This window comes from Herbaspirillum sp. NPDC101396, from assembly GCF_044767365.1.
In the GTDB taxonomy this organism is placed as follows: domain Bacteria; phylum Pseudomonadota; class Gammaproteobacteria; order Burkholderiales; family Burkholderiaceae_D; genus Herbaspirillum.
The window spans coordinates 905,748-962,311 of record NZ_JBIWNT010000002.1; the positions used below are offsets into that span (position 1 = coordinate 905,748).

Here is a 56,564-nt window from a genome sequence, read left to right on the forward strand (position 1 = left end):
ACATTTTTGGCGCACGTGTCGAGATCGCGCCTGATGGCGTGGCGCCGATCGTACGTGCGCGCGAACGCGTCGCCGAACTGATCGCAGCCGGCCGCAAGCCCTACCTGATCCCGACCGGCGGCTCGACTGCGGTGGGCAGCCTCGGTTATGTCGCTTGCGCGGAAGAGTTGCTGCAACAGGGCGACGCGCTGGGCGTGCAGTTCGACGGCATCGTGGTGCCCAATGGCAGTTCCGCAACCCACGCCGGCCTGGCCGCCGGGCTGGTGCACGCCGGCAAACCGGCGACGCTGGTGCAGGCCTACAGCACCCTGGCGGAAGCGGCAACTGCGCAGGCCACCACGCTGACGCTGGTGCGCGAGACGCTGGCGCTGCTGGGAGACGACAGCATTATTGCCGACACCGACATCCTGGTCGACGGCAGCCAGCGCGGTCCGGGTTACGGCATCGCCACCGACGCCATGCGGGAAGCCTTGCTGGCCCTGGCGCGCACCGAAGGCATCCTGGTCGACCCGGTGTATTCGGGCAAGGCTTTCGCCGGCATGCTGGCGGCGATCAGGGCAGGGCGTTACCAACCGGGCGCTAATATTTTGTTTGTAATGACTGGTGGCACGCCCGCGTTGTACGCGTATCGGGATGCGCTGCAGCGTGCATAAATTCACAATATTTCTCACGGGAAAATTTGCGTCGGCATTGCGGGCATGGTCTCAGGGGGCATGCCCGTTTTTCATTTCCAGCCGTCCCCACGGCCTATTTCCGCAAGGCATCCCCGACGCGTTTTCGCTATCTGCCGTACAATTCGTTGTGCGCTGCAAGATGCGCTGAACGCCAGCACCCACGCGCATTGACATGTCATTCGCCGTGACGCTGCAGCCTGAAATCATCAGAAATATCCCATGGAACAACTCGTCGTCTACATCATCCCGCTGTTCCTTGTGCTGATCTGTGCGGAGCTCGCCTACGGCTATTTCCGCGGGCGCAATACCTATCGCCTCAACGACGCCATCAGCAGCCTGAGCCAGGGCCTGATCGGCCAGTTGGTGGGATTGGTCACGCAATTGTTCCAGATCGGTTTTTACACCTTCGCCTATCGCTTCGTGGCAATCGCGCCGCATGCGCGCTTCTGGCATGGCGCGGCCGGCTGGATTGCGGCGATCCTGCTGTTCGATTTCTTCGACTACTGGCTGCATCGCATGGGTCATGAGAACGCCGTGATGTGGGCCGCGCACGCGGTGCATCACCAGAGCCAGGATTTCAACCTGTCGACGGCGCTGCGCCAGGAGAGCACGGTGATCCTCATCGGCTGGCTGTTCTACCTGCCGATGGCGGTGCTGGGCGTGCCGCCCGAGCAGTTCGCCATCGCCGGCCTGATCGTGCTGGTGTATCAGTTCTGGATTCATACCGAACACGTCGGCAAACTAGGCTGGTTCGACAAAATATTCTCCTCGCCGTCCAACCATCGCGTGCACCATGCAGTCAACGACCAGTACCTCGACAAGAATTACGGCGGCATGCTGGTGATCTGGGACCGGATGTTCGGCACCTTCGCGGAAGAGAAAGAAGCCTGCGTCTACGGCACGCGCACGCCGCTCAAGAGTTGGGATCCGTTGTGGGCAGTGACCAGCGGTTACTGGCAACTGGCGCAAACCGCGGCGCGCCTGCCGCGCTGGCAGGACAAGCTCAAGCTGTGGTTCAAGCCGCCCGGCTGGCTGCCGGCCGGGGTGACGGCGGACGGGCCGGCGTTCGATCTGGAAGCGGCGCGCGAGCGCTATGATCCGAAGTTGTCGCGCGGCGCGGGTATGCTGGCGGTGCTTCAATTCAGCCTGTTGCTGGCGGCCAGTGCGGCATGCATGTGGGTGTCGGACGATCTTTCCTACGCGCGCCTGCTGGAACTGTGCTGCGCCTTGCTGGCGGCGTTCTGGGCGCTGGGCGCCTTCATGCAGCGTCGCATCGGCGTCGTTGCGATGACGGCGATTGATGTTGTTGCGGCGCTCCTTGCCGCTTGCATTCTGCTGTAGAAACCTAACGGCGCAGACTGCGCTTCAGGCTGTCCACTGAGATTTTCTGGACGGCCTGATTTCCTTTTTTGTCTTTTCCCTTTTCTTCAGCACCCGCGCACGCGCTGCAACTGTCGCAGCCGGTCGCCGGCGCATGCTCCGTCGCTTGCATCCGCGCAGCCATGCCGTGCCAGCCGCGATCCCGGCACCATGCAGCAACGGCAGTCGCCATGCCGTGCTTCACCGATTTCGGCAGATAGCGCTGCAGCACATGCCAGCAGGCAGTCAACACGATGGCAGCGACGATGAGGTTTTGCATGATGGTCCTCGTTTTTACAGGAAGGCCGTGGCCAGCCGGAACGTCGCCAGCGAAGCCAGATAGGCCAGCGCGAACATGTAGCCGGCCATCGCCAGTGCTGGTTTCCACGAATTGGTTTCGCGCTTGACGATCGACAGCGTCGAGATGCATTGCGGTGCAAACACATACCAGATCAGCAGCGACAGCGCCGTCGGCAGGCTCCAGGTCTGCGTCAGCATCGGCTCCAGTGCAGAGGCCAACTGGTCGCCGCTGGCCGACAGCGCATACACGGTGCCGAGCGCGCCGACCGCGACTTCACGCGCGGCCAGACCCGGGATCAGCGCGATGGCGATCTGCCAGTTGAAGCCGATCGGCGCGAACAGCGGTTCGAGGAAACTGCCAATGCGTCCCGCCAGGCTGTACTGGATGGCCGGGCCGACGGCGCCGTCCGGCGCACCGGGGAAGGTCGACAGGAACCACAGGATCACCATCAGCGCCAGGATGATGGTGCCCACGCGCGTGATGAAAATGCGCGCGCGTTCCCACATGCCCAGCGCCAGGTTGCGCAAGTGCGGCACGTGGTAGTTGGGCAACTCCAGCAACAGCGGTTGCTGCCGGCCTTTGGCGATCACGCGCTTGAACACGTAAGCCACCGCCATCGCCGAGACGATGCCGAGCACGTACAAGCCGAACAGCACCAGCCCCTGCAAATTGAAAATTCCGACCGCGCGATCCGGAATGAAGGCGCCGATGATCAGCGCATATACCGGCAGCCGCGCCGAGCAGGTCATCAGCGGCGCGATCATGATGGTGGCGAGGCGGTCGCGCGGATTCTGGATGGTGCGCGTGGCCATCACGCCGGGAATCGCGCAGGCGAAACTTGACAGCAGCGGGATGAAGGCGCGTCCCGACAAGCCGACGCTGCCCATCAGCCGGTCCAGCAGGAAGGCGGCGCGCGGCAGGTAGCCCGAATCTTCCAGCAGCAGGATGAAGAAGAACAGTACCAGGATCTGCGGCAGGAACACCAGCACGCTGCCGACGCCGGAGATGATGCCGTCGACGATCAGGCTGCGCAGCAATCCTTCCGGCATGTACTGCGTGACCAGCGCGCCGATGCCGTCGACGCCGCTCTTGATCATGTCCATCGGCAGCGCAGACCAGCTGAACACCGCCTGGAAAATCGTGAACAGCAGCACCAGCAACAGCACATAACCGAACACCGGATGCAGCACCCAGGCGTCGATGCGGTCTTCGGCGGTGCGCGCCTGCGCACGTTCGGTGACGGCGGCGTCGAGAATGTTGCGCACGGCTTGCTGGCGTTCGGTCGCGCTCATCGGCGTGGCCGCATCGCCGAAGCGGCGTGAAATCCAGGCATCGGGATTGCTGTTCGGATGGCGGTTGCGCCAGGCATCGACGGCATCGGCCAGGGCGCTCGCGCCTTGCTGCTGCACAGCGACGGTTTCAACCACGGGAATGCCGAGCTCGGCGCTGAGCCGGGCGGCGTCGACGTTGACGCCACGTTTGCGGGCGACGTCGCCCATGTTGAGCGCCAGGATGGCAGGACGTTGCAGCCGCAGCACTTCGATGGCCAGTTTGAGGTTCAGGCGCAGCTTGCTGGCGTCGGCCACCAGCACGATCAGGTCGGGCAGCGCTTCGTCCGCGCGTTCACCGAGCAGCACTGCGCGCGTGACCGCTTCGTCCGGCGTCAGCGCGCTGAGGCTGTAGGTGCCGGGCAGGTCGACCAGCCGATAGGCCGCGCCGCTGCCGGAGACGAAGCGCCCGGCCTTGCGCTCGACCGTCACGCCGGCGTAGTTGGCGACTTTCTGGCGCGCGCCGGTGAGGCGATTGAACAGCGCGGTCTTGCCGCAATTCGGATTGCCCACCAGGGCAAGGTTAAGCGGGGGCGTGAGCGTGTCGGAATGCTGCATGGTGGATGTCTTGGGGCGGATGAGTCAGGCCAGGCGGTCGATGTGGATCAACTCCGCTTCATGGCGGCGCAACGCAAAGGTGGTGTTGCCGATGCGCACCGCGATCGGATCGCCGGCCGGAAACGACAGCGCCACCACGCGCACGATTTCGCCGGGCAGGAAACCGAGTTCTTCCAGCCGTTCGCGCAGCGCAGATTGTTCGGCGCCTTGCGGCGCAGCGAGGAAACGGATGCAGGCTTGCTCACCCTTGGCGAGATCGGCAAGGGTAGTGGATAGGGCAGCAGATGCTGCAGTGGCTGGGGAGGAAGTCATGAGCTGCCTGGTGTCCGTGCAGCAACGCAAGTCTGCAAGGTCAATCAATAATAGTTCTCATTATCCTCTGATTTGACGATGCAGGTTTGCGGCAAAATGTCGCAGCAAGCATGAGCGGCAGCGCATCCTTTTTGCTTTCCGCAACGTCTTATCAGCGTGAGCCAGGCGCCGCTGACAAGACGTCGCAGCGGGCTAAGATCAACGCCGTCAGGCACGGCACTTTCCCGGGAGTCATTTCATGCAGAAAATATTGATAAGCTACAGCACCAGGCCCGAACGCGCGGACGAGAATGCCGATCTGATCCGGGACGTCTTCGATGAGCTCCGGAAGGCGGCGCCGGAGAGGCTTCGCTACATGGCATTGCGCGCAGCGAACGGGCAATTCTTTCATTTTCTGCAAGCCCCCGAGGGTGTCGAGCCGTTTGCGAAATCGGAGGCGTTCGCATCCTTTCAATGGGATATCAGAACACGTTTGCTTGCGCCCGCACAGAGACTCGACGTGACGGTCGTCGGAAGTTACGGCATGACGGATGATGATTCCTGAGCGTCAGGAAACAAGAGACATGGCTTTCATTTCAGACCAGCAAGAGGCGCGACTGTTGTTCGAGCGGAAGCTCGGTGACATGCGTCCCAAGCTTCATCGCTATTGCGCACGCATGGCGGGTTCCGCCGTCGACGGTGAAGATATCGTTCAGGAGGCGCTGATCAAGGCGGTCGAGGCATATGGCCGCACGCCGATCGACAATGCGGAAAGCTGGCTCTTCCGTATTGCGCACAATGCCGCGATGGATTTCCTGCGCCGACGCCGCCGGCAAGAAGCCGTTCATTCCGAAGAAGATCCGGAATCGGCAGTCGACGAAACGGCATCGGCCGTTTCCCGGCATGCAGCGGCAGCCGCCTTGCGCACCTTCATGCACCTTCCCGTCGCCCAGCGCGGCGTGGTCATCCTGATGGATGTACTGGGCTATTCGTTGCGGGAAGTAGGGGACATTACCGGGCTGACGATTCCCGCGGTCAAGGCTGCGCTGCATCGCGGACGGGGCCGTCTCCGTGAGCTGGTCGACAACCCGGGCGAGCGCCCGGCTCTGGACGATGCGGACTTGGATCGCCTGGCGGCTTACGCCGACCGTTTCAATGCCCATGACTTCGATGCCGTGCGCAACATGCTGGCCGACGACGTTGCACTGGAGCTAGTCAGTCGCACCCGCATGAGCGGTCGCAAGGAAGTATCGCGCTACTTCGGCAACTACGCCGGTATCAACGACTGGAAATTGCTCCCCGGATTGGTTGACGGCCGGCCGGCTCTGCTTGTATTCAATCCGGGAATGCCGCAAGCACCACCGTTCTACTTCGTGACCATCGAATGGGAGGGGGGACATATCACGGGGATACGGGATTTTCGACATGCGCGCTACGCTGCCGAATGTGCTGAGATGACTTCGCTTACCTATCGGAGAAAACTTGATGAGCCATCCTGAAATGCAAATCCATCACGTTCTTGAACGTTACCAGTCAACTGTTCTGGCCAAGGACCTCGAGGGATTCCTTCGCCTGTACAGTGATGACATCCGCATCTTCGACACATGGGAAAACTGGTCCCACGAAGGAAAGGATGCCTGGCGCCGCGTGGCCGCGAACTGGTTTTCCTCGCTCGGCGAGGAAACCGTCTCGGTCGGCTTGGAACAAATTCAGATGACGGTCGGGGCAGATCTGGCGATAGCCAGCGCGCTGGTCACTTACACGGCGTTCTCTCCATCCCGCCAGGCATTGCGATCCATACAAAACCGGATGAGCGTGGCGTTGGCGAAAGAGGGGCGGGACTGGCTTATCGTCCACGAACATACTTCGGTGCCGATAGCGTCTGGCGACATGCGCGCCGTGACGGTAAAAACGGTCTGACACTTTCGCGGCGGTCACCATGCGCATCCTTTTCCTGCTGCGATTCGTCTTAAGGAAATGGGGAGGCCGCCATTGCGATTGACGCTGCCTCCTCCTTTTTTCAACAGTGAAGGAGTGCAGTCGAATGAGCCAGGACAGAATCGAGATTTACGGCATCCCGCAAAGCAACTTTACGCGCGCAGTCAGAATGGTATGTGCGGAGAAAGCGATCGACTACGATCATTTTCCTGTCCATCCGCACTCTGGCGAAGCGAGCGCAATCCATCCCCTGGGAAAAGTCCCGGGTTTGCGTCACGGTCAGGTAAGGCTGGGAGAGTCCCGGGCAATCGTGGCTTACCTCGATCGCCTTCATCCGCAAGCGCCGATGATGCCGGCAAGTCCCGAGGCGCCGGCGGCGGAAGCGGAAGCCGAGCAATGGGTGTCGATCGTCATGACCGCCATGGATCCGGTATTGATCAGGCAATATGTGTTTGCCAATCTCTTCCCCAAGACAGCGGATGGAACGGTTGACCGCGCTACCGTCGACGCCGCGCTGCCGGAGTTGAAGGCGTTCATCGTCCTGCTTGACGGCGCCCTGGCTGGGAAAGCTTTCCTCGCCGCTGCGCGCTTTACCTTCGCCGATGCGCTTCTTCTGTCGACCTTGGCCGCCGTGCGCCTGTTTTCCGAGGGCGCGCAGGCAATTGCCGGCGCCCCGCATCTCGCGCGCTACCTGGAGTTGCATTCTTCCCGCGCCAGTTTCATTGCCACCGATCCCTGGCACGCGGCCATGGGGGGCAACGCATGATCCTGGTCACGGGCGCCGCGGGGCTGAACGGCACGCATATCGTCACCCAGTTGCATAAGCAACGGGTGCCGTTTCGTGCGCTGGTGAGAGACCGCGCAAAAGCATCTTCTCTCTTGCCGGACAACGTTGACATTGCCGAAGGCGACATGTCCCGGTCCGAAACGCTGGGTCCGGCGTTGGAAGGCATCGACAAAGTCCTGCTGATTTCATCGGGCGACGAGCGCATGCTGGAGACCCAATGCAGTTTCATCGACGCCTGCAAGCGCGCCGGGGTGGAGCATGTCGTGAAATTCTCGGGCAATGAAACGGGCTTCGATCGCTCCAGATTTCGTTTCACGGAGATGCACGCGCAAGCCGAGCTCTACCTTGAACGATCAGGGCTGCGCTGGACGCATTTGCAGCCTTGCGGCTTCATGCAGGTCTACCTGCGCGAGGCCCGATCCATCATGGAAAGCGGCGAATTGCGTCTGGCGGCGGGGGATATTACGCTCGCTCCCATTGACGTCCTCGACATCGCCAGGATAAGCGCCGCCGTGCTGCAAGCGCCAAGGCAGGACGGCCGTCGCCATTTGATGACAGGGCCGGAGGCGCTGCCCATGTCCCGGATCGCCGCGCTTATTTCCATTGTTGCGGGCCGGGCCATCGACTACGTTCCGATCACGCCGGAACAACGTCGCCAGGAAATGCTGGCCGCAGGCGCATCCCCTTATTTTGCAGATGCGCTCTTCGAGCAGGCCACTGAGCGGTTGCGTAATCCCCAAGCCATCGTGCACTTGGAGAGCCATCAGGAATTCAATGTGACGCCAACATCTTTCGCCAATTTCGTCAAACGGCACGCTTTCATTTTCCAATAAGCCCACTCTCGCAGACAGAATGAAATTACGTCGCCTGCCGTCGATTCAGCCTCCCCGGCTGATCCTCGCAGGCGCCGTTCCCTCCCGATTGCCTCGCTGCGATCCTTTTTCGTAGTCGCTAGAAATAGTTTGCCAATCGGCGAACCATGATGATATAGTTCGCCATATGGAAAACTATTCAGCCTCACTCAATAACGTATTCCACGCATTGGCCGATCCCACCAGGCGCTCCGTGATTGCCAGGCTTGGTAGCGGCTCGGCATCGATCAAGGAGCTGGCGGAACCCTTCGGTCTGGGGTTGCCGTCGTTCCTGAAGCACATCAAGGTGCTTGAAAACAGTGGCCTTATTGCTTCGGAAAAAGTAGGGCGGGTGCGAACCTGCAAACTGAAACGCGCCAACCTGATCGCTGCTCAGAAGTGGTTTGACGAGCAACGCGCAGGCTGGGAAAGCAGATACGACAATCTCGACAATTTATTGATTACTCTGAAAGGTGAAGACGATGACACTTAAACTTCAATTCGACTTCCTGGTCGACCAGGAAAAAAGCACCATCACGATCAAAAGAGAGTTTGCCGGCAAGCGCCAGCTGGTCTGGGACTGCCATACGAAAAGTGAATTGCTCGACCGCTGGTTCGCCCCCAAGCCATTGACCACCAAAACCAAGTCCATGGACTTCCGCGAAGGCGGGCATTGGCACTACGCCATGGTGGATCCGACCGGACAAGAGTACTGGGGCCGGGTTGACTATCTGACGATTCAGCCGATCGACAACTACACCTCGTTTGACGGATTCAGCGATGCTACCGGTGCAGTGAATCCAGCCTTGCCCAGGGCCAAATGGAACGTTACCTTTTCCGATGCCAAGGCGCATACCCTGGTGGAAACGGTGGTTGCCTATGCGTCGCCCGAGGCTCTGCAGCAAGTCATCAACATGGGATTGAAAGAAGGTCTGGCCTCGACCCTGGAGCGTCTGGACGAGCTGCTGCTGGTTCTCAACTAAGCGTTGGAAGAAAGCCGATCTGATGTCCGCGTCAACACGCAATCCCGGTGATGGCGGACATCGACGCCATCGACCGAGAACGGGGCATGCGTCTGTTGCGACGAACTCAGCAATAGCCATGTAAATAGTCATACCAAAAGGACCTCACTTGACTCGCTGCCTGTCTTTGCTTCTCTCTCTCGTTCTGTCCTGGAATGTTGGTGCGACCACGCTTGAACGTACGTCAGGTGAGAGTGTTGATGCATTCCTCGTGCGCACGGCACCGCAAGGCATGCAGCCCCTGCAAAAGCCGGTCGTGACGAATGCGTTGGGTTTTTCTGCGCCGGTACTGCTGGTCGCCTACGGAGATGCGTCCACTGACGGCTCATCGCCCAACGTGCAGTTGTTCCTGTTCGTTCCAAGCCAATCCGATTCCTATGAGCGCGTGCTGATTGACACCTATGAACCGGAGGGCGCAGACCCGCATATAGAGTCCCTGTTTTTTGCCGGTACCGACAAGACACCGGACAAGAAGCTGTTTGTCATCGTCTCGTGGGAGCAGAATCATGCGACCGTCAAAGGGGCGTTATATCAAACGTTCATCTATGCACTGACGCCGAAGTCCTCCGGCGCCCAGCCGCAATATCTCAAGTCATTGAGTGACAAACTGAGCGGCGGCTGCGATTGCCGGCGCTCCGACGGACCTGCAAGCAAAGCAAAGTACAAAACTGCCGCCGAGGTCAAGGCGGGCTTGCTCAAGATCAGATGATTGGTGCGTGCAAGCGGTCAGGGACGGCTGTTTGCAACTATGAATTTGCGACTGCCATTGCATATTGAACCGTGAATGGTTGACCCCCGACGTTCGCAATCGGCCAAAAGGGCCGTCCAGCACCTCACGCAATTCCTTTTAAGCGACCCCCCTTGTGAACTATCGCGGCTTGCCTCCAATTTGATAATTTAGTAAAATGAGAAGCATTATCAATAAAAGAGCTTATCGTGGATTTCGCAGCGTCGTCACCCGCAACTGCCCTCACACGCGAGGTGAGCGCTCTCTATTGCCAGCACCACGACTGGTTGCGGTGCTGGCTGCAGCGAAGGATCGGCAATCGTTTCGATGCTGCAGATATCACTCAGGACACATTTGTCCGTATCCTGCTGAATGGGCATTCGCCCGCCCCTGAACAATCACGTGCGCACCTGACCCAGATCGCCAAGGGGCTGATGATCGACATGCATCGTCGACGCATGCTGGAAACAGCGTGGTTGGAATCCTTGGCGAGCATGCCGGAGCAACATGTACCATCGGCAGAGGCGCGGGCGATCATCCTCGAGTCGCTGGTGCGTATCGACGTCATGCTGGATGACATGCCTGCAAAGATCCGTGCAACCTTCTTGCTTTCTCGCTTCGACGGCTTGACCTATTCCGAAATTTCAACCGCACTCAACATCTCGGTCGCGACAGTGCGTAAATACATGTTGAAGGCAGTGCAATCCTGCATGGCCTGCCTGGATGGCGGCCCCTGACATGACGAGTCCCCCCATCAAGGTCGCGCAGATTCCTTCAGCGATAATGCAGCAGGCTTTGGAATGGCAAGTGAGCTTCTGGTCGGGCGAAAGCGGCACCGACGAACACCAGCAATTCGAACGCTGGCTTAGCACCGGCCCTCAACAACAAGATGCATGGCGCCAGGTACAGGCAATGAACACACGCCTGAACGAAATAGCCGGGCCCTCAACCGCGGGCGCTCTTCGCATCAAGCGCCAGCAATTGGTCCGCCGTCGAACGCTGAAGACATTATTATTCATCAGCGGTAGCGGATTGGCACTCTACGGTGCGCGACGCACGCCTCAATGGCAGGCACTGGCTGCCGACTACCGGACAGGCCGCGGTGAGCAACGCGAAATCACGTTACCCGACGGTGGACGCCTGACACTCAATACCGACAGCGCAGTCGATATCGCTTACGACAGCGATATTCGCCGTATTCGTTTACAACGTGGCGAGATCCATGTCGCTACGGCCGCCGACCAGCAATTACCTGTACGCCCGTTCGTCGTCGAAACCCGGCAAGGACGGGCCAGAGCGATCGGCACGCGCTTCACGGTGAGGCAGGAAGATGGCAGGTCAATCGTCGCCGTCAGCCAGGGACTTGTGGAACTGCGACCGCAAGATGTCGAGGCGGTATTGCTCGTGAACGCCGGAGAACGTGCCTCATTCGACAGTAGCAGCCTCAGCCCTCTTCAGCAAACGCCACCGGGGAGCGAAGAGTGGCTGCGCGGATTGATGATGGCCGAACGCATGCCGTTACGAGACTTCCTTGCCAATCTTGCGCGTTACCGCAGCGGCATCGTCCGATGCGATGACTCGGTGGGCGAGCTGGCGATATCGGGCGTCTTCTCAGTACGCGACACGGATCAGACGTTAACAGCATTGACCCAGATATTGCCGATAAGAATTACCTACGCTACCCGTTATTGGGTCTCCGTCTCGGCGCGATAAAAATACTTCTCCTGACCGTAGCACTTTTTCCTTTTCGTTCGGAATAGAGACATGGCCTCTTTCTGGAGGCCGGTTCATAAAACACGCCAACGAAGGGGAAATCACATATGTCTTCAGTCACGATTGTCCGAACACGCCGGCACCAAGCTGGCCTGCCAAGCTTGTCGCCACTCTCCAGGGCGATCATTGTCGCCTGCCTGTCCATCGGCGCCGTCGGACTTGGGGGAACGGCCTATGCCCAACAGGCCCGGCCGGCAGACACCTCACCTCAAATGTACAAGATTGCCGCCGGCACGCTTGATCAGGCGCTCAATGCCTTTGGAGCCCAGGCCGGCATCCTGATCTGGATCGACGCTACGCGTACGCAAGGCAAAACTACGGCGGGACTCAACGGACAATACGGTGTGGAGGGCGGTCTGGCCGCTCTGCTGGCCGGTAGCGGCCTGCAGGCCGTGAAGTCGGAAAAAGGCGGCTATGTCCTGCAGGACGCATCTTCTTCCCCGACCAGCAATGGCACGCTGCCAACGGTAGAAGTCTCGGCCGCGGCGGACAGCGGCGAAAACAACGCCTATCGCACGCGCAGCATGAATCTTGGCGCACTCGGCGCCGGCAGCTTGCGCAACACCCCTTACACAGTGGATGTCGTCACGCGTGAGCTGATTGAAAACAAACAGGCGCACTCCCTTTCCGATGCCGTCAAGGGCGACGCAGGCATCGCTTCCGGCAGCAACTACACCAACGGCACCGGTGATGTGCTGCTGATTCGCGGCACGCTGCTCAGTTATCGCAATAACTACAAACTGGATGGCATGGACTTGATTGGCTTTCTGGGAGCCCCCCAGCTTCCGGTTGAGGTGATGGAGAACATAGAAGTGCTGAAAGGCGCGGGCGGTTTTCTCTACGGTTTCGGCACGCCTGGCGGCATCGTCAGCCTGTCACTCAAACGTCCGACCGACGCGCCGGTGCGTATGCTCAACACGCAGATAACCGACAGCGGCAAAGTCCTGGTGCATGGAGACCTTGGCGGACGTTTAGGCGAAGACGGCCGCTTCGGCTACCGCATCAATCTGATCAATGAACAAGGCAATACCTACGTGAAGGATGGAGGAAAGATTGATCGCCAGACGGCATCGCTCGCTTTCGACTGGCGCCTCACGCGCGACGTGGTATTGAGTGTGGATGCACTCCACCAGGAGCGGCGAGTCGATGCCGTGTATTACCAGCTTGTGCCCAACGCCAGCGGTGCCGTAAGCAATGCGATCTCGGCACCGCCTGCTGCAGTGGACGGCAGCAAGCGCCTGGCCTCACCATTTGCGTATAGTCAGGTGCGGAGTACCTCGCTTGGAACTTCATTGTCCTGGCAATTCGCCCCGGAATGGAACGCCAAAGTCTCATATCGCAAATGGGACCAGGACATGCAGAGCGACCATAGCTTCTTGTATGCCAACGCTGCCGGAACCTATTCCGAGATGCAAATCTCGCTTCCGTCCCAAGTGCGCTCCGAGCAGACACAGGCGATGGTGACCGGCTCCTTCGGTGGCGATTTCCTGCGCAATGATGTGACTCTCGGGGTTTCATATTCGGGCATCTATGCCCAGGAATCCAATGACTTCAAGTCCGCCGTACTGGGCACCGGGGTGTTGGGAACCAACACCAACTATGCCAATCCGGGATTGAGTACCGTGTGGACTGGAGGCGGCTGGCGCTTCCCAGAGCAGCAAAAGAGCGCGTTCATCTCAGATATTGTGCACTTCGGTTCGCAGATGGACTTGATCGGCGGCTTACGCCACAGCAGTTTCCGGTCGACCACATACGACAAGGGCGCAGTTACGCCGACATTGGCCCTCGTATATCGTCCGGTCAACTGGCTGTCTACCTACGCCAGCTACGTAGAAGCACTGGAACAGGGCTCGGTGGCTCCCACTGGCACGATCAATGCCAATGAGGTGTTTGCCCCGCTCAAGAGCAAGCAGACCGAAATCGGCGTGAAAGCTGAACTGGAGAACTGGTCTGGCAGTGCAGCGCTGTTTCGCATGAACCAGGCACTGACCTACATCACCTCTGGTGGCGTCTATACGCAGGATGGCCAAGCTCGTTATCAAGGCTTGGAGTTATCCAGCAAGTTGCGTCTGGATCGTCGCTGGAACATCTTGGCCAGCGCGGTGTTTCTCGACGCTCGCAATACCAGGACCAGCGGCGGCACGTTGGACGGCAAGCGTACTCCAGGGGCATCACGTCAGCAGTATTCACTCTATAGCGAATATTCCCTGGCCGACATGCCGGCCACCTTCACCGGGGGAGTACGGTATGTCAGCGCCCGTGCTCTTGACACTGCCAACAACTGGGAGCTGCCCGGATACACTGTCTGGGATCTCGGCGCTCGCTACGTCACGCATTTGGGACAGACCAAGACGACCTTGCGCCTGAATCTGGATAACGTCGCCAATAAGGCTTACTGGCTGATGGCGGGCTCAAATCGCCTGATCCAAGGCGCACCTCGCACCGTGAGCCTGAGCGCACAGTTCGATTTCTGACGACGAGATTGGCGCATGCGCCTATTCAATCCACGGGCCGTCCTCCTTGTCGTGCATCGCTATGCCGGCTTGGGGATGGCCGCGTTCCTCCTGGTCGCCGGCCTCACAGGCTCGCTGTTGGCCTGGAATGACGAACTGGAACGACTGATCAGTCCGGAGCTCTTTCTTGCACCGGTGTTAACCGGTGCGGCACCACTGGACCCTTTGGAACTGCGTGCCGTCGTCCTGCAGGCCTACCCCAGTGCACGGGCGGCTTATCAGCCATTGAGAGTGGAACCAGGCCACGCGCTTCAATTTTTTTTGACGCCTGGTTCCGACGCTGACGGCAAGCCACTGCCGCTGCCGGACAACCAAGTCTTTATTCACCCTTACACAGGCGCCATTCTCGGCAGTCGCAATGCCAACGACCTTGGGCAGGGGCGTAAAGCCTTCATGCCTTTCATCTATCGCCTGCATTACACCCTGACGCTTGGTGTACCGGGCGCCTTGCTATTCGGGGTAATCGCACTAACCTGGACTGTAGATTGCTTCATCGGTTTCTACCTGACCTTGCCATCTCGTGCGCGCAGTGCCAGTCCCAAGTCGTGGTTCAGTCGCTGGAAGTCGGCATGGCGTGTACGTCGCGGTAGCGGACTGCACAAACTCAGTTTCGACCTGCACCGCGCAGGTGGGCTATGGCTATGGCTGATGCTGTTCGTTCTCGCGCTCTCCAGCGTCGCGTTGAGCCTGCCTGCGGTGTATCAGCCAGCCATACGCCAATTGCTTGCCCATCAGCCTGACGAACGATCGATTTCGCGGATCGCTCAACCTGAATGGCGGCCACCCATCAACTGGCAGCATGCGCGTCAAATTGGTCGTCGAGAAATGACCGCACGAGGTCGAGAAATGGGCTTCTCTCCCGGCCCCGAAGAATGGATGTATTACGACGCCAGTCGCGGGATCTATCGCTATGCAGTCACCAGCAGTCGCGACATTCGCGAGCGCTATGCCAACACGACTCTCCTCATCGACGCGTTCAATGGCGAAGTGAGAGGAATCTGGCTCCCCACTGGTTCGGCTGCGGGCGATACGGTCACCACCTGGTTGACCAGCTTACACATGGCAACTGTGGGAGGTCGTCTGTACAAGGGGCTCCTGTGTTTGGTTGGCTTGCTGGTTTCTCTGTTAAGCGTTACCGGCGTCTATCTCTGGTGGAAAAAATACATCGCCCGGCAAGTCTCCCGACGCAGAGTGTGACATCAGGAGGGGAGACGAAGTGCCGCACCCTCGTCGTTTGGGGACGCAACTGCATAACGCAGTTATGAAGTCGTCTTTCTTGAAGCCGAGAACACTCCCGCACTGCTTTTGGTATATTGTCCGGCACAGACATATCTGCGGTATGCCGCCCGACGCGGCGTTAGGACCTCTCGTGAAATATTGGATGAATTGGATTTTGGGTGGCACGATTGTTGGATGTCTTGCTGCATACGGAGTTGTGAAGTTGGGTGCCTGGGGTATTGAGTCTAGTGGATGGTTTAGTCTACTCACCGCCTTTGTTTTGGGACCGTTCATCATCTTTGCTAGCATGCCATGGAGTCTTTTGCTGCCGAATTCCACCGGCAATGCAATTACATTAGCAGGCCTATCTGCAGGACTGATAATAAATGGTGGATTGTTAGGTGCATTCTTGGGAATGCAAATTGGTCGCCGTCGTCGAGCAACTCAATCTAGTGATGAGACTTAACTTTAAATATCAAATGAAAGTAAGGCCGGCGCAAGGTCAGCTCTGTTGGTTTGCATTGCACTTTGACCCAGGATGATCTTCTTCCCGATCAGAGAGGGCTTGGAAGTTATTCTCTGATGCTGGGTCAGTTGCGCTAGAAAATCAGCAGAGTCAGCTTCCGGCCAAAAAAAGCTGTTAGTAAAATTTGTGAGGTTAGTCGAGCAAGAAGCTGATAGGCTGACAAACCTCCCTTTTGACATTCATCGTAAGAGAGGCTGCGGTGGATGTCACTGGATCCCCAAATCGGACTCTTTCCGCGATTCTGACCCTAAGTTCCTTACCGAGACTTCATAGGTTCTTGCCGTAGAACGGCGTAAGTTTAGCTACCGCAGTCTCCACGTACTTGGGCACCCAGTAGGTCTCGATATGAGTGGCGCCTCCGATCTTGAATAGTTCCTTGTCCTTGGCACCAATTGCTTTGGCGAACGCCTCTTCCGTCATGTAGAGGCTATCGGCCTTGCTGCCAGCCATCATCAGCAGTGGTTGTTCGATCAGCGCGATCTGATCTGTGGCATCCCATCGCATCAAGTCGAGCAGGCTGCTCGTTGTGTACTTGAAGGTCGCGTTGGGATGTGCGTGAGTGCGCCAGTAGTATTCGTAGCCCTGCCGATACATCTCGAACGGCAACGCGGCTATTTGCGCATCTGTCATGTGCGCATCACCGGAATAGAGAATCTTGCCGCCGGCCATCTGCTGAGCCCTTGCATCCGAAGCTTGCTTCAGACGCTGCTGGATCGTAGTGAGCTGCGAGTCGGCAAATCCGTTGCGTCGGACGCGACCTGAATTGAACATGCTCAGTGTTGCCACCGCCTTGAAGCGCTTATCGGTTTTGGCAGCAGCCAGCGAATAGCCTCCGCCGCCGCAGATGCCGAGCAACCCAAGGCGCTCGGCGTCCACGCCAGCATATGTGGTGATGAAGTCTGCCATGCCGTGAATGTCCTCGATGCGGTTTGTGGGTGTATCCACGGAGCGCGGCAGTCCGCCACTGCCTCCCTGGAAAGCCGCATCGGCTGCGATCGCAACGTAGCCAAGTTCAGCCAGGCGCTGCGCGTACAGGCCGGCGGTTTGTTCCTTTACCCCGCCATTGGGATGAGCAACGACGACCGCGGGATACTTCTTCGCTGGGTCGAAGTTCGCCGGCGTGTACACGTTGGCTACGACGTCCAGGTCGTTGAGCTTGTACTTCGCGGGATGGATGTTGACTGCACCCAGCACATTGGCGGTGATCGCATCACCATACACCAATGTAAAAGGGTTCTTTCTATAGTCGGCCGCAGCGGCAGGTGTAACCAGAGTCATCAGTGGCACTCCAAGGGTTATTGCAGAAATTGCGAGCGTAGAAGTTTCGAGGAACTCACGGCGCTTCACGTCGATAGTGTTGTGGGTCATATAGAATCCGATTTTCTGAGGCTTGGGCCGCGAAAGAGCGGCCAGGTGTAAGAGCTCAATCGAGCTTCTTTTGGGTGAGGAAGAAAGACACCAGGTCAGCGATCTGCACATTGTTCAGGTCGGACATGATGAAGTGCGTGTTTCCGCGAATGCCCAACTCGGGAAGATGCACCAACCGGGCGTCGCCGCCATGCTTGTTGATGGCATCGACCCAAATGCGGGCCATGGCAAGTCGCACGCGCCAGTTGTCCTGGCCCCGCTCGGCAGTTGCCTCTGTCGGGAAGTTGTCGCCGTAGTAGACGATGATAGGGATTCGAGTGAGCTTCTCGAAATCCTCTGTCGACACGGGCTCCGGCGCCAGGGGACCTGCTGCACTAGGCATGACAGGAGGAAGTTCTCCCTGTGGGAAGATGAAGCCGCTGCCAGGCTCGAATGCGATGATGGCCTTGACGTTGGGCGACTTGATGGCTGTCAGCCAGCCAGGGCCGCCACCTTGCGAGTGCGTAAAGAGGATTGCCGGTCCAGTCTTCGTGAACAGTGCTGCCATGGCGTCCGAAATCACGTCGGCATCGTAAGGGCCGGTGTTGGGCGTAACCGAGCGGAAGAACTGGTCCAGCGTCTCCGGCTTGCGATCGAATTGCACATTATCGAAGTATCGCGGCCATTTTCCGATGCGAAACTGGTCAAAGAACAACTGGTCATTCGGTGCTGGAGCGACTGATGCCGCAACGGTGCTACTGCCGGCACGACCACGGCGCGGTTGGTCGACCACATAGACGGGAAAGCCGCGGCGCAGGAACAAAGTCTGAAAGCCCTCCCGGCCGTCCGAAGTGGTTTCCCAACTACGCGCCGACTGGAAGGCTCCATGCAGCATAACGATGGGCAAGGGCCTGGGGTGCAGCGGAACCTGATAGAAGGCGTACAAATGGTCGCCATGAAAACTCTGCCCGGCAGCTGTCGGTTTGTTGTTGTCGTAGTTGCCGGGGGCTTTCGACACGGTGCCTCCGGCAGCGAAGCTTCCTTGTGTCTGGATCACCAGAGGGGCCGAGGCGCTTCCGGCACCGTCGGGCTGGGTCGCGCAGCCAGCGACGGAAGTCGTCAGGGCGATGACGGCAATCATCAGGGTTCGATTGATGTTCATGCTCAGCCTTTCGATGCAGCGGCCAGTGCCTGTGTGAGTGCGTCGTTCGCGCGGGCGGCAAATTCTGGGCTGACCTCCTCGGCCAGCACCCTCGTCAGCTGGCGTAACTGCGCTGCGGTCAAGCCCACGCGCAGGCTCGCCCGCATGTGGGAGAGCAACTGTGCCTCCGCCCCCGGGGTCGCTACGAGTGCACCCACGGTCGCCAGTTCGCGGCTCTGCCAATCGAGGTTGTCGCGCTCGAAAATGTCGCCGAACAGATGAGCCTGCAGGAACTGATTGATGGGAGGTGCGAAGTCGAACACCGCTCCTTGTACCGGTCCACCGGAAATCTCCGTCTGGTTAGCTCTGCCCACTGTCACCAGCTCCTCACCTGTGGCAACTTTTCTGCTGGGCTCACGCCCTTGGGCATCCTTGATCCCACGCTGCTTGCGTACTTCGACTACCGCCAGCAGTTCATCGAGTGCATTAAGACTTCTTGGGAAGCCTGCGTAGGCATAGAGCTGCAGCAAAATCTCCTTGGCCTCGCTGACGGTCAAGCCGGCATCGAGCCCTTGATTCAGGGCAGAGTTCAGTCTAGGCATATCACTGCTCGCCACGAAGGCTGCAATGAGCGGAATGGCGCGCTGCCGGGGCGACAAGGTTCCGGATGAGGGGTACGCATGGGATTTGGTACCTACAGTGGGACCGGAGGCCGCATTGCTCGCGGCGGCCAGATACTCTTGATCGGAGACCTTGTCTTGCCAAGTCACCGAGATACCGTTTTCCTTTTCCGCGATAGCAACATGCGTCATTGAGCCGTTGGGGCCGGCACCATGCCAGTGGAGCACGTTCGCGGGAATGGTGACAACGTCGCCGGGGCTGATCGCCTGTGCCGGCTGCCCCTTTTGCTGAACCAGACCCTCTCCAGTCGTGACGATCAGGGTCTGGCCCAGAGGATGACTGTGCCAAGCCGTTCTGGCGCGCGGTTCGAAAGTCACCGTAGCACCGGCAGCCTTGCCCGGCTCCAATGCCTGGAAGGGCGAGCTGATGCGTACACTGCCGGTAAAGGTGTCGGCCGCTCCCGTGGCGACGGGCTGGGCCGACGCCGAACGTACCTCGACAACCGGAGCAACCGCGTTGGTACCGATGGACTGCGCGTCGGCAGCGGCTGCCGCTCCAGTCAGGGCGATGCAAAGGAGTGATTTCATGAGAGAGCCTTTTGCTGTTGAGCCTGCCGGTTACGGTGCGGCACGACAATGAAAAACCAGGAGACGAGCAATGCCAGGACGAGGAGTAGCGCGGCCATATCCATAACGACCGAAATGCGGTGTGCGAGGCTCGCTACATCTTGTGTACCTGCAGGGGCTGCGCTGGCAAAAACAAGCACAAGCAGAGCAAGCCCCAAGGCGCCGCCAAGCTGGTGCGCTACATTGACCAGGCCCGACGCCGCCCCGGCATCTTTCTGAGCGACGCCGGACACACCTGCAGCAGTCAGCGGGGCCAGCAAAAGGCCTTGACCAAGGCCAATCAGTACCATGGGCAATGCGACGCCGGCCCAGTACGTGGAATCGGCATCAGCCTGACCAAGCCAGGAGAGTCCAATCACACCGAGCACCAGGCCAACGATAAGCAAAGCCTCGTTGCCGAAACGGCGACCCAGTTTTGGCACTGCCATCGCCGACGCGAAGTTGGGCAGCGTAACAGGTAAAAACGCCAATCCAGCTTGAATCGGCCGCAGATGGAGTACACCCTGTAAAAACTGAGTGGAGAAGAACCAGAATCCCACGGCGCCTCCAAGGAAAAGCATGCGGGCGATGTATGCGCCAGTCCGCTCTCGGCTGATCAACAAGCGCAGCGGCAGGATGGGATGGCTGACGTTGCGTTCGATAAAGACGAAAGCTACGATCATCAGTACAGCGCCAATCAGAGCGGTCTGCACGAGGGCGTCACCCCAGCCGGCGTCGGCCGCTCGCACTAGACTGTAGACCAACGCTGTCATTCCCATCGTCGAGCTGATGGCGCCGCCCATGTCGAACTTCCCTGGTTGCTTTTGCGTTTCGTCAATGTGACGACGTGCAGCAATGATGAGGCACACGCCAATCGGAAGATTGATGAAGAAGCCAGCGCGCCAGGAGACCAGATCAGCGAAAAATCCACCCAGCACCAACCCCAAGGTTGCGCCCACCCCTGCAGCCGCCGCATACAGAGAAAGTGCGCGGGTTCGTTGGGGGCCCTCGGCGAAATGGGTGGAAAGAAGAGCTAACGTCGACGGCGCAAGCACCGCGGCGCCTGCACCCTGGATGGCTCGGGCGGTCAGCAGCCAGGTGACGGAAGGCGCGCAACCAATCGCGACCGAAGCCATCGTGAACAGCGACAGTCCGAGAATGAACATGCGCCTGCGCCCCAAGATGTCGCCGGCGCGAGCACCCAGTAACAACAAGCCGCCAAAGGTCAGGGTATAAGCATTGGTCACCCAGGACAACTGAGCTGCCGTAAAGCCCAGGCTGTCTTGAATACGCGGGAGGCCGGTAATGACGATGGAAATATCCACCACGATCATGAGGTAGCTGGCGACGATGATGGCCAGCACTGCACCCGCATGGCGGGCCGGCGAGCTTGGCGGGGCGATGTTCATGGCGTCACTCAAATGTCGAGCTTGCGCTCGGACATCCATTTGACAATGGAAGGATCGCGATGCGAGAAGAAGCTGCTTGTGTTGGTGTCGAGCGTTGCGATGCGAGTCATATCGGCCTCGTCGAGATCGAAGTCGAAGATGGCGATGTTTTCGGCCATGCGTTCCTTGCGCACTGACTTGGCAAGAGCGACGATCCCTCTTTGCACGAGCCAGCGCAGCACCACTTGACCGACCGACTTTCCGTGCCGCGCAGCGATACCTACCAACGCTTCGTTTTCGAAGAGACCGTTGCGGCCCTCCGCGAACGGAGCCCACGCTTCAGCCTGTACTCCAATTTCAGCCATGAACGGGGCCGCTTCCAGCTGTTGCTGGAAGGGGTTGATCTCGACCTGGTTGACTGCCGGCGCAATTTCGTTGAACGCTTTGATGTCCATCAAGCGGTCCGGATGGAAATTACTGACGCCGATGGCGCGCAGCTTACCGGTGCGGTATGCATCCTCCATTGCACGCCACGACCCGTGGACGTCGCCGAACGGCTGGTGGATCAGATAAAGGTCGAGGTAATCGACTTGCAATCGCCGCAGAGACTTCTCGATCGCCTGCTGCGTGCGCTCGTAACCGGTTTCCTGGACCCACAGCTTGCTGGTGACAAACAACTGGTCGCGCGCGACGCCGCTGGATCGGAGTCCTTTGCCAACGGCTTCTTCGTTCATGTACGAAGCCGCGGTATCAATCAACCGGTAACCGGTTTCGATGGCGTCAACGACGCTACGCTGACATTCATTAGCGTCGGCGATTTGGAAGACGCCGTAGCCGACTATAGGCATGTGACGACCATTGTTCAGGACAACATGTTGCATGAATCGCTCCTCATTTCAAATTCAATGAAAGAAGTGTAGGCGACACACTGGCATCTGAATAGTGATATTCAGGTTGCTGAATTGGCATAAAATTGATGATAATTGTGGCTATGGGAGGCCCTCATGGCAATCAACGAACTCCGGTCCATCACGACCTTCATCAAGGCGGCAGAGCTTGGCAGCCTTCGCAAAGCGGCTTTGGCGCTAGGTATCAGTCCACAGGCGGCGAGTAAGGCGCTGGCCCAGCTGGAGGCTCATCTGGACGCGCGCCTGTTCCATCGCACCACGCGGGTGATGTCGCTGACCGATGCGGGGCAACGGCTGTTCGAAGACGTCCAGCCCTCGGTGCTGGGAATGCAGCGAGCGCTTCAAACGGCAAAATCGGCGAAGGATGAATTCGCCGGGCCCCTTCGCATCACTGGACCGCGAACGACGTTCCAGCCTATTCTTTGGCGCTTGGTCGAGGAATTTTGCGACATGCATCCAGGAATTCAGCCTGATGTACTTCTGGAAGATCGAATCGGCAATTGGGTGGAGGATCGGGTGGATGTGGGTTTTCGCCTCGGGCCTTCGCCCCATGAAGGAGTCATCGCGCGGCGGTTGTTCCCGGTACAGATGCCCATCTGCGGTTCACCCGCGTACTTCGAACAAAATGGAGTACCTGATTCCGTGGCAGCCCTTGCTTCACATCGCTGCAGTGCCTATCGGCATCCGAGCACAGGAAAGGTGGTTCCCTGGCGTGTAAAGCTTGGCGACCAAATGATCGACCAGCCGGTCGTACCAGCGCTCTACAGCAACGACGAGCTCTTTGAACTACAAGCAGTCCTCGCCGGCAAAGTAATCGGACAACTCGCTGGTGTAACGGCAGCACCCTACATCCGATCGGGTCACCTGATTCCCATCCTTGTCAGCCACATGCCGGACTACGCAAGCTATTTTGTTTATTTCGGCAGCAGGTCTTCGCAGCCGGCCCGCGCACGGGCATTCATTGATCTTGCTGTTCAACGGCTCAACGATAACTCGGAGTACGTGCTCACTGAAAGAGATTTACAGACCAGTGGGTGATGGCCGTCAAATAGGCGAAGTTTCGTCAATATGAGGCAGAGTGACTTTCCCCCGCGTGTCGATTTCAGACGCAGCGCTTGCGCGCTAAGTTGATCTTTGGCTATCGAGTTTAGCGTTTGTGTTCGCGTAGTTGAACAATGTCATGTCCATCTTGCTGAACTGTGTGACCAAGCTCAGTGGAATATGCAGCTCGCGGCCAGGAGCAGCCGTTAAAAAATTAGAAGGCCCGCGAAATACGCCATTGCTGATGAGCGACAATGGCGCATTTTCAATAGTTGGCGGCAGACCTTTCAGCTAGCGGATTCGTTGATCATCGATGCGCCATATTCGAACATCGTGCAGCGCATAGTCTTCTGGTGTGTTCCATTTCTAGGCCTTCCTAGCTAGTGGCAGAAAGCATATTGAGAGAGACGCGGTAACCCACTTCCAAACGTGCTGGCTGCGTGTCGGGAGCGAATAAGCGAACGTCCTTGTAACCAAGCTGAATAATGCAGAGGCCAGTAAAGCGGGAGATCGACCGAGATCGGGAATTCGTTACGCGTTTTCCGGTATTTCAGCGAGAACCCGATACGCCTCTTCTGGTATGTCAGCAAGTCTGGACGGATGCACCTGCCCGCTAAGCCCATAGAATTTCTGAAAACTCATGATTAACGGCGACCACTTATCTGGATCAATGCGATTTGCGTGGCCGGCCATGAGTAAATCCGGACGCACATGAACGCGCTGGATGCGGACTTCGATCAAACTGATCGCGCCGCGGAGTTCATCATTGTCTTCGCCGATGCCGTGAGCTGCGGCAAGGACTGCTTCGAGCTGGATAGGGCATTCCAGTGCACGCGACGCCTTGACGGTATCAGATTTCACTTTCGTCATTCCGGCGCGGCCGAACTTGTCGGGCTCGTAGACATAGCCCAATGCCTTTCTGAATTCTGAAACAGGATTGGTCCCCGTAGTTCGTGCGATGCGGTCGACGGCGCTCACTTCGTTTGTCGAGGGAAGATTCAACACACATTCGCCCGTGCGAAGCAGATTGCGTGCAGTCTGGGATGCGGATGCGATGCCCAGAACGCCTCGCCAGCCCAGCCAAAATACCGACGATATGGGTGCGAGATTGTGCGTGCCATCTTGGTTAACAGTGCTGACCAAGGCGACGGGTGTTCCGAGATAGAGGATGTTGGGTTCTGCAACTACGTGAGGAGTATTCATGGGAGCCTTGGTTCGTGAGTGGATGACTTCATTGTGCACCCCGTCCGCTGCATAAACACTCCACTTCTTGCTTCTCAATTCGTCTCTATCTGCGAATGCCGGCTTCGATCCTGATATCGTTTCCGATATCCGAAATCGGCCAGAAGCGGACCTCAAAAAACACCATACTCGCTATTTATCGTCAAACTGCTATTCTCTGATATACATAAAAATGCATACGAAGTTATCCGACACATAAGATTGGTTCTCGTTAAGCGTGTAGGGCAGAGTCGCTCGATTCAATGATGGCTGGGTACAGACTGTTCGTTGCCGGTAGCGCTGATGGAACCCCTTGGGAGGGGTGAAATGAAGTCCATATTGACTGCGTTGGAAAAGCTCAGCCTAAGCTATAAACTCGCGCTGGGTTTTGGCGGGATATTGCTGATTATTCTGGGCTTGGGTCTCAAGGACCTCCAGATGCAGACCGAACAGAGCGCGTTGATCGAGGACATCTACGAAACCGACCTGCTTGGCATTTCCAACGCCAAGGACGCCCTGATCCATTTGTCGCAGCGCGGCCGCGCCTTGCGTCAGGCCATCCTGGCGCCCGATGCTGCGAGCCGGGAACAAGCGCTGGCCCTGGTCGACGAGGCACAAACCAAACTCGATGTCGCGTTGAAGGAACTGCGGCCGCGCATCGTGCTGGCAGAAAACGCGGTCAACCTTGCCGACTTTGAAAAAGCCCATGCAGTCTACCGCGCACGAGTCGAACGGGCGGTCCAACTGCTGAAGAAAGGCAACATCGCGCAGGCGCGCGAGATCGTTGCCGATCCGGAATTCCAGAACTATGGATTGGTGGCCAATATCGCCCTGAACCGCCTGACCGAACTCAAGGAAGACAGTGCGCGGCGGCGGATCAGTGAGCAAGGCGATCGCTATACATCGCAAACACGGTTCACGGTCATCTGGCTGTGCATCGGCCTGGCCCTGGGTCTGCTGTTCGCCGTCCTGGTCGGCCGCTCGGTCCGGCTGCCCAGCCAACGGTTGCGCAGAGCGCTGCAGGAGCTTGCCGCCGGAGAGCTTGAGCGTACCGTTCCTTATACCCACTATCCAAATGAAATAGGCGTCATCGCGCATTCGATCCAATCGCTTCAAGCAGAGCTGCGCAAAGGCAAGCGGTTTGAGGAAGAAATCAAGCGCATGAATTTCCTTACCGACGTGGCCCTGGATCAGACCAAGAGCGGGATATGGGTGGTGGATTTCAAGGACCCCGAGCATGTCTTCATGCCGGAGCGGACCGCTCGCCTGCTAGGTGAAGAAATCAAGCCGGACGGCGGCTTGTACCGGTTGGACAAGGAGTGGTTCGAGCGGGTTGTCGATGCCGACAAGACGCTGGGGCCGGACCAGGCTTGCGCCGAGCTGACCAATAGCCGCTATCGGGCGGCTATCAGCGGCGAGACCGAAAAATACGAATCGATCTATGCCTATAAACGTCCGGTGGATGGCGAAGTCATCTGGCTGCACGCGCATGGCCGGCCGGTGCGGGATGAGAAGACCCAGAAAATATTGTTCATGTATGGCGCCTACCTGGACATCACCGAGCAAAAGGCGGCCGAACATGAGCTGCATCAGGCCAAGGAGCAGGCGCTGACGGCCACACGCGCCAAGAGCGAGTTCCTGGCCAATATGAGCCATGAAATCCGCACCCCGATGAACGCCATCATCGGCATGTCCCATCTGGCGCTGCAGACCTCGCTCGACAAGCGTCAACGCAACTACATCGAGAAAGTGCAGCGGGCGGGCGAAAATCTGCTGGGCATCATCAACGACATTCTCGATTTCTCCAAGATCGAAGCCGGCAAGCTGACCGTCGAGCAGATCGAATTCAGTCTTGAAGATGTGATGGACAATCTCGTCAGCCTGATCGGCCTGAAAGCCGAGGATAAAGGCCTGGAGTTGCTGTTCCGAATTGACTCGGACGTGCCTGGCGACCTGATCGGCGACCCCCTCAGGATCGGCCAGGTATTGGTCAACCTCGGAACCAACGCCGTCAAATTCACCGATGCGGGTGAAATTGTGGTTGCAGTCGAACGCATTTCCGGCGACGACGAGTCCGTCATGCTGCATTTTTCCGTCAAGGATTCAGGCATAGGCATGACCGTGGAGCAGTGTGAAAAACTGTTCCAGTCCTTCAGTCAGGCGGACGCATCGACGACGCGCAAGTACGGCGGCAGCGGGCTTGGTCTCGCCATCTCGAAGAATCTGCTGGAACTCATGGATGGACGGATCTGGGTCGAAAGTGAAATCGGACGCGGATCCATATTCCATTGCCATGCCCGTTTCGGGTTGCAAAAGAACGTCAGGCCGCGTCGCATGTTCCACGCCGAAGAGCTGCTGGGAATGCGGGTGCTGGTGGTCGACGACAACGCCATGGCGCGTGAAATCCTGTCGACAATGGCGCGCAACTTCGGCCTCGAAGTCGACGTCGCTTCCGGCGGCGCGCAAGGCGTCGAGATGGTCCTGCAGGCCGAACGGCAATCCCTGCCTTACAACCTGATGCTGATGGACTGGAAGATGCCCGGCATGGACGGCATTGCGACGGTGCAGCGCTTGCGCGCCACCAGTCTGGCGCAAACGCCTGCGGTCATTATGGTGACCGCATACGGACGCGAGGACGCGCTGCTCAACGCGGCGGAACAAGGCGTGGAGCTGAGCTCGGTACTGACCAAGCCGGTCACCTCTTCTTCCCTGCTGGAGGCCATAGGCCTGACGCTCGGAAAGGGAACGCTGATCGAGACGCGCGCCAGCGAGCGCAGCCATCACTACAAAGAGGCCATGGCTCACCTGTGCGGTGCGCGCCTGCTGCTGGTCGAGGACAATGAAATGAACCAGGAGCTGGCCAGCGAACTTTTATCCAATGCCGGAGTTGAAGTGGTGGTGGCCGGCGACGGGCAACAGGCAGTGGATATTCTCGCCAGGGATGACCGCTTCGACGGCGTGTTGATGGATTGCCAGATGCCGGTGATGGATGGGTATGAGGCGACGCAGCTTTTACGCACCAATCCTGCATTTTCCAGGATGCCGATCATCGCAATGACCGCCAACGTGATGATGAGCGACAAGCAAAGGGCCCTTGATGCGGGCATGCAGGACCACATCGCCAAGCCGCTCAATGTCGGCGACATGTTTTCAACCCTGGCGCGCTGGATACATCCGCAGGAACCCGGCATCGACAAATTGCCGGCCAGGGACATGGCGCAGGAAGCGCACATGCTCCCGGCAATCGACGGCGTTGACGTAAAAGCCGGTCTGGCGACAACCATGAACAACCCGTCGCTGTACCGCCGTTTGCTGAGCAAGTTTCGGGCAGGCCAGGGCAATTTTTCACAACTGTTCGAGGCAGCCTGCCGCGACGCGGATCCCTCCGCACCGGGGCGCCTGGCCCATACCCTGAAAGGCACCGCCGGCAATATCGGCGCCAGGGAAGTTCAGGCGGCGGCCGCCGCGCTGGAAACGGCCTGCATGACCAACGCTTCTTCAGCGGTGACAGGCGATCTGCTGGCCCAAGTACTGCGCAAGCTGCAACCCGTAATCGCTGCATTGACGGCCCTTGAAGATGCCGGCCCGGCAAACGTGGCATCGGTAACGCACATCGACGCCACGCTGTTGCAAGCGCAGACGGGCCACCTGAAGCGGCTCCTGGCCGATAGCGATGCGGAAGTATCAGACCTTTGGCAGACGCATGCCGAGCTCTTCAAAGCCGCCTATCCGCGGCATTGGCATCGTATTGAAAAAGAACTGGAGAACTTTGATTTTGAGGTTGCACTGACCGTTGTCGAAGCCGCAGAACAGGAATATCGTACTTGAAGCTCCACCCGAGGAGACGTTGATGAGCACAAACGATGATGAACTGACCTTGGTCACCAGGCAGACAATACTTCTGGTGGACGACACGGCGGACAATCTCACGCTGATGCACGATCTGCTGAAGGACCGCTACAAGGTCAAGATTGCAAACAACGGTGCAAGAGCTTTGCGCATTGCACAGGCAGAAGCGCCGCCCGATCTGATTCTGCTCGATATCATGATGCCGGAGATGGACGGCTACGAAGTGTGCCGTCTCCTGAAAGAAGACGTCCTGACGCGCGACATCCCGGTGATTTTCCTGACCGCAAAATCAGATCCTGCCGATGAAAAGATGGGACTGGAACTTGGTGCAGTGGACTACCTGACCAAGCCCATCAGTCCGCCCATCGCATTGGCGCGGGTCAAGAATCATTTGTTGCTGAAGGCAAGCGCCGACTTCTTGCGCGACAAAAGCAAATTTCTCGAACAGGAGATCGAAAGCCGCACGCGCGAGGTGTTGGCAATTCAGGATGTGACTATCCTCGCCATGGCCTCGCTGGCCGAAACCCGCGACCAGGAAACCGGCAATCACATTCGCCGCACGCAGTTCTACGTCAAGGCGCTGGCGGAGAAGCTGCAGGATCATCCGCGCTTCCGCGCGGTGCTCACCGAGAATTACATCAACATCTTGTTCAAGTCCGCGCCATTGCACGACATCGGCAAAGTCGGCATCCCCGATCGCATCCTGCTCAAGCCGGGACGTTTCGAAGCGCATGAATTCGAAATCATGAAAACGCATACCACGCTGGGGCGCGATGCGATCGAGCATGCAGAACGCGCTCTCGGTACGCCGGTCCCATTTCTGTCGATGGCCAAGGAAATCGCTTATGGACATCAGGAAAAATGGGATGGATCGGGATATCCGCAAGGATTGAGCGGGGAAGACATTCCCCTGTCGGCGCGCCTGATGGCCGTCGCAGATGTCTACGATGCGCTGATCAGTCGCCGCGTCTACAAGGAAGGCATGCCGCACGACAAGGCAATCCAGATCATCATCGACGGCAAAGGCAAGCACTTCGATCCGGATCTGGTGGATGCCTTCATTGAGTTGCAGGACGAATTCCGCGCCATCGCGGTTCGCTTTCACGACACGGATCATGACATGGCGGAAAAACAGCAACTGATGGAGAGATTGCTGGACGAAAAATCATGAGAATATTTTTTTCGAAGCAGGATCTTTGGCGCAGGACCGTGCTGCAACGACTACTTCATAGGATTTTTAGTCTGCAATCGGCCAGAAGCCGACAAAGCCATTTGAAAAAGGATATTAGATGGTAGGGATCGAAACCTTACTTACTGGATTGAAGATCAAATGAAAAAACATGGCCTACTAATCGAGCAATTTGAAAGCCTTGGGTTTACGTTCCTTCCTGGGCAGAAAATTAATACGAGTACTGGAAGTTATTTTGTTTGCAATGAAAGCCGCGGTACCGACGTCGAAGCACTTATAGCGGTCCGCTATCTTTCATGGACTCAAAGATATGCATTTGATTTTGGCTTTAACTCTCCAGCTATTCGCTCATTTTTTTTAGATCAGATGCCGAATTTTTCTCCTGAAATGAAATCGGCTGCTGACCAGATGAATAAAGAGCGCCCCTTTTGTTGGCTCACCTTGCCGATGATATGGGAATCAATAAACTACCGCCTGAATCTGAACACAAAAGAATCAGATTTGACAGATCTATTCTCAGGCCCGCTCAAGTCATTCACGGAGCAGGTGCTAATGCCGGTGCGATTTGAGAAAAATTTGCTCGATGTCTACTTGTCAGATATCCCTCCTTTTGAATGGAAATTTAGCACAAGTTATTTTGCTCGTTTTTGCCAAATCGCATATTTGGTGTCGTGTACAAAATCAGGATTTGAGTTGGCGGAGCGACGCGTGTCCGAGCAACATAGGTCTATGCAAGCATCAGATCTATATGGTGCGAAACTAAAGGAGAGCTTTTTCCAGGAGTTGGTTGAGTTCATCCAAGAGTATAGATAAGACAAAGATCAAATCTGCACTATTCGGCCCGCGTGGGGCGGATATAGAAAATCAAAGTCCGCAATCGGCCAGAAGCGGACAATCTCTATAACTTACAAAAATTGGGAAACGTATGAGTTGGCTATTTGCAGACCCACCTAATATGGCCGTTATCTCGCATCGACGAATCGTTGAAAGAGCAAGTCCAATCTCATTTGTTTCACATGATGAAGACGATGGCGGTTGGCAGTTTCTTCCAAATTCTGATGGAACATTGGACGCCTTGGAAGCGGTGGTCGCTAGCTTCAAAAGCATCGTTGATATTGATTCTTCCGTCGTTGAGCTTGCTGACCTTCCATTGGGATGGTGCGCTCGGCGAAAGTCACAGACGGGGCAATGGATTCGAGAGAAAATATAGAGGTACTACGACAGCAATCGGCCAGGAGCGGACATCCCCATATACTGATTCAGCTATTATTCGGATATAACTATATCAACAGGGTGGGAATCGATGTTTCTCAAAATACTCGCCGGTATTGTCATTTTGGTCGTCGCGATTGTCGCTACAGGACTATCTGGCCTAGCCTTTTACATTTGGCCAACCAGCGTCAATGACCACAAATTGTCTTTAACGCCCGACGTCATTCAGCGTCTGCGCAGTCTGCAGTCAGAACATAAGTTTGATCCGGATGTCGCTTCGGCTTACCCGGGTGCAATGAACGAAGTCCAGAGGCTAGAAGCACAAGCGGCGGTGGATACGACTGTCCAAACGCTAATCATTGCATTGCCTGCACGACCGCAGCGTTCGACCGTCCTCAGAGTAATGAAACTCACACTCGCCAACTTCGATAGTTCGGAATCTGAAGAACGTGACCAACTTTTGGTTTATTTCGACAAAATAATGTCGATCTGTGGCGTGGAAAGTTCCGGCGAACTATTGAACATATGGCGCTACGGTTTTCCGTACGGCTGGTTCCGTTAGGAGCATGTGCTTCCTTAGATGAGCGGATGTGAAGATGGGTAGTTATGTAGGCTCCCAAGGACAGCAACCGGCCAGAAGCAGCCACTCAAAATGGACTCAAATTTGAAACCGGAGGAAATGTTGTCGTGCTCAAAAAATACTGTGATTTAGCAGCCTTCTTTGTTGCATGGTTGCTTATCTTCTTTGCCCCGGAAATCGTCGCAAAAACATCATGGTCTTATCGCAATCTGATAGGGCTGGCATTCATATTCTTCGCCTTTTCACTATTGAGGGTAGGCTCTAGATTCAAAACTTCATTGAAGAGATTTTCGTCGCACTCTGATCCGGATGTTGCCGCTTTGGCAGATGGTCGGATAGATATAGCCGAATATCGCAAGCGGAAAGAAGATAGAGAAAAGGCGCAGTAAATAAATCGGTGAACTAAGGTCCGCAACCGGCCAGGAGTGGGCGCTCATTCGACGTGGGACGCTTGCTCGTTTGGCATCCGTAAAGATGCATCATTCGTGGTGCATATATCCGTGGCGCGAAGTTCTCAAAAATTAAGGAAAAGCATGTACTTTCGGAAGTTGCTATTCACAGGTCTTTTAGCGGTGTGCGCATGTGCGGAATCCCAGAGCATTTCAGAGAAGGCGAAAAATGATGAGGTCATCGTCCGAGACAACAATGACCCGGCGATGAGAAAGGCAATGTCGCGAGTCGCAGAAACGCTTCCTGCGTTTCTAAAGCTCGCATCCAATCCAAAGCCCGGAACATCTCGTTATTCTCTAAAAGTCGGAATTTCGGACGGGCGTAACACGGAATACTTCTGGATTGGAAACTTCTCCCGCAATGAAAATGCGTTCACAGGAACGCTTAACAACGAGCCACGTTTAGTTAAGAACCATAAGTTGGGAGAACGAATCACCTTTACTCCGAAGCAGATTGCAGACTGAATGTATGTGGATGAGCGTAGTAACAAAATGGTAGGAAACTTCACCGCATGTGCATTGCTGTCGAAAGAGCCGCCGGCTCAAGCGGCAGCATTTAAACAGCAATACGGTCTTTCCTGCGAAGAGTGAAACCTAGTGGATATCTGCAATCGGCCAGAAACAGACATCGGTTGCAAGTATCCTTTCGCCAAAGAATTTCGAGAATATGAAATCAAATTCATCACTTGCAACACCGTTCTTTGAAGCATTGATCGGAGAGAAAATATCTCATGTGTGGAGAGGCGGTGGGTCGGCAATCTTTATTGAATTGGGTAACCTCAGAAAATCGAGAAAACTCAATGGTGAGCCAGGTGAGCCCACAGGGGATATCTCCGTGATGATTGAATGGAGTTGGCGTATTGAAGGACCTAAATCTATTCTGGGAGGAAGCTGGAGCTCTGAGCGTGGCTGGCCAAAGATATTTGAAAAAATCATCGGGGAATCAGTTCTCGACGTGCAGTTATTTGGCGCACTTCCAGAAATTTGCATCTTGCTTTCGAACGGCTTGCGAGTCACCTCATTCATGACTGCTAACGGCCAACCGCAATGGGCAATACATACCCACGATGTCGGTCGCGGTGCTTTAGGCGTAAAAAGAGGACGTCTTCATGTCGAAATATAATTGTCCGTTGAATGGCTGAGATCGGCAGCAGGAGAGGTCGCTCATTACAAGAGAAGAGTCAATTCGCCAAACTGCTAGTGATGATGAGATCGAAGGATTCATTCCGTAAAAAGGACAAAACCATGATGTCATCAAAGCGATTGAGGATAGTTGCTTCGTTTGCATTGCTTTGTACAGGTTGCTCGATCTATCGGGATCTTCACTATTATTCTCCGGTGCCACAGCCCAATATTTCTGTGTTCTCAGGTCGAGGCCCACCACAATACGTTGACTTCCCACTAAAAAATGCCATCCACCTAAGGCTCATGTTGGGATTTCCTCCGACAACTTGGGTCCAGTTGACTTTCTTTCTTCCACAAGGAGAGTACGTGCAAATTTCCAATGACATTATCCTGATGTCAGATTTGCGAGGCGTCCCCATCGTTGAAGTTAAATTGAACAGAATCGGTGAGCAATATGTGATCGATGGGCGAGGCGCTGCGAAATTGCATCCCATCACCGATCAAATCCAAGGATTTTCTTACCGTGACCAGGGCAAGCAAAATCTACTGAGCCATAGCTTATTCACAATTTATGAAAAATTTTCCACGCCGCTGCCGGATATTTTTGTTCTGCAAATTCCAGACATTATCTTGTCTGGAAATAGAATTTCTTTTCCACCGGTAACGTTCGAAAAAAAGGTCGGATTGTTCTATTCGATGCCGGCGATATAGTCCTATCTTAAAAATTAGCGCTTCCACGCGTCATTAATTGGATGTTTGCAACCGGCCAGAAGCGGCCCTTCAAATTCATAACACCTTAGAGAGACACTCCGTTAATGAAACGAGATTTCTTTGATCCAGACACAGTCCATGACCGAGATAGTTTCATGCAATTTATAAATTGGCTATGTGAAGACAGGCGGGAGGCCGAAGACATCGAACGCGCTGACGTCGAACGTTACAGGTGGGGTGGTGCAAACGGATGGCAGAATAGTTCTATCGCCAGCTTTCTAGATTCGGCGATCGCAGGTACTGAAGCGCAAAGGGATTGGGGCGGTGATACGGGACCGTCATGGAAAGATCTAGCTGTGTTTCTATATCTCGGAAAAATCTACGAATAAACGTTAAAGTCCGCAACCGGCCAGGAGCAGCCCTCCAGACAATTAAGAATCATCCATTAATATCAGGGAGATTCATGAAGCAACTAGCAAGGCAGTTCTTCTTACTGAGCACAGAAAAAAGACGCGTAGCTTTTCTCTTTTTGGCCAAGCGTGCCCTCGATTCTTGGAAAATGCACTTCCCAAAAGATAGTCATCTTCAGTATCGAGAGTCGGTTACTGGCAGCACCCAAATTGTTGAGGTAGATTTGCCTCTTGATGCAATCAAAGAAATCGAATCAATTACCTTCGACGCATCTGTGGCCAACCGCTATAGAGAACCCATCGCTGCACTCCAAGATGGCGATTTGGAGCTTCCCGAGCAGGTGGAGTTCGCCTACTACGGCATCTATAACGTTCACCAGCTACTTCGACAGTCGGTATCTATAAAAGAGGAGCTCATTCTGAGTCAACTACTGTCGGCTCTACAGAGCGGAGTCGCAGAACAAGCCCTCCGCGACTCCATCGCGCGCGGCGAAGCATATTAGTAGTAAAGGTCTGCAACCGGCCAATAACGGACTAACAACAAACAAAAAGAAGGGGTTTCTGAAGATGGAACATTTTGCTTATTCTTTATGGCGAATTGCGGGTTGGATTATTCCAGTGTTGTGGCTAGGAGCAGCTTGGCTGTCGTGGTCAAATAGTTTGAAGAGTATTGCTGTTCTGTTTTTCTGCGCGTTCCTTTTTTCAACAATTTGGAATTTTCTATTCCTCCCAAATGGCGCATTGCCCGGCCAACCGTTAACTATCAATCCAGTTACCGTTTTTTATGACGATGCACCATTAGGATTTCTTCTCTCTTGCTACTTACCTGTGCTCGCGAATGTATCCCTTGTTAGTGCGATTGCTCTACTCATAATTCGCAAATCTAACTGACGTCCGCAACCGGCCAGAAGCAGACTACGATTCTTCAACATCTCAGAAGGATTTATCACATGTATTTTCACCCTATCTTTTTGATAGTTCCGATATTGATCGGTCTATTCTTGGGTGCAATTTCTTTTGCGATTGTTGGCCGAGGTAACCGCAAGTTGTGGATTCTAATAATGCCCGTGGTCGTAGTAGTTTGGTTTGGGATAGACCAATTTATGTCGTCCTTGATGGAAGGTACTCCGCAAGACCCGCTATCTCGGAAGCTGTTGCTAAAGGTTTTATCTGCTATTACCTTGCCAGGATTGCTGTGCTTGAGTGCCTGGATGTTTCGCCGATGGCGTGAAAGTAAAATGTAGTCCGCAATCGGCCAGAAGCGCAAACACAATTGTCCCAAGCGCATATCGCATGCATAGCCGGATTTTCTCTGATCTGTGCAGTGCTTCCGGCCGACAGTCTTCAGCGCTTCCGATCCGCGCTATCCCGGAAGACATTGCAAATCTGAACACGGTATTCCGAGAAAAAAGACTCTCGTCCTTTCTTCTTGGCCTCCAGATGTTGCGGATGCGTCGCCCATGCTTGCATGCCTTCTTCGCTGGAAAACTCCACAATCGTTACGCGTTCTCCATCTGCTGCGACAAATCCCTTATGTGAAACATAGTCAGGGATTTGCGCCACCAACAGGCTCATGCGTGAGGCCCAGGCTTGATATTCTTCTTGATTTTCTGCACGCAGTCTTGATCGAAATACCGTTAGCAACATGTCGTCTCCAATGATTTCCGCCTTCTGGATGAAGGCTGATTGGCGAATAGTAGCGGCTATAGATATTCTTTAATATTGAATTAAAATGAAATTTTTATTTCCAAAATAAGAATATGAAACTCTCCGATCTGCGTGTTTTCCTGGCTGTCGTCAACGAAGGAGGGATCACAAATGCGGCGTCTGTGCTGCATCGCGTGCCATCCAACGTCACTACCTGTATTCAGAAACTGGAAGCAGATCTCGATATTTCTCTCTTTATTCGAGAAAAAAATCGGCTTCAGTTGTCCGGTCATGGAAAGTTGTTGTTTGGCTATGCTGTGCGTTTGGTGGCGCTGGCGGAAGAAACCAAGGCGGCGATGCACGATACAACCCCGTCCGGTGTACTGGCGCTGGGAGCGATGGAAAGCACGGCCGCGATACGATTGCCGTCCCTGCTCGGAAAACTGAATGAAAGATATCCTCGGCTTTCTGTGGAACTGAGAACCGGCGCTCCCCGACCGCTCACTGCGCGCGTGCTGAGCGGAGAGCTTGACGCGGCGCTCGTTGCGGAACCTGTATCGGACACCCGGCTCAATAGCATCTTGGCCTATACCGAACCTTTGGTGATTATCGGTCCCCCTGGTCATCCAAAGATTCGCTCCGCCAAAGACATGCGAACAAGCACGTTATTGGCTTTTGAACCTGACTGCCCTCATCGGCAACGTCTGGAAGCATGGTGCGCCAGCGACGATGTCGCCCCTCTGAAGATTCTGGAACTGGGTTCTTATCATGCGATTCTTGGTTGCTGTATTGCCGGCATGGGCGTTGCCCTCATACCTGCGGCGGTTCTTGAGACTTATACCGAACGATCGAGACTCTCGGAGCACTACCCCAAAGGAAAAATACACTCGGTCAACACGATGCTCATTTCGCGCAAGGACTCCGTGCAACCCAAAGTGAAGGCTTTGGCTCAACTCGTGCAAGAACAAAATCAGCGTTGAAAAGATGGGACGTCACGTGGTGCGGCGATACTGCAACGGCAGGAAAATCCTGACTGGAAAATGATCGGGCGATCGCGCTATCGTCTTCCACCGAAAGATCTTCGTCGACACCGTGTCCGCACAGTCGGATGTTTTCAAAAATGCATCTTTTCAGCGCCTTCCCCCGGCCGTGTGCGGCCATCAACCGGGGCGAGCTTCGTTTGCGTGAATTCGTCACCCCATCAGAGTAGAATCGTTCCGAGATGCAAGGTGTTGGGCTTTCAATCGACCTGATTCGAAAAGCATATGACGCAAACACAATCAGAGAATATTTCCTTATTCCTGCCGACGATGCCGGCAAGCGCCGGCGAACGCAGGCTGGCCATTGTCCTCATTGCCCTGTCCGCCGTCTTCTTCGTGGTCTGCATTCCGTTTGCCAAGATGCCCCTGGCGAAAGTGGATGCCTTCATTCCCATCTATGCTTCGGCGCTGTGCATCAACGACGCCATTACGTCATTGCTGTTGTTTGGTCAATTCCTCATTCTGCGCTCCCGCGCGATCCTGGTGCTGGCGCTGGCTTATGCGTTCACGGCGCTGATGACGGCAATCCATGCGCTGTCGTTCCCGGGCTTGTTTTCGCCGTCAGGTCTGCTCAGCGGCGGGCCGCAGACCACGGTATGGTTCTACATGTTCTGGCACGGCGGCTTTCCGCTGTTTGTCATTGCCTATGCCTTGCTCAAGAACCGGGAGGCCGTACTTCCGGGACGGCGCTTCATTGCCCTGAGCCTCGGCAGCGTGTTCCTGCTGGTATGCGCCTTGGCGTATCTGGGAACGGCAGGCCACGATTATTTGCCCGTGCTTTTATCCGAAGGCAAGTACACGCCCGCATTCACCGCCACGGTGCTGGGGATCGGCGGCGCATCCCTGGCGGCGCTCATGCTGCTCTGGCGGAGACGGTCTTTTTCGGTCCTGGATTTATGGCTTCTGGTGGTGGTCTGCGCGTGGATATTCGACGTCGGTCTGTCCACCATATTCAATGCCAAAAGATTCGATCTCGGATTCTATGCCGGTCGCGTTTACGGCCTGCTTGCCGCGAGCTTCGTCCTGGGCATGCTGCTGCTTGAGAACACGAATCTGTATGCGAAGCTGGTCAGCATGCATGAGCAGCAGCGGCGCAAAACGGCCGAGCTGGAGCTCCTGAATCGCGACCTCGAGGCATTCGGTTATTCGGTCTCGCACGACTTGCGAAGTCCGTTGCGGGTCGTCGGCGAGTTCGCGCAGATACTGGAAGAGGAATACGCCGGCGTGCTTGATGAGGAAGGGCGGCGCTACGTCTCCATCATCAGGAAAAGCAGCGGCAAGATGACGTCGCTGGTGGAGGACTTGCTGGCGTTCTCGAAGATGGGCCAGCAGCCCCTGGAAACGGAGATCGTGAATTCCGATGCCTTGGTGAACGACATCGTCGAGGACTTCAAATCGGCGCATCCGCAGCGTCGCATCCGGTTCGATATCGTTCCTCTGCCTGCAGCCCTGGCGGAAGGCAGGATTCTTCGCCAGGTATGGTGGAATCTCATTGAAAACGCGATCAAGTATTCTCGTACAAGGGAGGTTTCCATCGTGACCATCGGCTACAAGGAAAGTACGCCGCCCGTTTACTTCGTGAAAGACAACGGTGTCGGCTTTGACATGGCGTATGCACACAAATTGTTCGGCGTCTTCCAGCGTCTTCACAGCAGCCAGGAATTCGAGGGAACGGGCATCGGCCTGGCCATCGTGGAGCGCATCATCACCAAGCATGGCGGAAAGATCTGGGCCGAGTCGACGGTCGGAACCGGCACTACCTTCTATTTCACGCTGGCGCCCGACTCGCGGGTTGGCATGGGGGCCTGAACGTCCTGCGGGAGACCGGTCAGTTGCGTGAAACGCCAGTGGGAGGCGGGGAGGTTGCAGGTGCTTCCTGAGTCGCAGCCGGCGTCGTGCAGATATCCCACAGCGACACCGGAATCCGGCCGATGTCCTTGGCGAAGACGAAAGTCACGCCGACCAGGAGCGTGCCGGCCACGAGCAGGATTGCCATGACTTGCATGTTCGACAGGCTGAAGCCGGAACGGCTGTGGTCTTTGGAGTGCTTGGACATGATGGTGACGGAATGCGGAACCCGAAGTATAAAAAATTTTGCGCGGTTGCGCTTGCGTCAAATTGTCACACCCAGCGGTCATGTCCGGCGTTCTCTGCCTTCCTGCAGCCCGGAAAACGCCGCCGCAGGCGTAAAATGACGCCATGGATACCCCGCAACAGCTGAGTTTTCGCACCTATGGCGCCGATGGCCCGTTGCATCACCACGACCACGTGCAGATCGTGCTGCCGATGCAGGGCGAGATGGATATCGAAGTCGACGGCCGCGGCAATACCCTCGACGTCACACGGGCGGCCTTCGTCGCGCCCGACATCAATCATGCGCAATCGGCGCAAGGTCCCAACCGTTTCCTGATCCTTGACTGCAAGCTCGCCGACATCGGCGCCGATGCCGCCGAACGGCTGCGGCGCCAGACCTTTCTGCCGGTGCCTGCGGCGGTGCGGCGGCTGGTCGAGTTCATCGACCTGAGCCGCGCCAGCGGCGGCGGACTGGTGTTGCCGGAGTCGGTGGTGCGTCACTGCACGCCGTTGCTGCTGGAGGCGCTGACCGCGATGCCGCAACGGCAGTCGCGTTTGCATGGCTTGCTGCTGCGCATCGACGCCGCTCCCGGACAAGCGTGGACTGCGGCGCGCATGGCGCGGGTGGCCCACCTCAGCGTGAGCCGCCTGCATGCCTTGTTCAAGAGCGAACTCGGCCGCACGCCGCAGGAGTGGCTCTCGGACGTGCGCCTGCGCTTCGTGCAGGATGCACTGGCCGGATCGGATACGCCGCTGGCCGAACTGGCGCTGCGCGCCGGCTATTCCGACCAGAGCGCCCTGACGCGCGCAATGCGCCGCACCACCGGCATGACGCCGGCCGCGTATCGGCGTGAACATCGCCGCGAACATCGGCAGTAATTTTCTTCTGTGATATTTCCTCCTGCAATAGCCTCAGCCCATTTTTGAAGAGTCGCGGTCAAGACGCGCGCCGCCGCTTTGCCTATCCTGCCGGAAGTGAATCGAACAAGGCGGAATATGAAAAGCAATATCCTGGTCGGCGTCGGCAACGGCGTCGCGGCGGGGGCGTTCTGGGGGCTGGTGTTTCTGGCGCCGCAGGTGCTCGGCAGCTTCAGCGCGCTGCAATTGTCGGCGGCGCGCTACCTGGCCTACGGCATCGTCGCGGTCTTGCTGCTGGCGCCACGCTGGCGCGCCCTGGCGGGACGGTTGGGGCGCGCCGAATGGCTGGCGCTGGTCTACCTGAGTCTGCTCGGCAACATCCTGTATTACCTTTTCCTCGCCAGCGCCGTGCAATGGGCGGGCGGGGCGTCGACCTCGCTGATCATCGGCCTGCTGCCTGTGGTGGTGACGCTGGTCGGGGCGCGCGATGAGGGGGCGCTCAAGCTGTCGTCGCTGATGGCGCCGCTGGCGCTGTGCCTGTTCGGCGTCGGCCTGGTCGGCGTGCAGGCGCTGTCGGCGGAGCACGCCGCGACGGACCTGGCCACACGCGCGGCGGGTCTGCTGTGTGCGTTCGGTGCGCTGGCGTCGTGGTCGGTCTACTCGGTACGCAACAGCCGCTGGCTGGCGCGCCGGCCCGATATTTCCTCGCACGACTGGTCATTGCTGACGGGCATCGTCACCGGCGCGCTGGCCTTGCTGCTGGTGTTGCCGGCGTTCTCGCACGGCATGGACGGGCACGACGGCCGCGACTGGCTGCGCTTCTGGGCGGTGGCCACCGCCGTGGCGATCTTCGCCTCGGTGGTCGGCAACGCCTTCTGGAATCGCGCCAGCCGGCTGCTGCCGCTGACGCTGACCGGGCAGATGATCATCTTCGAAACCTTGTTTGCGCTGCTGTATGGTTTCCTGTGGGAACAACGCTGGCCGACCCGCCTGGAAGTGCTGGCGATCGTCTGCCTGGTGAGCGGCGTACTGTGGTGCGCTTCGCTGCACCGCAACCATGGGTCCGCGCCGGTGCAGGCCTGAGGGAGTGAAGATACTGGCGGACAAGGGCTGCCAGCTGATAACATCAGGATTCGACGCTGGAATATAAAAAGTAAAAGACAGTTGCTTGCCATCCTGAATACTTCTACTCCATGCCCAATTTCATCGACCCCACCGACTTCGAAGCGCTGAAACAGGACGACGCCTTGCCGTCGCCCAGCGGCGTTCGCCTCAACATCATGCGCATGTGTCGCCAGGAAGACGTTTCCCTGGTCGAGCTGGTCACGCAAATCCAGGCCGATCCGGTGCTGGGCGGGCGCATCATCAAGATCGGCAACGGCGCCTCGATCAACAAGGGCCGTCCTATCGTCGCCATCAGCAAGGACGTGCTGCTGATGATCGGCCTGGATGCGGTGCGCCAGCTGGCGTTGGCGATTTCGCTGACGACCGAGCGCCGCGACAGCGGCTGCGCCGGATTCGACTACGACACGTTCTGGGCGCGCACGGTCGCCATGGCCTGCGCGGCGCAGGCGCTGGCCGAGTACTACGGCGAAGCGCCGCCGACCGAAATGTTCGCCAGCGGCCTGCTGGCCAATATCGGCAGCCTTGGCCTCGCGGCGGCTCGTCCCGCCGACTATGCCGGCGTGCTGGCGAGTGTTGCGAACATCGCGGATGATGACAGCAGCGACGAGAAATTGCGCGACGCTGAAAAAGCCGCCTTCGGTTATACCCATCTCGACCTGGCCGCCGCCATGATGCAGGACTGGAGCATTCCGCGCCTGTTCTGCGAAGCGGTGCTGCATCACGAAGCGCCGTCGCAGTCCGGGCTCGACGATGAGTCGCGCCAGTTGCGCCTGGCGCAGATGCTGCACGTCGCCGGCGCCATCGCCGATTATTGCGTGGCGTCCGAAGACGCGCGCGTGCCGGCGCTGCAGGCCTTGCTCGACGCCGGCCCGCCGCTCAACGGCGAGGTCGACCACGTGGTTGCGCTGTGCGACCGCGTCGGCCGCGACTGGGTTGAATGGAGTTCGATGGTGCGCATTTCCGCGCAGGCATTGCCGCCGACGCGCGACGTGATGGCGCAGTTGCGCGAAGAGTCGGGCCAATAACAAGCCGTCTTTCCAGAGGCCGTGCCGGCTATTTGTTGTCGGCCGGCGACAGCTCCGGGTACATCGCCGCTGCCAGCAGGCACACCGTTTCCACCGCATCCGCACGCGCCAGGTCGTGCACGACGGGGCGTTGCTGCAGCAACGCCGCGCAGGATGCCGCCGCGGTGACGCGGCGTTCAAACAAATCTTCCATGGCTTGCAGCCAGTTGTCGAGTTCGGCGCGCGCTTGCATGTCCGCCGCACTTGCCGGTTTTCTTTCATCCAGCCAGATATGCGTGGCCGCACCTGCCAGCCGGCGCGCCAGCGCGACGCCGGTGCGCGCGTTATGGATCCGGCGCGACTCCAGGTCGCCTTCGCGCAGCAAGCGTTGCAGCAGCAGGCCGCTTTCGATATTGACCACGCAGGCTTCACGCCGGCGTGCATGCATCTGCGCCGCGTCCGGCTGCGCTTGCAAGGCGCCGCGCAGGTAGGCGAGGTTGACCACGATCATGTGCGACAGGCTGCGATGCAAATTGGCCTGGCGGCGCTGCGGCCATAGCAGGTAAGTGGCGACGATCGCCACCACTGCGCCGATGACGTTGTTGCCGGCGCGCAGCAGCGCATTGCTCAGCTGCAGTTGCGGATCCGCGGCGACGTCGGCCACCAGCACGAACACCGGCGTCAGGAACAGCGAATACAAGCCGTAGCTGACCGGCCGCAAGCCCATCGACAGCGCTGCCATCGGGAACACCAGCAAGGCCAGCGCCAGCGGAGAATGGATGAACAGGCACAGCGCCACCGCCAGCACGCCGCCGACGATGCTGCCGATGGCGCGTTCCATGCTGCGCGACCAGCTGTCGGCGATCGAGGGCTGCATCACCAGCATGGTCGCCATGGTCGCCCAATAGCCGAACGGCAGATGCAGCAGATGCACGATCAGGTAAGTGATGCCCGCCGCAACGGCGCAGCGCAGACCATGCCGCACTTCCACCGAACCGCTGCGCAGGTGCGCAGCAGCCGTGCGCAGCGCCGCCGGCGCACCACGGCGCAATGATCGCGCCGGCACGGCAGGACGTGCCGCGCGTTTCCAGTCCGCCAGCACGGCCAGGCCTTCCGCATCGTGCAGGTCGCGCAATTGCAGCAGCTGCGCCACCTGCGACGGCGCGCGGCCGGTCAGCTGGCGCAGGCGCAACATGGCGCGCGCGTCGCCGGTGTTGCTATGGGCCTGGTTGCGTTTGTCCGGCGTTGCTGCGATGCCGCTTTGCACGCTTCGCAGCAACAGCGCCATGGCATTCAGGATGCGGGCGATGCGCCGGCGCGACTGTGCATCCTGGTGCCGATAGACCGACAGGCGCAGGTCGCACAGCGCCGTGATGCAGTCGAGCAAGGCATCGGCGCGCGCCAGTTTGATCAGGAGGACTTCGTACAACTTTCCCGTGTCGCTGCGATCGGACGGCAGCGCCGCCAGCGCGGCACGGGCAGCGGCGATGTCGGCGCGCACATGGCGACGGGTCTGGGCCGCGGCTTCTTCGCGCACGCCGGAAGCGCCGTCGCTGCCGCCAATGTCGGCAAGTTCGGCCAGTGCACCGTAGACGCGGGCGACCGACTGTCGCGCCGGCGCAAACGGATGGATGCGCCACACGCTCAGGCCCAGCAGCGTGGCCCAGACGCAGCCGGAAAAATAAATCAGCACATGGCTCTGTTGCAGCGGCAGCAGCGCCACCGGGAAATCGGCCAGAATCGCCGACACCCCGGCCGCCAGCATCAGCACCAGGCCGGTGGCGGCGCCGTAGATGCGCGCGAAGCCGGCGATGCCCGCGCAGACCATGATGGCCAGCAAGCCCGCCGGCATGCCCATGCCGCTCAGGGTGGCGGCGAACATCCCGCCCAGCGTCGACGCCAGCGCGAAACCGCCCATCGATGCTAAGCGTGCGCGATTGGTGCCGGCGCTGTCGGCCAGGCAGGTCAGGAAGGCGCCGATGGCGGCCCAGGAGAACAACGGATTGTGCAGCCACTCGCCGACCAGCAGCATGGTGCCGGCCGCCACCGCCGCGCGCAGTCCCTCCGACAGGCTGGCGTGGCGCATCGGGAAGTTGACCGACCAGCGGCGGATCCGCAAGGACCAGGGCGACGTGAGCGACGTGGCGAAGAAGGAGAGCGGCGGCATGCTGGCGGTTGGCTGGGCGGCACTGGATAAGGGAAGGCCCCAGTATAGAAAACGCCGCTATTGCCGGTATGACTTAATTTCGGCAAATGCAGTCGGAATTTTCATGCACCTTTGACGGCTTTCTTGCCCGCAACAGGCGGACCGCCGGCGAACAATTCCTCGCTCAGCGCCAGCCAGGCGCGCGCCGCATGCGACAGATAGCCGCCGCGCGTGACGTAGGCCACTTGCCATTGCACCTCGGGTTCGGCCAGTCGCACCGATTGCAACTGGTCGGTGGCCAACCGGTGGACAAAGGGTTCCGGCAGCAGCGCCACGCCCATGCCGGCCAGCGCCATGGCCACCAGCCAATCCCATTGGCCGCTCTGGGCCGCCACTTCGGGCGCGATGCCGGTGTCGCGAAACATGTTGCGCAAGGTGCGGGTGAGGCCGAACTCGTTGTTCAGCAGCACCAGCGGCATGTCCTTGAGGGCCTTGCAGGGCAGCGTGCTGCGGTTTTTCTGGAAGCGTCCGGCCTGCGCCACGGCCCAGATCGGATAGGCCGCCACCGGCGTCATTTCCAGCTCCAGCTCGGGCGCGATGGGCAGCACCGTCATGCCGATTTCCAGCGTGCCGGCGGCGACGCGCTGCTCGATCTGCGGACCGGTGTCTTCCAGCAGCGTGATGGCGATGTCGGGATGGCGCTCGCGGAAGGCTTTCAGCACCGGCGTGCAGAGGATGTTCACCATCGGCGGGATGCCGATTTCCAGATGGCCCTGGCGCAGGTTGCGGGTGTTGTGCACTTCGGTGTTGAGGCGCTGCACGCCCGCCAGGATCTGCTGCGCCTGTTCGTACACGACGCGCCCGGTGTCGGTCAGCTGCAGGCTGCGCCCGGCGCGGATCAGCAGCGGCGCGCCGATTTCGTCTTCCAGCTGGCGCACCATCTTGCTGACCGTCGACTGCGTCACGTGCAGGGCGTCGGCGGCACGGCTGAAGCTGTTGAGCCGGACGGTTTCTGAAAAGTAACGCAGGGCGCGAATGTCCATGAGATGGCCGGATCAGGTATGCGAAAAACGACTGGTTGAGCGGAGTTTAAATCATACAGTGCATGAATCGCCGATTCTATACTGGTCGAAAAAATGAGAGCAGAAATCCGTTCTGTCTTTCCAGAATCGAGCAGGAGAACCAGATGCATTCCGAACGTATTCCGCCGGCGCTGGCCGGCAAAGTCATGTCCGCCACCGAAGCTGCGAGCCTGTTCCGTACCGGCATGACCATCGGCATGAGCGGCTTCACGCGTGCCGGCGACGCCAAAGCAATCCCGCGCGCGCTGGCCGAGCGCGCCCGCGGCGAAGCGTTGCGCTTCACTTTGATCACCGGCGCCTCGCTGGGCAACGACAGCGATGGGCTGATGGCCGAGGCAGGCTTGCTGGCGCGGCGCATGCCGTTTCAGGTGGATGCGACGCTACGGCGCAAGATCAACGCCGGCGAGGTCATGTTCATCGACCAGCACCTGTCGGAAACCGCCGAGCAGTTGCGCAGCGGCATCCCGGCGCCGATAGACATCGCCGTGATCGAAGCGGCGGCGATCACCGACAAAGGCATCATCCCGACCATGTCGGTCGGCAATTCCGCCAGTTTCGTCGAGCAAGCCAGGTCGATCGTCATCGAGCTCAACACCAGCGTGCCGATGGCGCTGGCCGGCTTGCACGACATTTATTTGCCGCAGGTACGGCCCGGACGTCGACCGATTCCGCTGACCAGTCCCGAGCAGCGCATCGGCCGCGACGCCATTCCGTTCGACCCGGCTCGCATCGCCGCCATCGTCATCACCGATACGCCTGACAGTCCGTCCAGCGTGTTGCCGCCCGATGCTGAGACCAACGCCATCGCCGCCCACGTGATCCGCTTCCTCGAAGAAGAAGTCGCGGCCGGGCGCATGGGCGAAGAACTGGCGCCGCTGCAGGCCGGCATCGGCACCATCGCCAACGCCGTGCTGCACGGGCTGACGCAATCGTCGTTCCGCAACCTCACGATGTATTCCGAGGTGCTGCAGGACAGCGCGATCGAACTGCTCGATTCGGGCCAGCTGCGTTTCGCCTCGGCGTCGTCGATCACGCTGTCATCGGCAATGAACGAGAAGTTCATGCGCAATCTCGACCATTACCGCTCGCGCATCGTGCTGCGTCCGCAAGAGATCAGCAATCATCCCGAGCTGGTGCGCCGGCTCGGCATCATTGCGCTCAACACCGCACTTGAATTCGATCTCTACGGCAACGTCAACTCGACGCACGTCGGCGGCACCCACATGATGAACGGCATCGGCGGCTCGGGCGACTTCGCGCGCAACGGCCAGTTGTCGATTTTCGTGAGCAAGGCTGCGGCCAAAGGCGGGACCATTTCCAGCGTGGTGCCGATGGTGTCGCACGTCGATCACACCGAGCACGACGTCGACGTGCTGGTCACGGAATTCGGCCTGGCCGACCTGCGCGGCCTGGCGCCGCGCGAACGGGCGCCGCTGATCATCGAGCATTGCGCGCATCCCGATTATCGTCCGGCCTTGCACGACTACTTTGCGCGCGCCTGTCGCGCCGGCGGACATACACCGCATCTGCTCGCCGAAGCCTTGTCGTGGCATGAGCGTTATAAAAATGACAAAATCATGCGGCCTCGCTGAGCTGCCTTGATGTTGTCATTTTTTTATGTAATTAAAAATTAAACAACGCATCAAAAAAATTCATGCGCCAGCTGTAGCCGCACCGGCGGGAATTCCCTGTGGCGCCTCTAAAAAATCATGGCGATTTGAAATCGTTTGTGAGACGATTGCCAATAAATAACTTTGTTGACACCAACGTAACTTTTAGTAACGTCAATACAAGTCGTCCGATGCATGTCGGGCAAGAAACAAACAACAAGAACGAGCCGATAGCAAAAAAGCAAAGAGCAAAACAGTACGGCGCAGGTCACTGCGTCGCGGGGATGTACCGATTGTTGCTGACGTGTTTTTCCGGAGAGAGAAGCCGTTTATGAAGCTATTCAGAAAAGGCCTGCTGCTGGTTGCTATTCCCGGCATATTCGAGCTTGGCTTGCTGGGGATCCTGTACAAGAGCCAGGAGAACGCCACGCAGGCCGAAGTCTGGGCCTTGCATACCAAGGACGTCATCATCCAGGCTGCGGAAGTGCGTGAGCCCGTGCTGCTGCAATCGGCGCGCCTGCGCGCGGCCATTATCCTCAACGACCCGGCCGGGCTTGAGAAAAACGACCTGTGGGACAGCATCGAAAGGGAGCTCGGCGAACTGCGCGGGCTGGTGGGCGACAACGTTGAGCAATTGCGGCGGGTGGCGCAGATCGGCACCTCGGTGCAGGAATACCGGCAGTGGACCGACATCCAGACCGAGCTGCTCAAGAACAACAAGCGCGATGAACTGGTGGCCGCCTTGCGGGACCCCAATGCCTTGCGGCTGATCCAGGTGATCCAGCGGCAACTGGTCGACTTCATCAAGATAGAAGAAAACCTGGATCAGCAGCGGCTGAAAGCGGTGTCCGAGGCACGGCTCATGCAGAATATTGCATTGGTGATCGCCTTGCTCGGTGCGGTGCTGGCGGCAGCGCTGGCGGCGCGGATTTTCAGCCGTGACGTCGGCGGTCGGCTGGCCGTGCTGACCGGCAATGCCCACAAGCTGACCGAAGGCGGCGTGCTGGCCCAGCGCGTCGGCGGCAACGATGAAATCACCGAACTCGACAAGGTGCTGCACGAGAGCAGCGCGCGCCTGCGCCAGGCCGAGGAAGCCGCGCGCGTTTACCGTGAAGAGCTTGAGCACCATGCGCGCGAGCTGACCACCGTCAACGAAGACCTGCAGCGCCAGACGCAGGACAACGAGATGTTCATTTACAGCGTATCGCATGATCTGCGCTCGCCGCTGGTCAACCTGCAGGGCTTCAGCAAGGAGTTGCATCATTCGGTCGGCGAGCTGCACGAGACCATTGACGCCAGCGACCTCAACGACAAGGACAAGCAGCGCATCCGCGACATCATCGAAGATGACGTCGAAGTATCGCTGCGCTTCATCCGCACGGCGGTGACGCGTTCGGCCGCGATCATCGACGCCATGTTGCGGCTGTCGCGCGTGGGGCGCGTGGAGTACCAATCGCAGGAGACCAACGTCAACGAAGTCGTTGCGCGCGTGATTGACGCCATGAGTAATACCATCCGCGAACGGCAGGCGCTGGTGGTGTCGCAGCCGCTGCCGCCGTGCTATGGTGACCCTACCGCGATTGAACAGATCTTCGGCAACCTGATCGGCAACGCCGTCAACTACCTCGATCCCAAGCGCGCCGGCACGGTCGAGATCGGTGTGCTGCCGCCGGATCCGGGGCAGCCGGCGTTTCGCACCTACTTCGTGCGCGACAACGGTCTCGGCATTCCGGCTGATTATCTGGGCAAGATGTTTTCCGCTTTCCACCGGCTGCATGCGGACGTCGCCCAGGGCGAGGGCGTCGGCCTGGCCCTGATCAAGCGCATCGTTCTACGCCACGGCGGCAAGATCTGGGTCGAATCGACCGAAGGCGTGGGCACCACCTTCTACACGTCACTGCCGGTGCAGCCGGCCCAGCAACCCCAACAAGCACTGCAGCCCGCAACCCAATTGGCTCAAGGAGAAAAAGCTCATGGCTGACAAAGACGAAGTAGGCATCCTGCTGGTCGAGGACGATGACGGCCACGCCTTGCTGGTGGAAAAAAACCTGCGTCGCGCAGGCTTGTCCAACGGTTTCCTGCGCCTGAAGGACGGCCAGGAAGCGCTGGATTATTTCTTCAACGCCGAGGGTTCGCCAGCACGGGAAAAGTTCGAGTCGCTGGTGGTCCTGCTGGACGTCAACATGCCGCGCGTGAGTGGCGTCGACGTGTTGAAAAAGCTCAAGGAAAATGACATTACCTCGGCCATCCCGATCATCATGCTGACCACTACCGACGATCCGCGCGAGATCGAGCGCTGCTACGACTACGGCTGCAATCTCTACATCACCAAGCCGGTGGAGTACGAAGCCTTCATCGAAGCAGTGCGCCGCCTCGGTTTCTTCCTGCAGATCATCAAGGTGCCTCCGGTCGGGCGCGGTGCTGCATGACTGCATCCGAACCTGCCATTCTGATTATCGAAGACGATGAGGGCCTGCGCATGCTGGCGCGCCGTCGTCTGGAAAAACGCGGCTTCAAGGTTGGCAGCGCCGGCAGCATCGCGCAGGCGCGCAGCCTGTTGCGCGACGGCGCCTTCGACCTGCTGGTGATCGATTACCAGCTCGACGAGAACATGAGCGGACTCGACTTCTACAACGAGCTGTGCGAAGAGGGCGTGCGGATTCCCGCAGTGATGTGCAGCGGATTTTCGGACGATGCTCATTTCGGCGAAGCCTTGCGCTGCGGAATCGCTCATGTGCTGCCGAAGTCGCAGGATTATCTGGATGAATTGCCGGATGTGGTGCAGCAGGTCCTGGACAGCCGGCCGCAGGATTAGCCTGGCTGCTGCAGATCGATCGGCTGCGCCGCCGGGTGCTCGTCTCCCGTGCGCAGGCCAATGCACTTTTTTGCACGGTTACCGGCTGCTGCGTGCAGGTCTGTCATGGTACGATTCCGACCCTCAGAAACAAGTCCATTGAACCGGCATGTCGAAACAGTTTTTGCTTGAAAGCCCCAGGGACACCGGCGACGACCGCGTGACCTTCATCATCCGCAACAACGGCACGATGCTGCCGGGTTTCGTGACCCGCGCCGCGCTGATTTCCATCGGCGGGCTGACCAGCAACAATATCGTGGCGCTCTACAGCGAACATCGTGCGCGCATCGCGGAAGCCGTCAAGAAGCGCATGGCGCAGCCCGGCCTGGTGCCGTACATCGCGTTGACGCTGGACGAGTTGCAGCAAGCGCTTCCCCCTCAGGCCGCCCCGGCCGCTCAAGCTCAATAGTGTCCTGCGGCAACGCCGCAAGCCGCACGTAAGCTGGGCCTGATATTTTCACGGCAAATCAACAGTCAAGAGTTGCCGTCGTGCTAATCTACGTTTGCGCAAAAAAGCGCCGGGCGTCCGCTGCTACCTCAGCGACCAGCGCACTGTAAACAGATAACGCGCCATGATCGCGACGATCGACCGGGACGAGCGGTCGGCCCTCTTCCGTCTCGGGAAGGGGCTCAGAACAACAATCATTGGAGACACAGGCTGCGCCACCTGACCGGGACAGGTCGGGGCATGGCCTGATACGGGAATCAGCTTGAGAGCTTTGCAGAGACGACTATCGAATGCGTTCGTCGCCATTCAGGCGCGCTATCGCCGTTCGCCGACGACGCGCACGACGCACCTTGCGCACGTGGCGCAGGCAACGCATCTGCGCACGCATGCCTACGCCAGCCTGTACCAGCAACAGGTGAGCGCGCCTTCGGCCGAGCTCGAACGCAGCCTGCGACATTTTTCCGAACAGTCCCTGGTCGGCGTCTACATGTTGCGCAACGACGGCACCGTGCTGCACGCCAACGACAAGATGGCCGCCATGCTCGGCTACCAGCACGGCGCCGAGCTGGTCGGCATGCCGGTGGCGAGCCTGACCGCACCGGAAGACCTGGCGCTGCTGCAGGAAAACATGCAGTCGCGCCTGCAAGGCGGCGTCGCCACCGTTCAATACGCCTACCGCATCCTGCGCCGCGACGGCACCCGTCACTGGGTGGAGGTGCACGGCAGCATCTGCCCGCATGAAGGCGGCATCGCGCTGGTCGAAACCGCGCTCGACGTCAACAAGCAGGTGCAGTCCGAATGGCAGTCGCGCATGGCCGACCGCGTCTTCGAATCGACCAGCGAAGGCATCCTGATCACCGATGCAGAGTTCCGCATCCTGGCAGTCAATCCTGCTTTCACGCGGATCACCGGCTATCGTCCGGAAGAAGCGATGGACAAGCGTTCGCGCATGATGACCGGTCCCGGCGCCCAGGCTGAAATCAACCGCGGCATGCTGGAGCGGCTGGCGCACGACGGGCACTGGCAGGGCGAAATGAAGGACCGGCGCAAGGACGGCAGCTGGTATCCGGCCTGGCTGTCGATCTCGGCGATACGCGACAACCACGGCGGCATCAGCAATTACGTCGGCGTGTTCACCGACAACACAATTCGCAAGGAAGCTGAAACCAAACTGGCCTTCCTGGCCGACCACGACAGCCTGACCGGCTTGCTCAACCGCAGCAGCCTGATGCGCATTTTTGCCCAGCAGATTGAAGCGGCGCAGGCGGCCGGCGAGACGCTGGCCTTGTTCTTCGTCGACCTCGATCGCTTCAAGACCGTCAACGACACGCTTGGGCATCATGCCGGCGATCAGTTGCTGGTGGCCGCGGCGGAACGATTGCGCGAGCAGCTGCGGCCGGACGACGTGCTGGCGCGCTTCGGCGGCGACGAATTCGTCGTGGTGCTGGGCGGCTCGCCGCCGTCGGCCATGATTGCCGCGATTGCGCAGCGCCTGATCAACAGCATCTTGCAGCCGTTCACGATCAACGGCCACGAGATGTTCATCAGCGCCAGCATCGGCAGCGCGGCCTATCCGGAGCACGGCGAGGACGCCATCACGTTGCTCAAGAATGCCGACATCGCGATGTACCACGCCAAGGATCGCGGCAAGAATGCGTTCCAGCTGTTCAACAAGGAAATGAGCAATCGCGCGCTCGAGCAGATGCTGCTCGAGAACAGCCTGCGTCACGCCATCGAACGCAAGGAATTCGAACTGTATTACCAGCCGCAGTTTTCGGCGCAGGACGGCGCCATCTGCGGCGCCGAGGCACTGATCCGCTGGCGTCATCCGACCCGCGGACTGGTGGCGCCGGGCATGTTCATCACGCTGGCCGAGCAGACCGGCCTGATCGTGCCGTTGGGCGCCTGGGTATTGCGCGAAGCCTGCCGCCAGGGCAAGGCCTGGCTGGATCGCGGCTATCAGTTCGGTCGCATTGCAGTGAACCTGTCGCCGCGCCAATTCTCTTCGGACGACCTGCTCGCCACCATCGACAACGCGCTTGACCAGAGCGGCCTGCCGTCGGCGATGCTCGAATTGGAAATCACCGAAGGCGCGATCATGCAGAATCCTGAGGACGCGGTGATGCTGCTCAAACGCATGCGCGAACTGGGCGTGACGATTTCGGTGGATGACTTCGGCACCGGATATTCGTCGCTGGCCAGCCTTAAGCAGTATCCGCTCGATACGCTCAAGATCGACCGCAGTTTCGTGAAGGGCATCCCGGCCGACGCCGACGACGTCGCCATCACCGAGGCCATCATCGCCATTGCTCACAAGCTGCACCTGAAGGTGGTCGCCGAAGGCGTCGAGTCGCAGGAGCAGCATGATTTCCTGCGCGCAGCCGGTTGCGACATGGTGCAGGGCTACCTGCATTCGCAACCGCTGACGGCCGGCGAAATCGAGCAGCGCTGGTATCTGGGCGGTGAGCAAGCCGAGACCTGAAACACTTACCTCTTCCATTCTTCCCGCAGCAACGAACCGAAACGAGTAAGCAAACTCTTTTTTGTTCGTTGACCCTGGCTTCCCCGGTTTTTAAGATGGCGTGTTTTAGTGAACACTAACGCTCGGGGATGGCATGAATACGTGGGGAACTGCAACAAAAACAAGGACGCGCAAGGGGATACGCAAAATCGTTGCCGCACTGGCGGCAGGCGTTCTGGCAGCGCTGGCCGGCGCAGGCCAGGCCGGTGCGGCTGAGCCTAAGCATGGCGGCACGCTGAACTGGATCGTCACGCCGGAGCCGTCGTCGATCCTGCCGCTGACCACCACGGCCGGCGGCAATACCGAACTCGGTCCGAAGATCGTCGAAGGTTTGCTGACCTACGATTTCAACCTCAATCCCAAGCCGCTGCTGGCGACCTCGTGGTCGATCAGCAAGGACGGCCTGCAATACCGCTTCAACCTGCGCCACGGCGTCAAATGGCATGACGGCAAGGACTTCACTTCGGCCGACGTGGCGTTCTCGATCCTGACGCTGAAAGTCGTGCATCCGCGCGGTCGCGCCACCTTCGCCAACGTCACCGAGGTGCAGACGCCCGATCCCTTCACCGCCGTGATTGTGCTGTCGAAGCCGTCGCCGACACTGCTGACCGCACTGGCCGGCGCCGAGTCGCCGATTGTGCCCAAACACCTCTACGACAAGACCGACATTCTCAACAGCAAGTACAACAGCGCGCCGGTCGGCACCGGTCCGTTCATCTTCAAGGAATTCGTCAAGGGCAGCCACATCGTCCTGGAACGCAATCCGAACTACTGGGACAAGCCCAAGCCTTATCTCGACAAGGTAGTCGTGCGCTTTATCCCTGATGCGCTGGCGCGCGCCGCCGCGCTGGAGTCGGGCGCCGCCGATCTGGGCGGCCAGGCGATCCCGCTGTCCGACGTCGCGCGTTTCAGCAAGCTGCCGAAGATCACCGTGGACACCACCAACTGGGCCTACATCGGTTTGCAGCAGCAGCTGTATTTCAACCTCGACACACCGGTGCTGCAAAAGATCGAAGTGCGCCGAGCGATCTCGCAGGCGATCGACGTCAATGCGCTCAACAAGGTGGTCTGGTACGGCTACGGCAAGGTCTCTGCATCGGTGATCGGCACGCTCAACACCAGGTACCACAATCCAGACATCAAGTACTTCCCGTACAGCCCGAAGGAAGCTGAAGCCGCGCTCGATGCAGCCGGTTTGAAACGCGGCGCCGACGGCATCCGTTTCCGCCTGCGTCTGTTGTACAACCCGTTCCAGGAGCGCCGTGCAGCCGACTTCGTGCGCCAGTCTCTGAGCCGCATCGGCATCGACGCCAACATCGAGAACTATGACTTCGGCACCTATGTCACCAAGGCCTATACCGAACGTGCTTTCGACCTGACGCTGGAAGCGCTGGCCAACGTGTTCGATCCGACCGTGGGCGTGCAGCGCGTGTTCTGGTCCAAGAACTACAAGGTCGGCTTGCCGTTCTCGAACGCGCCGCACTACGTCAATCCGGAAGCCGATCGCCTGCTCGAAGCAGCCTCGGTGGAAATCGACGAAGCCAAGCGTCGCCAGCTGTTCCTGGATTTCCAGAAGGTGGTGCATGACGATATTCCGTCGATTGAATTCGGCGCCAATCCAAGCATCACGATTGCGGCGAAGAAGGTGAAGAATTACGCACCGACGGCGGAAGGTCTGCGCGGCAGTTTTGCGGATCTGTATTTCGACTGAAGGTCGGGATCCGCCAACGCGCCATGAAAAAGCCGGCCTCGAAGGGCCGACTTTTTTACGTTCACCGCATCACTGCAATGCCGTCTTATTCCGTGTTCTGCCGTGCATATTCCTTGCGTTTCATGGCGAGATACTCGTTCTTGTCGACCTCATGCAGTTGGCGCGGATAGCGTTCGGTGGCGCTGAACCAGGTTTGCAGCCGTTGCTCAAGTTGCTGCGACTGAGGCGTCGCCAGCCCGCTCAGGAAGGCGTCGATGGCGAGGTAGTAACGCATCGTGTTGCGCTCGACCGTGCCGCGCATGCCGCCGACGTAGCCGCTCTTGTCTGACTTGTCCTGTGTGAAGCCGACTTTGTCGCTGCCGGCGGTGGCGAGATAGGCGCGCAGCGCCACGCGGCTGGCCAGCCCGAACGAATACGAATAAGTCAGGTGCAGGAAGCTGCGGCCGTCTCCGAGCGGCACCGCTTCCAACTGGATACGATAGTCGCGCGTGTCGAGTGGGCCCTTGTCGGCGGCCAGGCGCACGTCGAAGTAGTCGTCGCCATTGGACGGCACGCGGTAGTTGAAGTCGATCCGATAGGCGTCGTCAATGGCCTGATCATGCTTCTTGCCGACACGCATGCTCAGCGTCGCAGGATTCTGGCCGGGACCGGGACGGCAGTATTTGGTGTTGAGATGCAGGATCAGGACGTCGCACCAATGCGCCGGTGTGGTCAGCGATGCGCGCACCTGGGAAAACGGATAATCGACCACGGCGTAGATGTCGCCCTTGATGCTGGACGAGCTCTCGGTCGAGTTGATATACAGCGGGCGTGAAAATTGGTTGTTGGTCAATTGCGGCTGCAGCGCCTGGTACCTTTCCTGCAAGCCGGCGCCACCCGGCGGCTCGGCTGCGATGGCCGAGGCGCACACCGCCAGCGACACCGCCAGCAATGTAGCCACGACGGTAGCCGTAATGACGGCGCGCAGGCTCTGCGTCAATTGTCGTGAGATGGGTTGTTGCATACGGATCTCCTGTCTTTCTTTAACAATCCGGCGCCGTTACAGCCAGCGCGCCCACAGTCCGGCGCCGAATTCCTTCATGCGGTCGCTGATCGGGCGGTCCTTCCAGGCTTCCAGCGTGATTTCCTTCGATGCATCGATGTCGCGGTCGAACATGGCCTGCATCTGTGCACCGAATTGCGGACCGAGGATGACGGCGTTGATTTCCTGGTTGTAGATGAAGCTGCGCCAGTCGAGGTTGGTCGAGCCGATGGTCGACCAGACGCCGTCGATCATCGCGGTCTTGGAATGCAGCAGCGCATCCTGGCGCTCGTAGATCTTGACGCCGCCTTCCAGCAGCTCGCTATAGAACGACCGCGAGGCGTACAGCACCAGTTTCGAATCGCTCTTGCTCGGCAACACCAGGCGTACATCGACGCCGCGCTTGACCGCATCCTTCAAGGCATCACGCAGTTGCGGATCAGGGATGAAGTAGGCGTTGGTCAGATAGACCTTGGATTCGGCGTGCTGGATGGCCGAGATGAAGGTGGCGTAGATCACGCTGTAAGGATCTTCCGGGGCGCTGCCGATGCCGCGCACGATGTCAGGTCCCTTGTTGTCGACCTTGGGGTAGTAGTTCTTTTCGGCGAGCTTGGGACCATGCTGCTTTTCCCAGGTGTCGATGAACATCTTCTGAAATTCAGCGACCACCGGGCCGTCCATGCGCACCTGGGTGTCGCGCCACGGCACCTTGTTGGCGTCGTCGCCTTCCTTCGGCTTGCGCTTGCGGAACGACCCGCTGGAATACACGCTGCTGACGTTGATGCCGCCGACGAAGGCGGTCTTGCCGTCGACGATCAGCAATTTGCGGTGGTCGCGCTGGTTGACTTCCCAACCCTTGCGCGCCTGCGCCGGATTGACCGGGTTGAATTCCAGCACCTGGATGCCGGCATCGATCATCGGCTGGAAGAATTCGCGCGGCGTGCTGAGCGTGCCGACGCTGTCGTACATCAGGTTGACCTGGACGCCGTGCTTCTGCCGGTCGATCAGCAGGTCGGCGAACTGCTTGCCGGCCTCGTCATCTTCAAAGATGTAGGTTTCCATGTTGACGTGGTCGCGCGCCTCGCGAATGGCGGCAAACATCGAGGCGTAGGTGGCCGGACCGTCGATCAGCAGCGTGACCTTGTTGCCGGCCACCAGCGGCGAGCCGGTGATGGCTTGTTCGATCGCGAGGTGCTTCTCGAGGATCAGGTTGTCCTGGTTGGAATCCTTGAACTTGTCGAGTACCGCCTTGCTTTGCTCGGGAGTGAGGATGCCGCGTCCGCCCTTGATCTGGATGACCTTGGCCGACTGGGTGTCCATGTCGGGAACGACGCGTGGCAGCGAACTGCATGCGGCCAGCGCCACGACAGCGACGGCACCCAGGAGCAGGCTGTGGAGCCGTGCGATCGGGATGATGCTTTTGTTGAAAATCACGTGATTTTTTTGTGTAGTCATGACTGTCCTGCAAGGCGATGGTCGGGGATCCGACAATGTCATTCGGAGTATATGCCGCGAGAAAACCGGTTTGCAGCGTGAATGCCACGTTCTGGGCAGGAATCGGCGCTGTCCTACACGAAAACGAGAGGACTGCCTACGCGCACGAGGAGCCGGAGGCCGGGTTGCGGCGGCGCAGCGTGCGGTTTTTTACTTTTTGTTTATTCGGACCGTGTTTCTTTTTAGGACTTCTTTATGCGGCGGAGACTAATCTGGCGCTGTTATTCACGACACGAAAGCAGGTCCGCTATGCCCCCCATGGTCTGG

At 58.4% G+C, this 56,564-nt stretch carries 54 protein-coding genes (2 of these 54 cut by a window edge); 39 read left to right on the forward strand and 15 right to left on the reverse strand.

All coding sequences use genetic code 11. The annotated features are described in order from the left end of the window. Together ACIROY_RS09175 and ACIROY_RS09180 are read left to right on the forward strand one after the other, a co-directional pair. Positions 1-653: the 3' portion of a D-cysteine desulfhydrase family protein gene (locus ACIROY_RS09175; RefSeq protein WP_402341289.1), read on the forward strand. It extends 379 nt beyond the left edge of the window; 653 of the gene's 1,032 nt are visible here — the last part of the coding sequence; its start codon lies beyond the left edge, outside the window; the stop codon is at positions 651-653. Between the two features lie 240 nt (positions 654-893). Next, the gene (locus ACIROY_RS09180) at positions 894-2,015 is read left to right on the forward strand and encodes a sterol desaturase family protein (RefSeq protein WP_402274733.1); all 1,122 of its coding nucleotides are present in this window, start codon (positions 894-896) and stop codon (positions 2,013-2,015) included. A gap of 4 nt (positions 2,016-2,019) precedes the next feature. Here the strand turns inward: ACIROY_RS09180 and ACIROY_RS09185 are convergent, their stop codons facing one another. Genes ACIROY_RS09185 through ACIROY_RS09195 form a run of 3 tightly spaced genes read right to left on the reverse strand, consistent with a single transcriptional unit; the run spans position 2,020 to position 4,532 of the window. After that, the gene (locus ACIROY_RS09185) at positions 2,020-2,313 is read right to left on the reverse strand and encodes a DUF6587 family protein (RefSeq protein WP_402274734.1); all 294 of its coding nucleotides are present in this window, start codon (positions 2,311-2,313) and stop codon (positions 2,020-2,022) included. A gap of 14 nt (positions 2,314-2,327) precedes the next feature. Further along, entirely contained in the window at positions 2,328-4,220 is a 1,893-nt protein-coding gene (gene feoB, locus ACIROY_RS09190; protein ID WP_402341290.1) for a ferrous iron transport protein B, read from the reverse strand. A 24-nt stretch (positions 4,221-4,244) separates the two neighbouring features. Next, a complete protein-coding gene (locus tag ACIROY_RS09195) occupies positions 4,245-4,532 on the reverse strand; it encodes a ferrous iron transport protein A (RefSeq protein ID WP_402341292.1) in 288 nt (95 codons plus the stop codon). Positions 4,533-4,770: 238 nt separating this feature from the next. Between ACIROY_RS09195 and ACIROY_RS09200 the strand changes: the two genes are divergently transcribed. From ACIROY_RS09200 to ACIROY_RS09260, 13 genes are all read left to right on the forward strand, one after another. Beyond that, positions 4,771-5,076, forward strand: a complete 306-nt coding sequence (locus ACIROY_RS09200; RefSeq protein ID WP_402274742.1) for a hypothetical protein — start codon at positions 4,771-4,773, stop codon at positions 5,074-5,076. Then, complete coding sequence (locus ACIROY_RS09205; protein ID WP_402341294.1) at positions 5,063-6,010, forward strand: sigma-70 family RNA polymerase sigma factor; 948 nt, start codon at positions 5,063-5,065, stop codon at positions 6,008-6,010. The genes ACIROY_RS09200 and ACIROY_RS09205 overlap by 14 nt, the downstream gene beginning before the upstream one ends. Next, positions 5,997-6,431: a YybH family protein gene (locus ACIROY_RS09210; protein ID WP_402341296.1), complete on the forward strand. Its 435-nt coding sequence runs from the start codon at positions 5,997-5,999 to the stop codon at positions 6,429-6,431. The genes ACIROY_RS09205 and ACIROY_RS09210 overlap by 14 nt, the downstream gene beginning before the upstream one ends. A 124-nt stretch (positions 6,432-6,555) precedes the next feature. Continuing rightward, the gene (locus ACIROY_RS09215; RefSeq protein ID WP_402274749.1) at positions 6,556-7,215 is read left to right on the forward strand and encodes a glutathione S-transferase family protein; all 660 of its coding nucleotides are present in this window, start codon (positions 6,556-6,558) and stop codon (positions 7,213-7,215) included. Continuing rightward, positions 7,212-8,069, forward strand: a complete 858-nt coding sequence (locus tag ACIROY_RS09220) for an SDR family oxidoreductase (RefSeq protein WP_402341298.1) — start codon at positions 7,212-7,214, stop codon at positions 8,067-8,069. The genes ACIROY_RS09215 and ACIROY_RS09220 overlap by 4 nt, the downstream gene beginning before the upstream one ends. 166 nt (positions 8,070-8,235) lie before the next feature. Further along, entirely contained in the window at positions 8,236-8,580 is a 345-nt protein-coding gene (locus ACIROY_RS09225) for a helix-turn-helix transcriptional regulator (RefSeq protein WP_116436730.1), read from the forward strand. Further along, positions 8,570-9,070 (forward strand): SRPBCC domain-containing protein, encoded by a 501-nt coding sequence (locus tag ACIROY_RS09230; protein ID WP_402274753.1) that lies wholly within the window; start codon positions 8,570-8,572, stop codon positions 9,068-9,070. The genes ACIROY_RS09225 and ACIROY_RS09230 overlap by 11 nt, the downstream gene beginning before the upstream one ends. 148 nt (positions 9,071-9,218) lie before the next feature. Beyond that, a complete protein-coding gene (locus tag ACIROY_RS09235) occupies positions 9,219-9,818 on the forward strand; it encodes a hypothetical protein (RefSeq protein WP_402341300.1) in 600 nt (199 codons plus the stop codon). 227 nt (positions 9,819-10,045) lie between these two features. Further along, positions 10,046-10,573 carry a sigma-70 family RNA polymerase sigma factor gene (locus tag ACIROY_RS09240; RefSeq protein ID WP_402274757.1) on the forward strand — a complete coding sequence of 176 codons (528 nt, stop codon included), beginning with the start codon at positions 10,046-10,048 and terminating at the stop codon, positions 10,571-10,573. Between the two features lies 1 nt (position 10,574). Beyond that, the gene (locus ACIROY_RS09245; protein WP_402274759.1) at positions 10,575-11,549 is read left to right on the forward strand and encodes a FecR domain-containing protein; all 975 of its coding nucleotides are present in this window, start codon (positions 10,575-10,577) and stop codon (positions 11,547-11,549) included. Positions 11,550-11,656: 107 nt separating this feature from the next. Then, positions 11,657-14,083, forward strand: coding sequence for a TonB-dependent siderophore receptor (locus tag ACIROY_RS09250; protein ID WP_402341302.1), 2,427 nt, complete (start codon positions 11,657-11,659; stop codon positions 14,081-14,083). Positions 14,084-14,098: 15 nt separating this feature from the next. Next, entirely contained in the window at positions 14,099-15,319 is a 1,221-nt protein-coding gene (locus ACIROY_RS09255) for a PepSY-associated TM helix domain-containing protein (protein ID WP_402341304.1), read from the forward strand. Between the two features lie 172 nt (positions 15,320-15,491). Beyond that, positions 15,492-15,806 (forward strand): hypothetical protein, encoded by a 315-nt coding sequence (locus tag ACIROY_RS09260; protein ID WP_402341306.1) that lies wholly within the window; start codon positions 15,492-15,494, stop codon positions 15,804-15,806. 327 nt (positions 15,807-16,133) lie between these two features. Here the strand turns inward: ACIROY_RS09260 and ACIROY_RS09265 are convergent, their stop codons facing one another. The 5 genes from ACIROY_RS09265 to ACIROY_RS09285 are packed head-to-tail and all read right to left on the reverse strand — an operon-like array spanning position 16,134 to position 21,849. Beyond that, on the reverse strand, positions 16,134-17,234 hold the full coding sequence (locus ACIROY_RS09265; protein ID WP_402341308.1) for an alpha/beta hydrolase: 1,101 nt from the start codon (positions 17,232-17,234) through the stop codon (positions 16,134-16,136). Between the two features lie 55 nt (positions 17,235-17,289). After that, positions 17,290-18,375, reverse strand: coding sequence for an alpha/beta fold hydrolase (locus ACIROY_RS09270; RefSeq protein WP_402341310.1), 1,086 nt, complete (start codon positions 18,373-18,375; stop codon positions 17,290-17,292). Between the two features lie 2 nt (positions 18,376-18,377). Beyond that, the gene (locus tag ACIROY_RS09275) at positions 18,378-19,562 is read right to left on the reverse strand and encodes a cupin domain-containing carboxymuconolactone decarboxylase family protein (protein WP_402341312.1); all 1,185 of its coding nucleotides are present in this window, start codon (positions 19,560-19,562) and stop codon (positions 18,378-18,380) included. Continuing rightward, on the reverse strand, positions 19,559-20,989 hold the full coding sequence (locus ACIROY_RS09280; RefSeq protein WP_402341313.1) for an MFS transporter: 1,431 nt from the start codon (positions 20,987-20,989) through the stop codon (positions 19,559-19,561). Before ACIROY_RS09280 ends, ACIROY_RS09275 begins: the two co-directional genes overlap by 4 nt. An 8-nt stretch (positions 20,990-20,997) precedes the next feature. Then, on the reverse strand, positions 20,998-21,849 hold the full coding sequence (locus ACIROY_RS09285; RefSeq protein ID WP_402341315.1) for an aldo/keto reductase: 852 nt from the start codon (positions 21,847-21,849) through the stop codon (positions 20,998-21,000). Between the two features lie 123 nt (positions 21,850-21,972). Between ACIROY_RS09285 and ACIROY_RS09290 the strand changes: the two genes are divergently transcribed. Continuing rightward, entirely contained in the window at positions 21,973-22,914 is a 942-nt protein-coding gene (locus ACIROY_RS09290) for a LysR family transcriptional regulator (protein WP_402341317.1), read from the forward strand. Positions 22,915-23,448: 534 nt separating this feature from the next. Here the strand turns inward: ACIROY_RS09290 and ACIROY_RS09295 are convergent. Beyond that, positions 23,449-24,120, reverse strand: coding sequence for a flavin reductase family protein (locus ACIROY_RS09295; protein ID WP_402274765.1), 672 nt, complete (start codon positions 24,118-24,120; stop codon positions 23,449-23,451). A 345-nt stretch (positions 24,121-24,465) separates the two neighbouring features. Between ACIROY_RS09295 and ACIROY_RS09300 the strand changes: the two genes are divergently transcribed. From ACIROY_RS09300 to ACIROY_RS09345, 10 genes are all read left to right on the forward strand, one after another. Then, positions 24,466-27,966: a response regulator gene (locus tag ACIROY_RS09300; RefSeq protein WP_402341319.1), complete on the forward strand. Its 3,501-nt coding sequence runs from the start codon at positions 24,466-24,468 to the stop codon at positions 27,964-27,966. Positions 27,967-27,988: 22 nt separating this feature from the next. Further along, positions 27,989-29,158, forward strand: a complete 1,170-nt coding sequence (locus tag ACIROY_RS09305) for a two-component system response regulator (protein WP_402274769.1) — start codon at positions 27,989-27,991, stop codon at positions 29,156-29,158. Positions 29,159-29,317: 159 nt separating this feature from the next. Then, a complete protein-coding gene (locus ACIROY_RS09310; RefSeq protein WP_402341321.1) occupies positions 29,318-29,989 on the forward strand; it encodes a hypothetical protein in 672 nt (223 codons plus the stop codon). 112 nt (positions 29,990-30,101) lie between these two features. After that, complete coding sequence (locus ACIROY_RS09315; protein ID WP_402341323.1) at positions 30,102-30,386, forward strand: DUF2185 domain-containing protein; 285 nt, start codon at positions 30,102-30,104, stop codon at positions 30,384-30,386. Between the two features lie 93 nt (positions 30,387-30,479). Further along, positions 30,480-30,950: a DUF4844 domain-containing protein gene (locus ACIROY_RS09320; protein ID WP_402341325.1), complete on the forward strand. Its 471-nt coding sequence runs from the start codon at positions 30,480-30,482 to the stop codon at positions 30,948-30,950. A gap of 125 nt (positions 30,951-31,075) precedes the next feature. Beyond that, a complete protein-coding gene (locus ACIROY_RS09325; RefSeq protein WP_402341327.1) occupies positions 31,076-31,357 on the forward strand; it encodes a hypothetical protein in 282 nt (93 codons plus the stop codon). A gap of 144 nt (positions 31,358-31,501) precedes the next feature. Continuing rightward, positions 31,502-31,882: a DUF2314 domain-containing protein gene (locus ACIROY_RS09330; RefSeq protein WP_402341329.1), complete on the forward strand. Its 381-nt coding sequence runs from the start codon at positions 31,502-31,504 to the stop codon at positions 31,880-31,882. A 202-nt stretch (positions 31,883-32,084) separates the two neighbouring features. Then, entirely contained in the window at positions 32,085-32,540 is a 456-nt protein-coding gene (locus ACIROY_RS09335; protein ID WP_402341331.1) for a hypothetical protein, read from the forward strand. Between the two features lie 368 nt (positions 32,541-32,908). Next, positions 32,909-33,253, forward strand: a complete 345-nt coding sequence (locus ACIROY_RS09340; RefSeq protein ID WP_402341332.1) for a hypothetical protein — start codon at positions 32,909-32,911, stop codon at positions 33,251-33,253. A 463-nt stretch (positions 33,254-33,716) separates the two neighbouring features. After that, positions 33,717-34,166, forward strand: a complete 450-nt coding sequence (locus tag ACIROY_RS09345; RefSeq protein WP_402341334.1) for a hypothetical protein — start codon at positions 33,717-33,719, stop codon at positions 34,164-34,166. 841 nt (positions 34,167-35,007) lie between these two features. Here ACIROY_RS09345 and ACIROY_RS09350 read toward each other — a convergent pair. Continuing rightward, positions 35,008-35,310, reverse strand: coding sequence for an antibiotic biosynthesis monooxygenase family protein (locus tag ACIROY_RS09350; protein WP_402274798.1), 303 nt, complete (start codon positions 35,308-35,310; stop codon positions 35,008-35,010). A gap of 113 nt (positions 35,311-35,423) precedes the next feature. On the opposite strand from ACIROY_RS09350, the gene ACIROY_RS09355 reads away from it, so the two are divergent. Continuing rightward, positions 35,424-36,290, forward strand: a complete 867-nt coding sequence (locus tag ACIROY_RS09355; protein WP_402274800.1) for a LysR substrate-binding domain-containing protein — start codon at positions 35,424-35,426, stop codon at positions 36,288-36,290. A 285-nt stretch (positions 36,291-36,575) separates the two neighbouring features. Further along, positions 36,576-38,159, forward strand: a complete 1,584-nt coding sequence (locus ACIROY_RS09360) for an MASE4 domain-containing protein (protein ID WP_402341336.1) — start codon at positions 36,576-36,578, stop codon at positions 38,157-38,159. Between the two features lie 19 nt (positions 38,160-38,178). Here ACIROY_RS09360 and ACIROY_RS09365 read toward each other — a convergent pair whose 3' ends face one another. Further along, entirely contained in the window at positions 38,179-38,406 is a 228-nt protein-coding gene (locus ACIROY_RS09365; RefSeq protein WP_402341338.1) for a hypothetical protein, read from the reverse strand. 143 nt (positions 38,407-38,549) lie between these two features. On the opposite strand from ACIROY_RS09365, the gene ACIROY_RS09370 reads away from it, so the two are divergent. The 3 genes from ACIROY_RS09370 (at position 38,550) to ACIROY_RS09380 (ending at position 41,431) form a co-directional block, all read left to right on the forward strand. Then, on the forward strand, positions 38,550-39,302 hold the full coding sequence (locus ACIROY_RS09370) for an AraC family transcriptional regulator (protein WP_402341340.1): 753 nt from the start codon (positions 38,550-38,552) through the stop codon (positions 39,300-39,302). Between the two features lie 117 nt (positions 39,303-39,419). Further along, positions 39,420-40,364: a DMT family transporter gene (locus ACIROY_RS09375; protein WP_402341341.1), complete on the forward strand. Its 945-nt coding sequence runs from the start codon at positions 39,420-39,422 to the stop codon at positions 40,362-40,364. A 110-nt stretch (positions 40,365-40,474) separates the two neighbouring features. Further along, positions 40,475-41,431: an HDOD domain-containing protein gene (locus ACIROY_RS09380; protein WP_402274811.1), complete on the forward strand. Its 957-nt coding sequence runs from the start codon at positions 40,475-40,477 to the stop codon at positions 41,429-41,431. A 28-nt stretch (positions 41,432-41,459) separates the two neighbouring features. On the opposite strand, the gene ACIROY_RS09385 is transcribed toward ACIROY_RS09380, so the two are convergent. Next, the gene (locus ACIROY_RS09385; protein WP_402341343.1) at positions 41,460-43,577 is read right to left on the reverse strand and encodes an FUSC family protein; all 2,118 of its coding nucleotides are present in this window, start codon (positions 43,575-43,577) and stop codon (positions 41,460-41,462) included. 101 nt (positions 43,578-43,678) lie between these two features. Beyond that, on the reverse strand, positions 43,679-44,599 hold the full coding sequence (locus ACIROY_RS09390) for a LysR family transcriptional regulator (protein WP_402341344.1): 921 nt from the start codon (positions 44,597-44,599) through the stop codon (positions 43,679-43,681). A gap of 143 nt (positions 44,600-44,742) precedes the next feature. Here ACIROY_RS09390 and ACIROY_RS09395 point away from each other — a divergent pair, with 143 nt between their 5' ends. The 7 genes from ACIROY_RS09395 (at position 44,743) to ACIROY_RS09425 (ending at position 53,782) form a co-directional block, all read left to right on the forward strand. Next, complete coding sequence (locus ACIROY_RS09395; RefSeq protein WP_402341346.1) at positions 44,743-46,230, forward strand: acetyl-CoA hydrolase/transferase family protein; 1,488 nt, start codon at positions 44,743-44,745, stop codon at positions 46,228-46,230. A 349-nt stretch (positions 46,231-46,579) separates the two neighbouring features. Beyond that, positions 46,580-48,229, forward strand: coding sequence for an ATP-binding protein (locus tag ACIROY_RS09400; RefSeq protein WP_402341348.1), 1,650 nt, complete (start codon positions 46,580-46,582; stop codon positions 48,227-48,229). Continuing rightward, a complete protein-coding gene (locus ACIROY_RS09405; protein WP_116436710.1) occupies positions 48,222-48,677 on the forward strand; it encodes a response regulator in 456 nt (151 codons plus the stop codon). The genes ACIROY_RS09400 and ACIROY_RS09405 overlap by 8 nt, the downstream gene beginning before the upstream one ends. Beyond that, positions 48,674-49,063, forward strand: coding sequence for a response regulator (locus ACIROY_RS09410; RefSeq protein ID WP_402274825.1), 390 nt, complete (start codon positions 48,674-48,676; stop codon positions 49,061-49,063). The genes ACIROY_RS09405 and ACIROY_RS09410 overlap by 4 nt, the downstream gene beginning before the upstream one ends. Positions 49,064-49,211: 148 nt before the next feature. After that, the gene (locus ACIROY_RS09415) at positions 49,212-49,511 is read left to right on the forward strand and encodes a hypothetical protein (RefSeq protein ID WP_402274827.1); all 300 of its coding nucleotides are present in this window, start codon (positions 49,212-49,214) and stop codon (positions 49,509-49,511) included. A 301-nt stretch (positions 49,512-49,812) separates the two neighbouring features. Next, positions 49,813-52,032: a putative bifunctional diguanylate cyclase/phosphodiesterase gene (locus tag ACIROY_RS09420; RefSeq protein WP_402341350.1), complete on the forward strand. Its 2,220-nt coding sequence runs from the start codon at positions 49,813-49,815 to the stop codon at positions 52,030-52,032. A gap of 133 nt (positions 52,033-52,165) precedes the next feature. Beyond that, complete coding sequence (locus ACIROY_RS09425; RefSeq protein ID WP_402274831.1) at positions 52,166-53,782, forward strand: ABC transporter substrate-binding protein; 1,617 nt, start codon at positions 52,166-52,168, stop codon at positions 53,780-53,782. Between the two features lie 85 nt (positions 53,783-53,867). Here the strand turns inward: ACIROY_RS09425 and ACIROY_RS09430 are convergent, their stop codons facing one another. Next, complete coding sequence (locus ACIROY_RS09430) at positions 53,868-54,785, reverse strand: hypothetical protein (protein ID WP_402274833.1); 918 nt, start codon at positions 54,783-54,785, stop codon at positions 53,868-53,870. Between the two features lie 36 nt (positions 54,786-54,821). Beyond that, complete coding sequence (cls, locus tag ACIROY_RS09435) at positions 54,822-56,258, reverse strand: cardiolipin synthase (protein WP_402341352.1); 1,437 nt, start codon at positions 56,256-56,258, stop codon at positions 54,822-54,824. 288 nt (positions 56,259-56,546) lie between these two features. On the opposite strand from cls, the gene ACIROY_RS09440 reads away from it, so the two are divergent. After that, positions 56,547-56,564: the start of a hypothetical protein gene (locus tag ACIROY_RS09440; protein ID WP_402341353.1), read on the forward strand. Its footprint extends 372 nt past the window's final position; only the first 18 of its 390 coding nucleotides appear in the window; it begins with the start codon at positions 56,547-56,549; its stop codon lies beyond the right edge, outside the window.

What these genes read in the sequence shown, in the direction of transcription:
- ACIROY_RS09250 (WP_402341302.1), top strand. Translation starts at nt 11,657, where the DNA reads ATGTCTTCAGTCACGATTGTCCGAACACGCCGGCACCAAGCTGGCCTG.
- ACIROY_RS09410 (WP_402274825.1), top strand. Translation starts at nt 48,674, where the DNA reads ATGACTGCATCCGAACCTGCCATTCTGATTATCGAAGACGATGAGGGC.
- feoB (WP_402341290.1), bottom strand. Translation starts at nt 4,220, where the DNA reads ATGCAGCATTCCGACACGCTCACGCCCCCGCTTAACCTTGCCCTGGTG.
- ACIROY_RS09395 (WP_402341346.1), top strand. Translation starts at nt 44,743, where the DNA reads ATGCATTCCGAACGTATTCCGCCGGCGCTGGCCGGCAAAGTCATGTCC.
- ACIROY_RS09295 (WP_402274765.1), bottom strand. Translation starts at nt 24,120, where the DNA reads ATGAATACTCCTCACGTAGTTGCAGAACCCAACATCCTCTATCTCGGA.
- ACIROY_RS09315 (WP_402341323.1), top strand. Translation starts at nt 30,102, where the DNA reads ATGAGTTGGCTATTTGCAGACCCACCTAATATGGCCGTTATCTCGCAT.
- ACIROY_RS09185 (WP_402274734.1), bottom strand. Translation starts at nt 2,313, where the DNA reads ATGCAAAACCTCATCGTCGCTGCCATCGTGTTGACTGCCTGCTGGCAT.
- ACIROY_RS09225 (WP_116436730.1), top strand. Translation starts at nt 8,236, where the DNA reads ATGGAAAACTATTCAGCCTCACTCAATAACGTATTCCACGCATTGGCC.
- ACIROY_RS09375 (WP_402341341.1), top strand. Translation starts at nt 39,420, where the DNA reads ATGAAAAGCAATATCCTGGTCGGCGTCGGCAACGGCGTCGCGGCGGGG.
- ACIROY_RS09345 (WP_402341334.1), top strand. Translation starts at nt 33,717, where the DNA reads ATGAAGCAACTAGCAAGGCAGTTCTTCTTACTGAGCACAGAAAAAAGA.
- ACIROY_RS09330 (WP_402341329.1), top strand. Translation starts at nt 31,502, where the DNA reads ATGTACTTTCGGAAGTTGCTATTCACAGGTCTTTTAGCGGTGTGCGCA.
- ACIROY_RS09245 (WP_402274759.1), top strand. Translation starts at nt 10,575, where the DNA reads ATGACGAGTCCCCCCATCAAGGTCGCGCAGATTCCTTCAGCGATAATG.
- ACIROY_RS09300 (WP_402341319.1), top strand. Translation starts at nt 24,466, where the DNA reads ATGAAGTCCATATTGACTGCGTTGGAAAAGCTCAGCCTAAGCTATAAA.
- ACIROY_RS09310 (WP_402341321.1), top strand. Translation starts at nt 29,318, where the DNA reads ATGAAAAAACATGGCCTACTAATCGAGCAATTTGAAAGCCTTGGGTTT.
- ACIROY_RS09365 (WP_402341338.1), bottom strand. Translation starts at nt 38,406, where the DNA reads ATGTCCAAGCACTCCAAAGACCACAGCCGTTCCGGCTTCAGCCTGTCG.
- ACIROY_RS09265 (WP_402341308.1), bottom strand. Translation starts at nt 17,234, where the DNA reads ATGACCCACAACACTATCGACGTGAAGCGCCGTGAGTTCCTCGAAACT.
- ACIROY_RS09200 (WP_402274742.1), top strand. Translation starts at nt 4,771, where the DNA reads ATGCAGAAAATATTGATAAGCTACAGCACCAGGCCCGAACGCGCGGAC.
- ACIROY_RS09280 (WP_402341313.1), bottom strand. Translation starts at nt 20,989, where the DNA reads ATGAACATCGCCCCGCCAAGCTCGCCGGCCCGCCATGCGGGTGCAGTG.
- ACIROY_RS09230 (WP_402274753.1), top strand. Translation starts at nt 8,570, where the DNA reads ATGACACTTAAACTTCAATTCGACTTCCTGGTCGACCAGGAAAAAAGC.
- ACIROY_RS09335 (WP_402341331.1), top strand. Translation starts at nt 32,085, where the DNA reads ATGAAATCAAATTCATCACTTGCAACACCGTTCTTTGAAGCATTGATC.
- ACIROY_RS09210 (WP_402341296.1), top strand. Translation starts at nt 5,997, where the DNA reads ATGAGCCATCCTGAAATGCAAATCCATCACGTTCTTGAACGTTACCAG.
- ACIROY_RS09400 (WP_402341348.1), top strand. Translation starts at nt 46,580, where the DNA reads ATGAAGCTATTCAGAAAAGGCCTGCTGCTGGTTGCTATTCCCGGCATA.
- ACIROY_RS09180 (WP_402274733.1), top strand. Translation starts at nt 894, where the DNA reads ATGGAACAACTCGTCGTCTACATCATCCCGCTGTTCCTTGTGCTGATC.
- ACIROY_RS09215 (WP_402274749.1), top strand. Translation starts at nt 6,556, where the DNA reads ATGAGCCAGGACAGAATCGAGATTTACGGCATCCCGCAAAGCAACTTT.
- ACIROY_RS09350 (WP_402274798.1), bottom strand. Translation starts at nt 35,310, where the DNA reads ATGTTGCTAACGGTATTTCGATCAAGACTGCGTGCAGAAAATCAAGAA.
- ACIROY_RS09355 (WP_402274800.1), top strand. Translation starts at nt 35,424, where the DNA reads ATGAAACTCTCCGATCTGCGTGTTTTCCTGGCTGTCGTCAACGAAGGA.
- ACIROY_RS09385 (WP_402341343.1), bottom strand. Translation starts at nt 43,577, where the DNA reads ATGCCGCCGCTCTCCTTCTTCGCCACGTCGCTCACGTCGCCCTGGTCC.
- ACIROY_RS09370 (WP_402341340.1), top strand. Translation starts at nt 38,550, where the DNA reads ATGGATACCCCGCAACAGCTGAGTTTTCGCACCTATGGCGCCGATGGC.
- ACIROY_RS09360 (WP_402341336.1), top strand. Translation starts at nt 36,576, where the DNA reads ATGACGCAAACACAATCAGAGAATATTTCCTTATTCCTGCCGACGATG.
- ACIROY_RS09415 (WP_402274827.1), top strand. Translation starts at nt 49,212, where the DNA reads ATGTCGAAACAGTTTTTGCTTGAAAGCCCCAGGGACACCGGCGACGAC.
- ACIROY_RS09430 (WP_402274833.1), bottom strand. Translation starts at nt 54,785, where the DNA reads ATGCAACAACCCATCTCACGACAATTGACGCAGAGCCTGCGCGCCGTC.
- ACIROY_RS09195 (WP_402341292.1), bottom strand. Translation starts at nt 4,532, where the DNA reads ATGACTTCCTCCCCAGCCACTGCAGCATCTGCTGCCCTATCCACTACC.
- ACIROY_RS09220 (WP_402341298.1), top strand. Translation starts at nt 7,212, where the DNA reads ATGATCCTGGTCACGGGCGCCGCGGGGCTGAACGGCACGCATATCGTC.
- ACIROY_RS09290 (WP_402341317.1), top strand. Translation starts at nt 21,973, where the DNA reads ATGGCAATCAACGAACTCCGGTCCATCACGACCTTCATCAAGGCGGCA.
- ACIROY_RS09285 (WP_402341315.1), bottom strand. Translation starts at nt 21,849, where the DNA reads ATGCAACATGTTGTCCTGAACAATGGTCGTCACATGCCTATAGTCGGC.
- ACIROY_RS09275 (WP_402341312.1), bottom strand. Translation starts at nt 19,562, where the DNA reads ATGAAATCACTCCTTTGCATCGCCCTGACTGGAGCGGCAGCCGCTGCC.
- ACIROY_RS09405 (WP_116436710.1), top strand. Translation starts at nt 48,222, where the DNA reads ATGGCTGACAAAGACGAAGTAGGCATCCTGCTGGTCGAGGACGATGAC.
- ACIROY_RS09305 (WP_402274769.1), top strand. Translation starts at nt 27,989, where the DNA reads ATGAGCACAAACGATGATGAACTGACCTTGGTCACCAGGCAGACAATA.
- ACIROY_RS09255 (WP_402341304.1), top strand. Translation starts at nt 14,099, where the DNA reads ATGCGCCTATTCAATCCACGGGCCGTCCTCCTTGTCGTGCATCGCTAT.
- ACIROY_RS09390 (WP_402341344.1), bottom strand. Translation starts at nt 44,599, where the DNA reads ATGGACATTCGCGCCCTGCGTTACTTTTCAGAAACCGTCCGGCTCAAC.
- ACIROY_RS09380 (WP_402274811.1), top strand. Translation starts at nt 40,475, where the DNA reads ATGCCCAATTTCATCGACCCCACCGACTTCGAAGCGCTGAAACAGGAC.
- cls (WP_402341352.1), bottom strand. Translation starts at nt 56,258, where the DNA reads ATGACTACACAAAAAAATCACGTGATTTTCAACAAAAGCATCATCCCG.
- ACIROY_RS09425 (WP_402274831.1), top strand. Translation starts at nt 52,166, where the DNA reads ATGAATACGTGGGGAACTGCAACAAAAACAAGGACGCGCAAGGGGATA.
- ACIROY_RS09270 (WP_402341310.1), bottom strand. Translation starts at nt 18,375, where the DNA reads ATGAACATCAATCGAACCCTGATGATTGCCGTCATCGCCCTGACGACT.
- ACIROY_RS09205 (WP_402341294.1), top strand. Translation starts at nt 5,063, where the DNA reads ATGATGATTCCTGAGCGTCAGGAAACAAGAGACATGGCTTTCATTTCA.
- ACIROY_RS09320 (WP_402341325.1), top strand. Translation starts at nt 30,480, where the DNA reads ATGTTTCTCAAAATACTCGCCGGTATTGTCATTTTGGTCGTCGCGATT.